The 49,846-nt window shown below is 72.4% G+C and carries 44 protein-coding genes; 17 read left to right on the forward strand and 27 right to left on the reverse strand.

What is annotated here, in order from left to right:
• Positions 1–421, forward strand: a 421-nt coding sequence (locus ACIBD9_RS31030; RefSeq protein ID WP_396722973.1) for a GTP-binding protein, incomplete at its 5' end; no start/stop codon positions are given.
• Positions 422–687: 266 nt separating this feature from the next.
• Here ACIBD9_RS31030 and ACIBD9_RS31035 read toward each other — a convergent pair.
• Both ACIBD9_RS31035 and ACIBD9_RS31040 read right to left on the reverse strand, forming a co-directional pair.
• Complete coding sequence (locus ACIBD9_RS31035; RefSeq protein ID WP_396723038.1) at positions 688–3,153, reverse strand: transposase; 2,466 nt, start codon at positions 3,151–3,153, stop codon at positions 688–690.
• Positions 3,154–3,192: 39 nt separating this feature from the next.
• Complete coding sequence (locus ACIBD9_RS31040) at positions 3,193–4,152, reverse strand: DNA primase (protein ID WP_396722975.1); 960 nt, start codon at positions 4,150–4,152, stop codon at positions 3,193–3,195.
• Positions 4,153–4,312: 160 nt separating this feature from the next.
• Between ACIBD9_RS31040 and ACIBD9_RS31045 the strand changes: the two genes are divergently transcribed.
• Complete coding sequence (locus ACIBD9_RS31045; protein WP_387172350.1) at positions 4,313–4,651, forward strand: PadR family transcriptional regulator; 339 nt, start codon at positions 4,313–4,315, stop codon at positions 4,649–4,651.
• A gap of 21 nt (positions 4,652–4,672) precedes the next feature.
• Here the strand turns inward: ACIBD9_RS31045 and ACIBD9_RS31050 are convergent, their stop codons facing one another.
• From ACIBD9_RS31050 to deoC, 10 genes are all read right to left on the reverse strand, one after another.
• On the reverse strand, positions 4,673–5,344 hold the full coding sequence (locus ACIBD9_RS31050; protein WP_396722978.1) for a permease prefix domain 1-containing protein: 672 nt from the start codon (positions 5,342–5,344) through the stop codon (positions 4,673–4,675).
• A 68-nt stretch (positions 5,345–5,412) separates the two neighbouring features.
• Complete coding sequence (gene cydC / locus ACIBD9_RS31055; protein ID WP_396722980.1) at positions 5,413–7,203, reverse strand: thiol reductant ABC exporter subunit CydC; 1,791 nt, start codon at positions 7,201–7,203, stop codon at positions 5,413–5,415.
• Positions 7,200–8,876: a thiol reductant ABC exporter subunit CydD gene (gene cydD / locus ACIBD9_RS31060; protein ID WP_396722982.1), complete on the reverse strand. Its 1,677-nt coding sequence runs from the start codon at positions 8,874–8,876 to the stop codon at positions 7,200–7,202. Before cydD ends, cydC begins: the two co-directional genes overlap by 4 nt.
• Positions 8,873–9,880 (reverse strand): cytochrome d ubiquinol oxidase subunit II, encoded by a 1,008-nt coding sequence (locus ACIBD9_RS31065; protein WP_396722984.1) that lies wholly within the window; start codon positions 9,878–9,880, stop codon positions 8,873–8,875. The genes cydD and ACIBD9_RS31065 overlap by 4 nt, the downstream gene beginning before the upstream one ends.
• A gap of 17 nt (positions 9,881–9,897) precedes the next feature.
• Positions 9,898–11,151 (reverse strand): cytochrome ubiquinol oxidase subunit I, encoded by a 1,254-nt coding sequence (locus ACIBD9_RS31070; protein ID WP_396722986.1) that lies wholly within the window; start codon positions 11,149–11,151, stop codon positions 9,898–9,900.
• 360 nt (positions 11,152–11,511) lie between these two features.
• On the reverse strand, positions 11,512–12,417 hold the full coding sequence (locus ACIBD9_RS31075) for a M56 family metallopeptidase (protein ID WP_396722988.1): 906 nt from the start codon (positions 12,415–12,417) through the stop codon (positions 11,512–11,514).
• 10 nt (positions 12,418–12,427) lie between these two features.
• Positions 12,428–12,901: a BlaI/MecI/CopY family transcriptional regulator gene (locus ACIBD9_RS31080; protein WP_396722989.1), complete on the reverse strand. Its 474-nt coding sequence runs from the start codon at positions 12,899–12,901 to the stop codon at positions 12,428–12,430.
• A 368-nt stretch (positions 12,902–13,269) separates the two neighbouring features.
• Positions 13,270–14,094: an aldehyde dehydrogenase family protein gene (locus ACIBD9_RS31085; protein WP_387172337.1), complete on the reverse strand. Its 825-nt coding sequence runs from the start codon at positions 14,092–14,094 to the stop codon at positions 13,270–13,272.
• A complete protein-coding gene (locus tag ACIBD9_RS31090) occupies positions 14,087–15,517 on the reverse strand; it encodes an aldehyde dehydrogenase family protein (RefSeq protein ID WP_396722991.1) in 1,431 nt (476 codons plus the stop codon). The genes ACIBD9_RS31085 and ACIBD9_RS31090 overlap by 8 nt, the downstream gene beginning before the upstream one ends.
• 6 nt (positions 15,518–15,523) lie before the next feature.
• On the reverse strand, positions 15,524–16,552 hold the full coding sequence (gene deoC, locus ACIBD9_RS31095; RefSeq protein WP_396722993.1) for a deoxyribose-phosphate aldolase: 1,029 nt from the start codon (positions 16,550–16,552) through the stop codon (positions 15,524–15,526).
• A 133-nt stretch (positions 16,553–16,685) separates the two neighbouring features.
• Here deoC and upp point away from each other — a divergent pair, with 133 nt between their 5' ends.
• Together upp and ACIBD9_RS31105 are read left to right on the forward strand one after the other, a co-directional pair.
• Positions 16,686–17,318 (forward strand): uracil phosphoribosyltransferase, encoded by a 633-nt coding sequence (gene upp, locus ACIBD9_RS31100; RefSeq protein ID WP_109819875.1) that lies wholly within the window; start codon positions 16,686–16,688, stop codon positions 17,316–17,318.
• Between the two features lie 72 nt (positions 17,319–17,390).
• Complete coding sequence (locus tag ACIBD9_RS31105) at positions 17,391–18,065, forward strand: GPP34 family phosphoprotein (protein ID WP_396722995.1); 675 nt, start codon at positions 17,391–17,393, stop codon at positions 18,063–18,065.
• A 2-nt stretch (positions 18,066–18,067) separates the two neighbouring features.
• On the opposite strand, the gene ACIBD9_RS31110 is transcribed toward ACIBD9_RS31105, so the two are convergent.
• Positions 18,068–19,735 carry a phospho-sugar mutase gene (locus ACIBD9_RS31110; RefSeq protein ID WP_396722997.1) on the reverse strand — a complete coding sequence of 556 codons (1,668 nt, stop codon included), beginning with the start codon at positions 19,733–19,735 and terminating at the stop codon, positions 18,068–18,070.
• Between the two features lie 48 nt (positions 19,736–19,783).
• Complete coding sequence (locus ACIBD9_RS31115; protein ID WP_396722998.1) at positions 19,784–21,847, reverse strand: protein kinase; 2,064 nt, start codon at positions 21,845–21,847, stop codon at positions 19,784–19,786.
• Between the two features lie 206 nt (positions 21,848–22,053).
• On the opposite strand from ACIBD9_RS31115, the gene ACIBD9_RS31120 reads away from it, so the two are divergent.
• On the forward strand, positions 22,054–23,637 hold the full coding sequence (locus ACIBD9_RS31120) for a methylmalonyl-CoA mutase (protein ID WP_396723000.1): 1,584 nt from the start codon (positions 22,054–22,056) through the stop codon (positions 23,635–23,637).
• A 480-nt stretch (positions 23,638–24,117) separates the two neighbouring features.
• Complete coding sequence (locus tag ACIBD9_RS31125; RefSeq protein WP_396723003.1) at positions 24,118–25,377, forward strand: amidohydrolase; 1,260 nt, start codon at positions 24,118–24,120, stop codon at positions 25,375–25,377.
• Here ACIBD9_RS31125 and ACIBD9_RS31130 read toward each other — a convergent pair.
• Positions 25,334–26,299, reverse strand: a complete 966-nt coding sequence (locus tag ACIBD9_RS31130) for a DUF4349 domain-containing protein (RefSeq protein ID WP_396723005.1) — start codon at positions 26,297–26,299, stop codon at positions 25,334–25,336. The genes ACIBD9_RS31125 and ACIBD9_RS31130 overlap by 44 nt on opposite strands.
• Before the next feature lie 93 nt (positions 26,300–26,392).
• On the opposite strand from ACIBD9_RS31130, the gene ACIBD9_RS31135 reads away from it, so the two are divergent.
• The 4 genes from ACIBD9_RS31135 (at position 26,393) to ACIBD9_RS31150 (ending at position 29,946) form a co-directional block, all read left to right on the forward strand.
• Positions 26,393–27,025, forward strand: coding sequence for an MBL fold metallo-hydrolase (locus ACIBD9_RS31135; RefSeq protein ID WP_396723007.1), 633 nt, complete (start codon positions 26,393–26,395; stop codon positions 27,023–27,025).
• A gap of 4 nt (positions 27,026–27,029) precedes the next feature.
• Positions 27,030–28,013, forward strand: a complete 984-nt coding sequence (locus ACIBD9_RS31140) for a hypothetical protein (RefSeq protein WP_396723009.1) — start codon at positions 27,030–27,032, stop codon at positions 28,011–28,013.
• 98 nt (positions 28,014–28,111) lie between these two features.
• The gene (locus ACIBD9_RS31145) at positions 28,112–28,846 is read left to right on the forward strand and encodes a hypothetical protein (protein WP_396723010.1); all 735 of its coding nucleotides are present in this window, start codon (positions 28,112–28,114) and stop codon (positions 28,844–28,846) included.
• Positions 28,847–28,986: 140 nt separating this feature from the next.
• The gene (locus tag ACIBD9_RS31150) at positions 28,987–29,946 is read left to right on the forward strand and encodes a GNAT family N-acetyltransferase (RefSeq protein ID WP_396723013.1); all 960 of its coding nucleotides are present in this window, start codon (positions 28,987–28,989) and stop codon (positions 29,944–29,946) included.
• A gap of 75 nt (positions 29,947–30,021) precedes the next feature.
• Here the strand turns inward: ACIBD9_RS31150 and ACIBD9_RS31155 are convergent, their stop codons facing one another.
• Complete coding sequence (locus ACIBD9_RS31155; RefSeq protein ID WP_112588201.1) at positions 30,022–30,477, reverse strand: gamma-glutamylcyclotransferase; 456 nt, start codon at positions 30,475–30,477, stop codon at positions 30,022–30,024.
• A gap of 106 nt (positions 30,478–30,583) precedes the next feature.
• On the opposite strand from ACIBD9_RS31155, the gene ACIBD9_RS31160 reads away from it, so the two are divergent.
• Positions 30,584–31,987 (forward strand): NAD(P)H-quinone dehydrogenase, encoded by a 1,404-nt coding sequence (locus tag ACIBD9_RS31160; RefSeq protein ID WP_387172314.1) that lies wholly within the window; start codon positions 30,584–30,586, stop codon positions 31,985–31,987.
• Here the strand turns inward: ACIBD9_RS31160 and ACIBD9_RS31165 are convergent.
• Positions 31,965–32,585 carry a DUF998 domain-containing protein gene (locus ACIBD9_RS31165; RefSeq protein ID WP_396723015.1) on the reverse strand — a complete coding sequence of 207 codons (621 nt, stop codon included), beginning with the start codon at positions 32,583–32,585 and terminating at the stop codon, positions 31,965–31,967. The genes ACIBD9_RS31160 and ACIBD9_RS31165 overlap by 23 nt on opposite strands.
• Before the next feature lie 184 nt (positions 32,586–32,769).
• The gene (locus tag ACIBD9_RS31170) at positions 32,770–33,396 is read right to left on the reverse strand and encodes a DedA family protein (RefSeq protein WP_396723017.1); all 627 of its coding nucleotides are present in this window, start codon (positions 33,394–33,396) and stop codon (positions 32,770–32,772) included.
• A 508-nt stretch (positions 33,397–33,904) separates the two neighbouring features.
• Between ACIBD9_RS31170 and thrS the strand changes: the two genes are divergently transcribed.
• On the forward strand, positions 33,905–35,122 hold the full coding sequence (gene thrS / locus ACIBD9_RS31175) for a threonine--tRNA ligase (protein WP_396723018.1): 1,218 nt from the start codon (positions 33,905–33,907) through the stop codon (positions 35,120–35,122).
• Positions 35,123–35,161: 39 nt separating this feature from the next.
• On the opposite strand, the gene ACIBD9_RS31180 is transcribed toward thrS, so the two are convergent.
• Genes ACIBD9_RS31180 through ACIBD9_RS31195 form a run of 4 tightly spaced genes read right to left on the reverse strand, consistent with a single transcriptional unit; the run spans position 35,162 to position 39,945 of the window.
• On the reverse strand, positions 35,162–37,267 hold the full coding sequence (locus tag ACIBD9_RS31180) for an ABC transporter ATP-binding protein (RefSeq protein WP_396723020.1): 2,106 nt from the start codon (positions 37,265–37,267) through the stop codon (positions 35,162–35,164).
• Entirely contained in the window at positions 37,264–38,997 is a 1,734-nt protein-coding gene (locus ACIBD9_RS31185) for an ABC transporter ATP-binding protein (protein ID WP_387172306.1), read from the reverse strand. The genes ACIBD9_RS31180 and ACIBD9_RS31185 overlap by 4 nt, the downstream gene beginning before the upstream one ends.
• Positions 38,991–39,473, reverse strand: coding sequence for a MarR family winged helix-turn-helix transcriptional regulator (locus ACIBD9_RS31190; protein ID WP_091394443.1), 483 nt, complete (start codon positions 39,471–39,473; stop codon positions 38,991–38,993). The genes ACIBD9_RS31185 and ACIBD9_RS31190 overlap by 7 nt, the downstream gene beginning before the upstream one ends.
• A 25-nt stretch (positions 39,474–39,498) precedes the next feature.
• Positions 39,499–39,945: a DoxX family protein gene (locus tag ACIBD9_RS31195; protein ID WP_396723021.1), complete on the reverse strand. Its 447-nt coding sequence runs from the start codon at positions 39,943–39,945 to the stop codon at positions 39,499–39,501.
• 83 nt (positions 39,946–40,028) lie between these two features.
• Between ACIBD9_RS31195 and ACIBD9_RS31200 the strand changes: the two genes are divergently transcribed.
• Positions 40,029–40,589: a TetR/AcrR family transcriptional regulator gene (locus ACIBD9_RS31200; protein WP_396723022.1), complete on the forward strand. Its 561-nt coding sequence runs from the start codon at positions 40,029–40,031 to the stop codon at positions 40,587–40,589.
• Positions 40,590–40,739: 150 nt separating this feature from the next.
• Here the strand turns inward: ACIBD9_RS31200 and ACIBD9_RS31205 are convergent, their stop codons facing one another.
• Together ACIBD9_RS31205 and ACIBD9_RS31210 are read right to left on the reverse strand one after the other, a co-directional pair.
• Positions 40,740–42,179: a GuaB1 family IMP dehydrogenase-related protein gene (locus tag ACIBD9_RS31205; protein WP_396723024.1), complete on the reverse strand. Its 1,440-nt coding sequence runs from the start codon at positions 42,177–42,179 to the stop codon at positions 40,740–40,742.
• A gap of 112 nt (positions 42,180–42,291) precedes the next feature.
• A complete protein-coding gene (locus ACIBD9_RS31210; protein WP_396723026.1) occupies positions 42,292–42,888 on the reverse strand; it encodes a LysE/ArgO family amino acid transporter in 597 nt (198 codons plus the stop codon).
• Between the two features lie 70 nt (positions 42,889–42,958).
• Between ACIBD9_RS31210 and ACIBD9_RS31215 the strand changes: the two genes are divergently transcribed.
• A complete protein-coding gene (locus tag ACIBD9_RS31215) occupies positions 42,959–43,852 on the forward strand; it encodes a LysR family transcriptional regulator ArgP (protein ID WP_396723028.1) in 894 nt (297 codons plus the stop codon).
• A 16-nt stretch (positions 43,853–43,868) separates the two neighbouring features.
• Here the strand turns inward: ACIBD9_RS31215 and ACIBD9_RS31220 are convergent, their stop codons facing one another.
• A complete protein-coding gene (locus ACIBD9_RS31220; RefSeq protein ID WP_396723030.1) occupies positions 43,869–45,620 on the reverse strand; it encodes an acetyl/propionyl/methylcrotonyl-CoA carboxylase subunit alpha in 1,752 nt (583 codons plus the stop codon).
• 150 nt (positions 45,621–45,770) lie between these two features.
• Between ACIBD9_RS31220 and ACIBD9_RS31225 the strand changes: the two genes are divergently transcribed.
• The 3 genes from ACIBD9_RS31225 (at position 45,771) to ACIBD9_RS31235 (ending at position 48,238) form a co-directional block, all read left to right on the forward strand.
• Positions 45,771–46,382 carry a PadR family transcriptional regulator gene (locus ACIBD9_RS31225; protein WP_396723040.1) on the forward strand — a complete coding sequence of 204 codons (612 nt, stop codon included), beginning with the start codon at positions 45,771–45,773 and terminating at the stop codon, positions 46,380–46,382.
• Between the two features lie 122 nt (positions 46,383–46,504).
• Positions 46,505–47,464: an ATP-binding cassette domain-containing protein gene (locus ACIBD9_RS31230; RefSeq protein ID WP_396723032.1), complete on the forward strand. Its 960-nt coding sequence runs from the start codon at positions 46,505–46,507 to the stop codon at positions 47,462–47,464.
• An 18-nt stretch (positions 47,465–47,482) separates the two neighbouring features.
• Positions 47,483–48,238, forward strand: a complete 756-nt coding sequence (locus tag ACIBD9_RS31235) for an ABC transporter permease (protein WP_030486684.1) — start codon at positions 47,483–47,485, stop codon at positions 48,236–48,238.
• A gap of 103 nt (positions 48,239–48,341) precedes the next feature.
• On the opposite strand, the gene ACIBD9_RS31240 is transcribed toward ACIBD9_RS31235, so the two are convergent.
• On the reverse strand, positions 48,342–48,995 hold the full coding sequence (locus ACIBD9_RS31240) for an O-methyltransferase (protein ID WP_396723034.1): 654 nt from the start codon (positions 48,993–48,995) through the stop codon (positions 48,342–48,344).
• Positions 48,992–49,660: a Maf family protein gene (locus ACIBD9_RS31245; RefSeq protein WP_396723036.1), complete on the reverse strand. Its 669-nt coding sequence runs from the start codon at positions 49,658–49,660 to the stop codon at positions 48,992–48,994. The genes ACIBD9_RS31240 and ACIBD9_RS31245 overlap by 4 nt, the downstream gene beginning before the upstream one ends.
• Between the last annotated feature and the right edge of the window lie 186 nt (positions 49,661–49,846).

Below are 49,846 nucleotides of genomic sequence, written 5' to 3' on the forward strand. Positions count from 1 at the left end.
GGTGCCGGGCAAGACGACGACCACGGTGGCCATGGACTTCGGCCGGATCTCGATCGACCGTGACCTGATCCTGTACCTGTTCGGTACGCCGGGTCGGACCCGTTTCTGGTTCATGTGGGACGAACTGGTGCGGGGTGCGATCGGTGCGGTCGTGCTGGTGGACACTCGCCGGCTGGCCGACTGCTTCGCGGCGATCGACTTCTTCGAGCACCGACGCCTGCCGTACCTGGTGGCGATCAACTGCTTCGACGGAATGCAGTACCACGACCCGCAGGACGTCCGGGACGCCTTGGCGATCTCGAGCGACGTGCCGGTGGTGGCCTGCGACGCCCGTAACCGGGAGTCGACGAAGCACGTGCTGATCTCGCTGGTCGAGTACGTGCTGACCATGCGTCGTACGCGCGCCGTCGCCCCGGCCTGATCGCGGCGCTGCACGCCCCGGTGGTGGCTCCGGCCGCCACCGGGCGCTGCCAGCCGCCCCGGTGAGTCGCTCCGCGCCGGTTCGTCGGCCAGACGGGCCGGTGCGCCGCCGAGCCGCCTCCTGAGGTCCTGGACGCTGTCAGCCCCTTCCCGGGGCCACAAGCCCACCCACGGACCTCACGAGGCGGCTTCTGCGTACCCGGGATCCACCTGCTGACGCGAGAGCGCCCCCAGCCGACTGGCTGGGGGCGCTCTCGTGAAGAAGGGTCAGGACTGGTAGCCCGCCGAGCGGTACTCGTACTCCCGGTCGTCGTCGCGGTCCCCGTGGTCGCGGCTGAAGTCCCAGCCGCCGGCCGCCTCACGACCGGGCCGACCACCCACCGCGAAACCGCCGATCTCCTGGCCCCGACGCCAGCCACGGAAGTAGCCGGTCGTGTTCTCCGCGAGGCTCGCCGCATCACGCACTATCCGCAATGGGCGCTCCTCGCGCAGCGGGGAACCCGGCACCAGGTTGGCCTGCGGCACGCGCTTGGGCAACCCGGCGTTGGTCTCGGCGCCCACGGCCGGGCGAGCGGCCTGCTCCGCGGCCTGCCAGCCGGTGTCGGCAGTGGTCGACCAGTCCAGGTCGGACTCCTCGGCCTGCCCGACGAACCAGGCCGACTTGGCCTGCGCGAAGATCAGCAGATCGCCGTCGCCCTCGTCGGCGACCGGCGGCGGACGGTGCTCCATCGGTGGTGGCCGGTGCTCGACCGGGGGTGACGGCCGGTGCTCGGCGGCACGCTCGGTGCGGGCAGCCGCCCGACCGTTGCGAGCGGCCTGCTCCCGGTCGACCAGGCGCAGCGGCGGCGTCTCCAGGTGCTGGTCCGCGGGAGGGTTGAGCCCCTCGCGCAGCGCCCGGTCGGCCAGCGGCGGAGGCTCCACCAGCCGCAGCATGGGTGGCTCCGGTGGCAGGTCGTCCGCCAACCAGGGCGGGGTGACCCGACCGTCGGCCCGACCCGGATCGGTCGGGGCGTCGACACCGCGGCTACCGCCGTACGGGTAGGCCACCGGGTTGTTCGGTGAGCTGTCGGACGGGTCCTCCGGGTTGTTGACCAGCGGCCAGTTGGCCCGGGAGCCGGGCGGTGCGGCCTCCTGCCCGGGCCGGGGGGTCGGCACCGGAATGCTGAGATCGGTGGCGCTGAACCCGCCGGTGGGTGGCTCGTCGACCGGGCGTTGCTGGTGGCTCGGCCGGGGTTCGCCGTTGGTCTTGGGGCGGGGCGGAATGACCGTCCGCTGCCGCTCGGCCCGCGCGTTGTTGATCGCGGCGGTGGTCAGCGTCGGCCGGAACGGCTCACCGGCCTCGGCCGGGGGCACCATGCCCCGCTGTGCCGGCGCGATCGGGGTGATCCCGGGCGGCGGAGGCGGTGGCGAGGAGACCGGCCGGTTGGTCGGGCCGTCGATCCGGCTGGGGAGCGGCTCGCTGCGACTGGGCAGCGTGGACGCCGGCGGACCAGCCATCGCCGCCGGGGTCATCGGCGCGGGTGCGACCGGCGGTGGCGTGACCGGCGCCGGGGCGACCGGTGGTGGCCCGAGCGGGCGGGGCGACGCCAGCGGCGCGTTCCCGGGGACCGGCTCGGGACGGCTGCGCCGCCCGACGGCGGGTGCCGGCTCGCCGGCCGGCGGGGTGGGTCGGACCGACCGCAACCCGGCGTTGGTGCCGGCGAGGCCGGTCAGGCCGGCGTTGGTGCCGGTCAACCCGGCGTTGGTGCCGGCCAGGCCGGTCAGCTCGCCGACGGACTCGCCACGGCGGGCAGCGGCACGGCGGCCGGGCGCCTGGGCAGGCGTGCTGACCCGTGAGCTGAGCGCGCTGACCAGCGCCTCGCACCCGGCGTCGCAGGCCCGTACGGAGGCGACGGCCTGGCGGACCGTCTCGGCCACCGCGGACGTGAGCGCCCGGTTGACCGCGGCGCGTCGGGGTGTCTCGGAGATGGCGACCCGCAGGGCGGTGACCGCCTCGTTGATCTCCTCGGCGTCGGCGACCCCGTCCGCGGCGAGGTGCGCGGCGATGGCATCCGCCGCGACCGACACCTCACGACCCCGGGCCACGGTGCCGCCGAGCATGCCCGGCTCGGGCAGCGCGTCCAGCACGGCCAGGGAGACCGGCTCGGCCGGGTCCGGGTATGCGCGCAGGGCCGCCGGGTAGAGCTCCCGCAGAACCTCGCGCAGCGCCACGGCGGCGGAGTGTCGACCGCTGGCCAGAGCGGCGTGCGCGGAGAGCACCTGCTTGTAGCCGGCGAGGTCCCGGGGTGCCGGCAGGGTGACGGCGGAGAGCGCCCCCGCCTGCAACGCGCGGGCCAGGCCGACCGCCCGTCGTTCGGCCGGAGGCGACTGCATCTCCTCAAGGGAGTCGTCGTCGGCGAACCGCTCGGCGAAGTCGTCCACCGAGTCGTCGTCGGCGATCGCCAGGGGTCGCCCCGCCGCGCTCAGCAGCGAGGTGACCGTGTGGTCGTCGCTGTCGGCGGCGATGGCCGCACCGCTCGGCCCGCCCGACCGCTCCACGAGCAGCGCGACGAGCTGGGCGTAGCCAGCGGCGTCATCGCTGATCTCGCAGACATGCAGCAGACGGCCTGCGTCGTCGACCACAGCGGACGTCAGCGTCGAACCGGCGGAGGCCGGTCGGTCAGCCGGATCCGCCGAGGCCAGACCGCAGTAAACGCGCACGAGCGCCACGGCGTCGTCCTCCTCCCGGGACAGGTCTTTCCTCTGCCAGCAACTGATGCTCCCCGGTACGGGTCAGTCGCGCCAGTCCACCACCGCAGAGATCTTGCCGACAATGGTGCGCCAACCCAAACTCGCGGTCTGCGCTCCGATCTTCTTCAGCCGTCGGCGACCCATGAACGCGCCGATCCCGCCGTTGGCGGTGGCCCGCAGCGCCTCGTCCAGGTCGTCGAGGCTGGAGCCGGCGGAAAGCATGTCGAGTACCGCAGGCAGCCGCAATGCGTACGAGAGGTCACGCGCGGCCTCGCCTGCCTCGATCAGCAGGGTCGAATCCCACGTGTCGTGCCCGCCGCGCAGGTTCTCCACGACGAGGTCGAGCTCGTAGGTGTCCTCGTCGAGCGGAACGATATCTGCCGGCTCCACCCGTTCGGACAATTCATTCCAGCTGTCCAGTTGGGACAGATCGTTTGGCGCACCGGATCGGATGAAACTGACGAGCGACTCGGGGGTCTTGAACAGCAGCAGCTTGCCCTGGTTGCTGAGGAAGACCGGCACCTCCTCGTCGTCCGCCTCGTCCGTGACGGCCTCGTCCGACTCGTCGTCGGTGTCGGCGGCGGCACCGTCGCGGCGGCGGCGCGTCGACTCGTCGTCCTCGTCCTCGGCGGCGAACTCCTCGGCCAGCTCCTCGTCGAGGATGACGACGGTCTCGTCGTCCTCCTCCTCCTCGACCGCCTGGCGGCGGGCCAGGAACGGGTCGTCCTGGTCGCGCTCGGTCACGTCGGTGGGGGTCAGCGAGCTGGCCGGCCGGTACGCCCGGAGCGTGAAGCCGGTGCCGGCGGGCAGCGCGATCTCCACTGGGTCGATGCGCAGCTCGTCCCAGAGCGAACGGTCGATCGACGCCGACGGGCGGTCGGTCTCCTCGGTCTCGTCTGGCTCGGCCGCGCCGGTGGTGTCGTCGAGCTCGGGCTCGTCGGCGTCGGGCCGTTGGGGCGACTGGCGGGCCACGCTGACCTCCGTGTGCTTCGGGTTGCCCACCCGCCGGGGTCTCTGACCGGCGAGTGACTCTGGGCACATACCCTAGTCGGCGGCCCTGGGTGACCGATGCCCGCACCCCGGTGGCCGGTTGGCGCACGGGTCCGACCTGCTGGTCGTCACCGCTGGCGAACCGGCGGTTCGACAAGTAGCGTAGCTACGCATGAAGGCCCAGGCGCTGCACGGCCATCTCGACGCTCTGCTGCTCGCCGTTCTCGAACAGGGCGCGCTGCACGGCTACGCGATCATCGAGGCGCTGCGCGCCCGCAGTGACGGCAATCTGGACCTGCCCACCGGCACCATCTATCCGGCGCTCCGTCGCCTGGAACGCGCCGGCCACGTGGCGAGCACCTGGAGCACGGTCAGCGGCCGGGAACGGCGGACGTACCAGCTCACCGACTCGGGGCGGCGGGCACTGGCCGGGGAGCGCGCGGGTTGGCGCGAGTTCCAGACGACCGTGGGTCGATTCCTCGACCCCGGCAGCCCGCCCACTCCAGCCTGACCCGCTCGGGTCGGGCGCCGATCAGCGGGTGGTGGCCAGCAGCCAGCCACGCGCCGCGCGGGTCAGCGAGAAGTATCCGCCGCCCACCAACACCGCCCCGACGATCATCGGGGGCCAGTGCAGTGCCGCGTCCCAGAGGTTGAGGGACCAGGTGAAGAGGGCGCAGCCGGCCAGCATGGCGAGAGCCAGCAGGCCGGTCAGGCCGGCGCCCACCGCACGCTGCGCCAGGGCCAGGCCCGGCCGGGGCGCCCGCGCGCTCGCCCAGACCACCAGCAGACCGGCCACCGAGAGCAGCAGTGCGCTCATCCAGATCCAGTCGACCGAGTTGGAGAGCAGCAGGTAGCCGGCCGGGGGACGGGGGCCGTTGCTCCAGCTCGCCCCGCGCCAGGTCAGATCGCCGGCGACCACCCCCACCCCGGCGATCGCCAGCATCCGCAGGGAGAGCCCACGCAGGGCGCCCACCGCCAGCTCGGCCTGCCAGGACGGCAGCAGCTGCGACGGCGAGCCGAACTCGACCACCGCCCGGCGCTGCGCCTCGGTGGCTGGCACCCCGATCTCCCGGTACGCCTCGACGGCGTCCAGCAACCCGTGCCGGGCCTCGGTCAGCAGATCGGACTTGAGTCGCGCCGGCCCCTGCAACCGAGCGGCCAGCTCCCGCAGGTGCTCGTCGACCATCACGTCCTCAGCGCGCATGGCACCACCCTGCCACGGACTCCGGCGGGTCGACGTCCGGGAGAACCCTGGTCCGCCCCGGATCCGGGTCAGGGGGCGAGCGCCAGGTAACCCCGTTCGGCCGCGGCCTGGAGCAGCCACTGGTCCCGGTACCAGCCCGGGACGGAGACCAGCTCGGCGTGCCGACCACGCTGGATCACCCGGCCGCCGTCCAGGACCACGATCTCGTCCAGCTCGGCCAGCCCGCTGAGCCGGTGGCTGATCAGCAGCACCGAGTGCCCGGCGGGGGTGGCGGCCAGGGCGGACGCGAGCACCGCGTCCGCGGCGGCCGGGTCCAGCCCTTCGGTGGGCTCGTCGAGCACCAGCAGCGGCGGCGCGGCGAGCAGGGCCCGGGCGAGCGCCAGTCGCTGCCGCTGCCCGCCGGAGAGTTGCCCGCCCTCCTCGCCGACAAGCGTGTCCCAGCCCGCCGGTTGGGCGCGGACCCAGTCCAGCAGGCCGGCGGCGGCGGTGGCGGCGGTCAGCTCCTCCTCGCCCGCCCCGGCCCGCCCGAGCAGCAGGTTCTCCCGCACCGTGGCGTGGAAGACGTACGCCTCGGCCAGCAGCCCGCCGACCGCGCGGGGCAGCGCCTCCTCGGCGTACGTCGAAAGGTCGTGACCGTCCAGCGTGACCCGGCCGGACGCGGGCCGGACGGTGCCGGTCAGCACGGCGGCCAGGGTGCTCTTGCCGGCGCCGCTCGGGCCGACGACCGCGATCCGGCGACCCGCCGGCAGGTCCAGGCTGACCCCGTCCAGGGCGGGCGCGGCGCCGGCCCGGTACCGCACGGTCACGTCGAGGAAGCGCAGCTCGTGTGGGCCGCTCAGGTCCGTGGGACCGGTCGCGGGCGGCGGGGTCGACGGGTCCGCGTCGAGCAGATCGGCCACCCGGGTCAGGCCGGGCCGCAGCTGCGTCCACTGCCGGGCCGCCGTGACCAGCGCCAGCGTCACCTCGACGGCGGCCAGTGCGCCGACGGCCAGGACGCCAACCAGCACCCCCGACACGTCGGCGGCGAGCGCGACCAGCACCACCGCCGCGGCGGTCACGCCGGAGGTCAGCACGCCGGCCGCGTCCACCGCGAACCCGGTGGCGGCCAGCCGCCGTTCCAGCCGGGCCAGCCGGTGGGCGCGCTGCTCGGCGGCGCGCAGCGTGACGTCGGTCGCCCCGAACGCGGCCAGGTCGGCGGCGCCGTGGGTGAGGTCGATCGCGTCGGTGGCCAGGGCGCCCCGCAGGGGGGCCACCTCGGCCGCGCTGCGGCGGGTGACCGCGGTGGCCAGCGCGGGCAGCGCCACCCCGGCAACCAGCAGCCCGACGGCGAGCGCGCCGGCGGCCGGTGGTGAGATCAGCGCCGCCACGGCGACCGCCAGCACACCGACCAGGGCCGCCGCCGAGCCGGGAACCAGCACCCGCAGCAGCAGGTCCTGGACGGCCTCCACGTCGGAGACCAGGCGGCTCAGCACGTCCCCCGAGCGGTGCGCCGTGCCACGGCGGGCCGCCAGGGTGGCGAAGACCCGGGCCCGGACGTCGGTGATCATGCGGAGCACCGCGTCGTGCCCGGCGAGCCGCTCGGTGTAGCGGAACACGCCCCGGCTGATCGCCAGCGCCCGGACCGCGACGATCGCCACGGTGAGGCGGTCCAGCGGAGGCTGGCCGGCGGCGCTCATCAGCAGCCAGGTGGCGGTGGCCATCAGGGCGAGCCCGGCGAACTCGGTGGCAGCCGCCAGCAGCCCGGCTCCGACCAGGCGGCCCAGGTACGGCCGGGCCAGTCGCAGCACGGCCCGCTCGGCGGCGGCCCGCGCGGCCGGTGCCGCGTCGGGCGCCACCGCCGGCCCTTGTTCCGCGGTCATCGGGTGACCTTCCCGGTCGGTTCGGGTGTCAACTCGGTGACCCGACCGTCCTCGATGCGCAGGATCCGGCCGGCGTCGGCGAGCAACGCCGGTCGGTGCGCGACCAGCAGCGCGGTCCGTCCGGCGACCAGGCGACGGGTGGCGTCGAGCACCACCGCCTCGGCCGCCGTGTCGAGTCGGGCGGTGGGTTCGTCGAGAAGCACCACCGGAGCGGCACGCAGGAACGCCCGGGCCAGTGCCACCCGCTGCCGCTGCCCGCTGGACAGCCCGTGACCGCGCTCGCCGAGCAGGGTGTCCAGGCCGTCGGGCAGGCCGGCCACCACGTCGTCCAGGGCGGCGTCGTGCACTGCGGCGGTGAGTGCGTCGGCGGGGGTGTCCGGCGCGCCGAGGCGGATGTTGTCGGCCAGCGAGGCGGCGAAGAGGTGCGCCCGCTGCGGCACCCAGGCGAGCTGCCGGCGCCAGGCGTCCGGGTCGGCGGTGGCGAGGTCGACCCCGCCCACGGTGATCCGGCCGCTGGTCGGCGCCACGAACCCGAGCAGCAGGCCGAGCAGGGTGCTCTTGCCGGCGCCGCTGGGCCCGATGATGGCGATCCGCTCACCGGGCCGGATGGTCAGGGTCACGTCGCGCAGCGCGGTGGTCCGCTCGTACGCCACGGTCACCCCCTCGAACCGGATCTCGGCCCGCGCGTCCGGGGCGGAGGCGCCCTCGGCGGCCCGGGGCGCGGCGGGTGCGGCGGAGACGGTCAACGCCTCGTCCAGCGCGGCCAGCCCCTCCATGCTGGCGTGGAAGCGGCTGCCGGCGGCCCGCAGCGGCAGGTACGCCTCCGGGGTCAGCAACAGCACCAGCAGCGCGGTCTGCAGGGCCAGCCCGCCGCCGAGCAACCGGATGCCGACCGGCACCGCGACCAACGCCACCGAGAGGGTGGCGACCAGCTCCAGCACCAGCGCGGAGAGGAACGCGATCCGCAGCGTCTTCATGGTGGCGACGCGGTGACTGTCGGCCATCCGGCGCACCACGTCGGTCTGTGCCCGGGCCCGCCCGAACGCGCGCAGGGTGGGCAACCCGGCCACCATGTCCAGGAAGTGCCCGCCGAGCAGCGCGAGCCGCCGCCACTGCCGTTCGGTGGCGGCCTGCGCCTGCCAGCCGAGCAGCGCTCCGAAGACCGGGATCAGCGGCAGGGTCAGCGCGATGATCACCGCCGAGCTCCAGTCGGCGAAGACGACCCGGGCCAGCACCGCCAGGGGCACCGTCACGCTGAGCACCAGCTGCGGCAGGTAGCCGGTGAAGTACGCGTCCAGCGCGTCCAACCCGCGCCCGGCCAGGGTGGCGATCTCGCCGGCCCGCTGCCCCGCCACCCAGCCGGGCCCGTGCCGGCCCACCGCCCCGAGCAGGTCGGCCCGCAGCGTGGCCTTGACCGTGGCGGCCACCCGCGCGGAGACCGTGCCCTGCGCCCAGACCAGGGCCGAGCGGGCGGCGACCGCGACCACGAAACCGGCCAGCGCCGGTCGATCCAGCCGGCCGTCGATCGCCTCGGCCAGCAGCGACGCGAGCGCGGTGGCCTGCGCCACGATCAACCCGGCGGCCAGCACCCCCAGGAGCGCGAGCACGGCAAGATCGCCCCGGGCCGTGGGGACCCGGCGCAGCAGACGCGGGTCGAACGGACGGCGGCTCACCAGTACACCGGTGCCCTACCGTCGGTCCGTCCTCGAAAAACCCACCAGCACATCGCCTGGAAGCCTAGTAGGGCCGGAAGTAGCGGCAGCGCCACCCAGCCCAGCAACCGCAGGGTCGGCGCGCTGGCGGCCGCGTCGGCCACCCGCAGCGAGGCGTCCGGGTCGGTCGTGGACACCAGCACGTAGGGCCACAGAGCTGCTCCGACCAGCACCACCGGCAGCGCCAGGGCCGCGCCGGTGGCGACCAGAGCCCACCCCGGCCGCCGCCGTGCCAGCGCCGCGCGGGCCGCCAGCAGCGCCGCCACGAGCAGCACCGGCAGGAGTACGGCCACCGCCGGCCGCTGCACGGCGTCGCGTACCCGGGCGGAGAGCAGGCCCACGACGGTGGCCAGGGCGACCGCGGTGAGCGCCACCGGCACCAGCCGGCGGGCGGTACGGCCGACCACGGCGGCGGCCTCGGCGGAGAGCCGCAGGGCGAGGAAGGTCGCCCCGTGCACCGCGACCAGGGCGACCATGGCCAGCCCGGCGGCGGCCGCGAACGGGGTGGCCAGGTGCGCCACCCCGGCGACGTGCCCGTCGGCCTGGAGGGGCACGCCCTGCAGCAGCGCGGCGAGCAGCGCACCCCAGCCCAGCGCGGCGAGGGCGCTGCCGATCACCACGACGCGGTCCCAGCGGGCGCGACTCCGCTCGTCGGTGGGCCGACTGCGCAGCTGCACCCCGACGGTGACCAGGATGACGCCGACCAGGGCGCCGACGACGGCCGGATAGCAGCCGGCGAGCAACTCGCCCTCCAGGAGGGGGAACGCGCCGAAGAGGATGCCCACGGTGGCCACCAACCAGACCTCGTTGCCGAGGAAGAACGGGCCGAGGGCGGTGAGCGCCTCCCGCCGCCCGGCCGGACCGACGCCGCGGGCGAGCAGCAGCCCGACGCCGTAGTCGTAGCCGGCCAGCACGAGGTAACTGGCGAAGAAGAGGCCGAGCAGGGCGTACCAGGCGAGGTCCACGGTCTACTCCTTGGTGCTCAGATCAGGGCGGGTTCGGGGTGGGCCGGCTCGCTGGGCGGTGCCGGTGGGCGGCCGAGCGCCGGGTCGGAGGCGCCGCGTCTGGCGTGCCGTGCGAGCAGCACCCAGTTGGTGACGGCGAGGGCGCCCAGCAGCAGGCTGAACCCGATCAGCGAGGCGAGCATCAGCGGTGCGCTGACCGGGGAGACGGCCTGCTCGGTGGGGAGCAGCCCGTACGCCACCCAGGGTTGCCGGCCGACCTCCCGGGAGATCCAGCCGAGGATCACCGCGACGAACGGCAGCGGCAGGGCGAGCAGGAGCAGCCAGAGCGGGAAGCGCAGTCGGATGATCCAGTCCCGGAAGAGCAGGGGCAGCAGGAGCCAGACGCAGCCGAGGGTGAAGCCGATCAGGATCATGAAGCCCAGCCCGACGCTGGCCAGCACCGGCGGCGTGTAGTCGCCGGGGCCGAACCGGCTGGTCCACTCGGCGATCAGCGCCTGGCTGTCCGGGCTGTCGCCGCCGAACTTGGTCGGCTGCACCGCGCCGACCGGGCCGAACTGGGCGAAACCGAAGCCCTGCACCATCGTGATGGCCAGCGCCGCGGTGACCAGGCCGATCCGGAGCGAGGTGCGGAAGAGCGCGAAGTCCGGGGTACGCCGGATCAAATGCCCGGCGCTGACCGCCGCCACCAGCATCCCGCCGACCAGCAGCGCCGCCGAGACCACGTGCCCGAAGGCCATGCCGAGGCTGGGGTTGGTGAGCAGCGCGCCGAAGTCGGTGAGGTGGGCGATCCCGTCGCGGACCTCGTAACCGACCGGGTTCTGCAGCCAGGAGTTGGCCACCATGATCCAGAATGCCGAGGCGTACGCGGTGATCGCCACGCCCCAGAGCAACGCGAGGTGGACACCCTTGCCAAGTCGGTGCCAGCCGAAGATCCACATCCCGAGGAACGTGGACTCCAGGAAGAACGCCACAAGCGTCTCGATGGCCAGGGGTGCCCCGAAGACGTTGCCGACGTAGCGCGACAGGCCACTCCAGTTCAGCCCGAACTGGAACTCCATCACGATCCCGGTGGCGATGCCGAGCACGTAGTTGATCACGTAGAGCTGGCCCCAGTAGCGCGTCAGCCGCTCCCACTTCGGGTTGCCGGTGAGCACCCAGGCGGTCTGCATGCCGACCAGCAGGGTGACCAGCCCGAGCGTGACCACCACGAACAGGAAGTGGATCGAGGTCGTGGTGGCGAACTGCAGGCGGGCGAGGAGCAGGGTGTCCATGACGAGCCCTCCCTAGCGTTGGCTCCCTTGTCGTAGCCACCCTACACGTAGCGTTTCTACATGTCTGCCTACTACGTCTTGTCGTAGTTAACACTACTACGCCACGTAGTATCTGGGGAAGATCGCGCTCGATCCTGGATGTAGTGGTCTCGCGCCCCCGGAATGCCCCTCGATCCAGGATCGAGTGCGATCTTGCGAGGGGGCGCGCGGCGCAGGGTGCGGGGCGCCGGGGGTGCGGGCGCGGGTCGTGCGGGCGCGGGGCGAGGTCGCGTGGGTGCGAGGGCGCGGGGTGGGGGCGGGATGCGGCACCGCAGGGGGGCGGCGGCCCTGCCGCGGCGGCTCAGTGGCGCCTTGTGGGTGTCAGCTCAGGAACAGGGTGATCGGGAGGGCGACCAACGTGGTGGCGACCGCGAGCGCGGTGGCACCGAGCACCCGGGGCGGCCGGTCGCTGACCAGTAGGCGCTGCACCCGTACGTCGAGATCCCGGTCGCCCATGCCGAGCGCGCCGGCCGGGGTGATCCGGTGCCCGGCGGCGGCGAAGCGGCGTAGCGCCCCCGCCAGCGGGGCTTCGGCGTGCAGCTCGCGGGCCTTGTCGTCGGCGCGCATCTCGACCAGCAGGGCGACCCGCTCGTGCGCGTCGCGCACCCAGCCGAACCACGGCAGCGCCCGGCACAGCGCGGTGAACGGCAGCAGCACCAGATCGTGCCGCTCGTGGGCGTGCGCACGCTCGTGGCTGAGTACCGCGGCCAGCTCGGCCCGGTCCAGCAGGCTCAGAGTGCCGGCGCTGACCACCACCTGCGGCTTCACGCCCGGCAGGCAGTACGCGGCGGCGCTCGGATGATCCAGTACCAGCGCGCCCGGCGCGGCCGGGTCGTTCCGGGCGACCAGGGAGAGCAGGTCCCGGTGGCGGCGTTGGGCCCGGACGGTGCCGTGGATGCTGCGCACCGTCGTGGTGACCAGCACCGCCCCGATGCCGAAGCCCACGCCGACGCCGGCCAGGTGGAACGTGCCCACCCCGACCGGCAGGGCGCCGTGGGCGAGGTCGTTGGCCAGTGCGATCAGTGCGCTACCGGTCGGCCGACCGTACGCGCTCAACCCGAGCGCCATCGGCAGGCCCATCGCCGAGAGGCCCAACGCCAGCCCGACGGCCTGCCAGCAGACGATCGCCACCCGGGGGCTGCGCCACGTCCAGGTGGAACGGGCCAACACCTGGGCGGTCAGATAGCAGGCCAGCATCGTGGCGGCGAAGTGCACGGCGTAGGCCATGGTGTGCGCCCTACCGCTCCGCTGCCTCGCCGGCGGTTCGTCGGCCCGCCGGCCCGTCCACCCGATCGGTCAGGGTGTCGGCCCCGCCCGCGTCGCCACCGGTGGAGCCCGGCCCGGTCAGGCCGGCCTCGCTGCCGAGAGCCGCCCGCAGCACCTCGGCCTCGGTGCCGGTCACCGAGCGGGCGAACCGCACCAGCGCGGCGTCTCGGCTGCCACCCAGGTCGAGGGCGTCGAGCATGAGCTGGGCGATGTGCGCTTCGCGGCTGGCCGCCGGCCGGTACCGCCAGGCCCGACCCTCCCGCTCCCGTTGCACCATGCCCTTGCCGGCGAGCCGGTCCAGCACGGTCATCACCGTGGTGTACGCCAGCTCACGGCCGTCGAGCGCGTCGGCCACCTCGCGCACGGTCACTCCGTCCGACGTGCCGGGAACCACGTCCCACAGCACGTCCATCACCGCACGCTCAAGATCGCCCAACCGAGTCACACCGTAATCCTACCCCCGGTAGTAGACCCCCCACCCACCCAGCCGTCCCCACCCCACCGTCGCCACCCTCCCCAGCGCTGATCATAAGGTTGACCGGGCTGAGCGAGATCAAACACCCCGCCAACCCCATGATCATCAACCGAGTTCGGTGGCGCGGTACAAGATCCGGACAAGAACAGGGATGTTGCTGCCTCCGAGGCGCTGGAGGCAGCAACATCCCTGAAGTTGCGCAAATCTTGACCGCGCCGCCGACGGCGAACCCGGCCCACGTCAGGGTTTTCCGGGGGAGCCCGACCACGCAGGGATCAAGCCTGACCGCCCGGAGTGGGCGGGCTCCCCCGGAAAACCCAAAGGCCGAGCAAAGACGATCACACCCCCTTGGGGTGCCACACCGTCTTCGTCTCCAGCAGCGCCGTCATCCGATCCAGGCCCGGGTCGACCGACCAGTCGTGGTCGGCCGGGGCCGGTCGGAGTACCCGCTTGAGGTTCTCCGCCGCCTTGACCTCCAGGTCGGTGGCGAGCGCGGCGTCGGTGACCCCGGTCAGGTCGATCGCGTTGACGTCCATGTGCGCGGCCAACGTCGGGGCGGTCTCGGTGATCGCGCCGGTGAGGATGTTGACCACGCCGCCGGGCAGGTCGGAGGTGGCCAGCACCTCGGCCAGCGTCACCGCCGCCAGCGGCTCACTCGGGGAGGCCGCCACCACCACGGTGTTGCCGGTGACGATCGCCGGGGCGATCACGCTGACCAGGCCGAGCAGCGCGGGACGCTCCGGGGCGACCACGGCGACCACGCCGGTCGGCTCGGGCGCGGAGATGTTGAAGTACGGGCCGGCGACCGGGTTGGCGCCGCCGTACACCTGGGCGACCTTGTCGGCCCAGCCGGCGTACCAGACCCAGCGGTCGACCGCGGCGTCCACCTCGTCGCCGGGGATGCCCAGGGCGACGAACTGCTCCCGGCGGCCCTCCAGCATCTCGGCGGCCCGGTAGAGGATCTGACCCCGGTTGTACGCGGTCGCGCCGGCCCAGCCCTTGACGGCGGCGCGGGCGGCGACCACCGCGTCCCGGGCGTCCTTGCGGGAGGCCAGTGACACATTCGAGGACTGCACGAGATACGACCGTCCCGACTCGCTGCGCGGGAACTTCCCGCCGATGAAGAGCTTGTACGTCTTGCGTACCGCGACCCGCTCAGACATTGAGGTAGCCCTCCAGCCCGTGCCGGCCGCCCTCGCGACCGTAGCCCGACTCCTTGTACCCACCGAACGGCGAGGTGGGGTCGAACTTGTTGAAGGTGTTGGCCCAGACGACGCCGGCGCGCAGCCGGTCGGCCATCCACAGGATCCGGGAGCCCTTGTCGGTCCAGATCCCGGCCGACAGCCCGTACGGCGTGTTGTTGGCCTTTTCCACGGCCTCGGCCGGGGTGCGGAAGGTGAGCACCGACAGCACCGGGCCGAAGATCTCCTCGCGGGCGATGCGGTGTGCCTGGGTGACGCCTGTGAAGATGGTCGGCGCGAACCAGAAGCCCCGGTCGGGCAGGTCGCACGGCGGTGACCAGCGCTCGGCGCCCTCGGCGGAGCCGGCGTCGGACAGCTCGCGGATCCGCTCCAGTTGGGCGGCCGAGTTGATCGCGCCGACGTCGGTGTTCTTGTCCAGTGGGTCGCCGACCCGCAGTTGGGCCATGCGTCGCTTCAGCGACTCCAGCACGCGGTCGGCCACGTTCTCCTGGACCAGCAGTCGGGAGCCGGCGCAGCAGACGTGCCCCTGGTTGAAGAAGATGCCGTTGACGATGCCCTCGACGGCCTGGTCGATGGGCGCGTCGTCGAAGACGATGTTGGCGGCCTTGCCGCCGAGCTCCAGGGTGAGCTTCTTGCGGGTGCCGGCGACCGACCGGGCGATGGCCCGGCCCACATCGGTGGAGCCGGTGAAGGCGACCTTGTTGACATCCGGGTGCTCGACCAGCGCCCGGCCGGTGTCGCCGGCGCCGGTGAGGATGTTGACCACACCGGCCGGCAGCTCGGCCTGCTGGCAGATCTCGGCGAAGAGCAGCGCGGTCAGTGGGGTGGTCTCGGCCGGCTTCAGCACCACCGTGTTGCCCGCGGCGAGCGCCGGGGCGATCTTCCAGGCCAGCATGAGCAGCGGGAAGTTCCACGGAATGACCTGCGCGGCCACGCCGATGGGGCGCGGGTTCGCGCCGAAGCCAGCGTGTTCCAGCTTGTCGGCCCAGCCCGCGTAGTAGAAGAAGTGCGCGGCGACCAGCGGCAGGTCGACGTCGCGGCTCTCCCGGATCGGCTTGCCGTTGTCAAGCGATTCCAGGACGGCCAGCTCGCGGGAGCGCTCCTGGATGAGCCGGGCGATCCGGTACAGGTACTTCGCCCGGTCCCGGCCCGGCATCGGACCCCAGACCTTGTCGTACGCCTTCCGGGCGGCACGCACGGCGCGTTCCACGTCCTGGGCACCGGCCTCGGCGATCTCGGCCAGCACCTCCTCGGAGGCGGGGTTGATCGACTTGAAGCTGCCACCGTCGGTCGGGTCGACGAACGTACCGTCGATGAACAGCCCGTACGAGGGTTTGAGGTCCACCACCGAGCGGGACTCGGGGGCGGGGGCGTATTCGAACATCGGCTATCAGTCCAGGGTGAAGTAGTCGGGACCGGAGTAGGTGCCGGTCGTCAGCTTGGTGCGCTGCATCAGCAGGTCGTTGAGCAGGCTGGACGCGCCGAAGCGGAACCAGTCCGGGTCGAGCCAGTCCGGGCCGACGGTCTCGTTGACCATCACCAGGTACTTGATCGCGTCCTTGGTGGTCTTGATGCCACCGGCGGGCTTCACGCCCACCTGCCGCCCGGTCGCCTCGCGGAAGTCGCGGACCGCTTCCAGCATCACCAGGCTCACCGGCATCGTCGCCGCGATCGGGACCTTGCCGGTGGAGGTCTTGATGAAGTCGCCGCCGGCCAGCATGGCCAGCCAGGAGGCCCGCCGGACGTTGTCGTAGGTGGCCAGCTCGCCGGTCTCCAGGATCACCTTGAGGTGGGCGTCCCCGGAGGCTTCCTTGGTGGCCACGATCTCGTCGTAGACCTCCTTGTACCGCCCGGCCAGGAACGCACCCCGGTTGATCACCATGTCGATCTCGTCGGCGCCGGCCGCGACGGCGGCCCGGGTGTCGGCCAGTTTGATCTCCAACGGTGCCTGACCCGACGGGAACGCGGTCGCCACGCTGGCCAGGTGCACAATGCCAAGTCCGGCCGGCGCGGCGCCGCCCGCATGTCCCGGTTCGCCGGATGGGCGCCCGGACCCGGCACCACTTCCGCGCAGCACCTCGGCCACGTACGGGACCATCGCCGGGTAGACGCAGACCGCGCCGACGTGCGGGCAGGACGGGTCGGCCGGGTCCGGGCGTAGGGCCTTCGCGGCGAGCGCGCGCACCTTGCCCGGGGTGTCCGCCCCTTCCAGGGTGGTCAGGTCGACCATCCGGATCGCCAGGTCGATCGCCTGGGCCTTGGCGGTGGTCTTGATGGAGCGGGTGCCGAGCTGTGCCGCCCGCTGCTCCGCGCCGACCTGGTCCACGCCGGGCAGGCCGTGCAGGAAGGTCCGCAGAGCGGTCTCGGATCGTCCCAGCTCGGAGAGCTCCGACCGGGCCGACGTCGTTGTCGCCGTCATGCCGAGAAGTCTACGCACGGGACCGCCGAGTGATCTTGCTCACGAGCGCTCGGTGACGCTCCGACGTGAGCGGCGTCCCTGGTCCGACCGCACCCGCACCACCGCGCGCTACGGACCGGTAGGTTGAGCGATCGTGGACGTACACGTCATTGACCACCCGCTGGCCCAGTCCAGGTTGACCGCCATGCGGGACGCGCGCACCGATTCCTCGACGTTCCGGGCGGCGCTGCACGAACTGACCACCATGCTGGTGTACGAGGCGGCGCGCTCCTTCCCCGTCGAGCGGTACCCGGTGCAGACGCCGGTCACCGGCACCGAGGGCACCCGGCTGGCCAACCCGCCGCTGCTGGTCCCGGTGCTGCGCGCCGGGCTGGGCATGGCGGACGCCGCGCTGGGCCTGCTGCCCGAGTCCTCGATGGGGTTCGTGGGCCTGGCCCGCGACGAGGCGACCTACGAGCCTCGCGCCTACATGGAGTCGCTGCCGCGTGACCTGGCCGGGCTGCCGGTGCTGGTGCTCGACCCGATGCTGGCCACCGGCGGGTCGCTGGAGCACTGCTGCCAGCTGCTGGCCGACCGCGGCTGCACCGACATCACCGTGCTCTGTGTGCTCGCCGCCCCGGTCGGCATCGAGCGGCTGGAACGCTCCGGCCTGCCTTTGCGCCTGGTCACGGCCTCGATCGACGAGGGGCTCAACGACCGCATGTTCATCGTCCCCGGGCTCGGCGACGCCGGTGACCGCCAGTTCGGTGGCATGCCCCGCTTCTGAGGCGATACCCGGTCGGTGCCGGGTCCGGCGGGTCCGTGCGCGAGGTGCGCGGACCCGCTAGCGTCTGCGGCCATGACTGTTGCGCTCGCCGAGGAGTTGCTGCTCCTCGCCTACGACGACACGACCGGCAAGGCGACCATGCCGCGGATCAGCCTGGACCTGGGCATGGCCGCCGCGGTGCTGGTCGAGCTGGCCCTGGCCGGCCGGATCGCGTACGCCGACGGATCCCTGACGGTGATCGACCCGACGCCGACCGGCGAGCCGTTCACCGACGACGTCCTCAGCCGGATCGCCGCGGACACTCCGCACACCCCGGCGTCCTGGGTGCAGCGTCTGCGGCACGGCCTGCGCGACCGGATCCTCGCCGACCTGTGCCGGCAGGGCGTCGTCCGGGACATCGACGAGACCGAGCTGGGCTTCATCCACGTGCACCGTTACCCGGTCGTGGACACCTCAGTCGAGGCGGAGACCCGGCAGCGGCTGGCCGAGGCACTGACCGGCGCGGCAGCCCCCGACGAGCGGACCGCAGCGCTGGCCACCCTGGTCGTGGTGCTCCGGATGGAGTCCGCGCTCGGGGTGAGCGGCGAGGCCGCCGCCGACGCCCGCCGCCGGTTGACGGAGATCGCCACCGGCGCCGGGTTCTCCGGCGAGGTGAGCACCGACGACTCGGTGGTCCGCCCGTCGGTCGGCCTGGTCGTCGCCGCCCTGGCCAGGGCCGTCGACCAGGCCCTCGGGCCGCGCCGCTGACGTCAGATGCCGAGGGCAGCGCTGACCTCGGCGCGCAGCGCGGCGACGGCCGACGCCGCCCTGCTGCGGGCCGTCTGGACGTCACCGTCCGCGACCGGTTCCACCACCTCGAGGTACGCCTTGAGCTTCGGCTCGGTCCCGGACGGGCGGATCACCACCCGGGCGACCGCGGTACGCAGGATCACCACGTCCGACTCGGGCAGCAGGTCCCGGACGCTGTCCACCGGCTGCCCGAGCAGGGTGGCCGGAGTGACCGCCCGGATCCGGGCCATCGCGTCGGCGATGACCCGCAGGTCGTCCACCCGGACGGAGAGCTGGTCGGTGTGGTGCACGCCGAACTCGGCGGCCAGATCGTCCAGCCGGTCGGTCAACGTACGACCCTGCGACTTCAGGCCGGCGGCCAGCTCCGCCACGGTCAGCGCGGCGGTGATGCCGTCCTTGTCCCGGACGTGTTCCGGGGCGACGCAGTAGCCCAGCGCCTCCTCGTAGCCGAAGACCAGCGGCGCGCTCCCGCCGCCGGCCCGCACGATCCACTTGAAGCCGGTCAGCGTCTCGTCGTAGGGCAGGCCCCGGGCCGCGCACATCGCCCGCAGGAGTGACGACGACACGATGGTGGTGGCGTAGAGCCCGGTCACCCCCCGACGCATCAGGTGGTCGGCGAGCAGGACACCCACCTCGTCGCCGCGCAGCATCCGCCAGCCGTCGCGGTCGTCCCGGACGACCACCGCGCAACGGTCGGCGTCCGGGTCGTTGGCGATGGCGAGGTCCGCGCCTGTGGAGTCGGCCAGGGCGATCAGCCGGTCCACCGCACCCGGCTCCTCCGGGTTGGGGAACGACACGGTGGGGAACGCCGGGTCCGGCTCGGCCTGGTCCGGCACCACCCCGGGGGTCGGGAAACCAGCGCGGGCGAAGGCGGCGGTGAGCACCGCCGCGCCCACCCCGTGCAGCGGGGTGTACGCCACCGTCAGGTCCCGTGGCCCGTCCGGGTCGATCACCGCGGTGGCCCGTTCGACGTATGAGGCGACGAGGTCGTCGCCGAGGACCTGACCGGGCTCGCCCAGCGGCACCTGGGTCAGCGGCCCGACCGACCGGATGGCCGCCTCGATGCCGGCGTCGGCGGGGGGCACGATCTGCGCGCCAGCGCCCAACTCGCCACCCAGCTCGGCGCCCAGGTAGACCTTGTAGCCGTTGTCCTGTGGCGGGTTGTGGCTGGCCGTGACCATCACTCCGGCCACACCGCCGAGGTGCCGCACGGCGTACGCCAGCACCGGGGTGGGCAGTGGGCGGGGCAGCAGCAGCGCCGGACGACCAGCGCCGGTGGCCACCTGGGCGGTGCGCTCGGCGAACTGCCGGGAGCCGTGCCGGGCGTCGTACCCGATCACCAGCGGGCCGGTGCCACCCTGGGCCGCGAGCCAGGTGACCAGGCCGGCAGCGGCCTGGGTGACCACGGCGAGGTTCATGCCGTTCGGGCCGGCGCGCAGCGGGCCGCGGAGGCCCGCCGTGCCGAAGGTCAGCGGGCCGGCGAACCGGTCGGCCAGCTCCGGGGCGCTCGCCGGCAGCCGGTCGAGCACCGCCGTCAGCTCGTCCCGGCTGGCCGGGTCGGGGTCGTCGGCCAACCAGCGCCGGGCTTGCTCGCGAATGTCGTCGATGTCAGTGGTGTCCGCCGCCATGCCCCTTGATAGCACGGCGACGGATCACCCCTGTGGGTTCCCTCCGGCTCAGCCGTTCCCGGTGAGCTGGAACGTCCGCGCCATCTCGTCGAAGATCGGCTTGCTCTCGGCGAACTTGGCGTCCGTGGCGGTGAGGTAGAACGAGTACGCCTTGCCGTCCTGCGCCACGCCCCGCCAGACGCCGTGCCGCATTGCGTCACCCTCACCGCAGGTGTACTCGAATTCGGCTGCCGGCTTGCTGGCCAGCTCGGTCTCGGTGGAGGAGATCTGGTTGTACGGCTTGACGCAGGAGGTGCTCCGGGTCTTGAGGCCGTTCTCGGCCGTCTCCGCCCACCGGGTGGAGCTGCTGCTCCACTTCTCGGTGATGATGCGGACCTTGCGACCGCTGTCCGCCGGGTCGATGTAGTCGGTGTACGAGCCGCCGGTGGCCTTCTTCCAGCCCTTCGGCACCATGACCTGGATTCCGCGGGCCGTGTGCTCCTGCATCTCGACGGTGGGAGCCGCCGGGGCTGACGCGGTGGGCTGCGCCGCCGGGGTGCTCGGCGGGGTGTCGTCGCCGCCGGAGAGCGCGACCGCGGTGAGTAGCAGCACGACGACCAACCCGCCGGCCGCGGCGAGCTGCACCTTGCGCGGCCAGCCCTTGACCGTGGTGACGAGCTGACCTCCGGTGGCCCGGACCTTGTCCAGGGTGCTGCCGCCCGAAGCGGCGGGCGTGGTGGCCCAGGGCTGGCCGGTGCCCGGCACCGACCACTGGTTGCCGCCGCCGTAGGTGCCGCCGACGCGCTGGGTGGCCTCCGGTGCGCCGCCGTACCCGACCTGCTGGGTGGCATCGGCCGGGTTGCCGTAGCTGACCCGCTGGGTGGCGTCGGGGTGCCCGCCGGCGTCCACCCGCTGGGTGGCGTCCGCGTTGCCGCCGTAGGTGCGCCCGGCCGCCGGTCGGCCGGGGGCCGGCATCGCGCCGGTCGGGGTGTGCAGTGGGCCGGCCAACGCGTCGGCGCTGGTCTCGTCGAGCGCACCGGTGGCACCGGCCGCGCGAGCTGCCTGGGGGCGCTCGCCGCGACGCAGCGCGGCCAGCCGGTCGGTCAGGGACTCACCCGGGGCCAGCATCGCCGGGCCGCCGATCTGGCTGTCCGGTTTCGGCTCCGGCTGGGGCGGCGGAAGGACGGGAATGGGGCGCTGCTGCACCGGCACCACGGCGTACGGGTCGGTGACCGAGTGCACGGCCGTCGCCGTGCTGCCCAGCGGGCCGGCGAGCAGCTCGCGCAGCATGGCCCGGGAGGTGTGCACGTCCAGTCGACGCGCCGGGTCCTTCTCCAGCAGACCCATCAGCACCCGGGTCAGCGGGCCGCTGCGCTGCGGCGGGGCGGGCGGGTCCTCCACCACGGCGTGCATGGTCTCGATCGGGTCGCCCTTGTCGAACGGGGGCCGTCCCTCGACCGCGGTGTAGAGCGTCACACCCAGCGAGAAGAGATCGCTGGGCGGGCCGAACTCCTGGCCCATGGCCCGCTCGGGCGAGATGAAGTGCGGCGAGCCGAGCACCATGCCGGGGGTGGTGAGCTGCACGTCGGTGGGCATCCGGGCGACCCCGAAGTCGGTCAGCACGCAGCGCCCGTCGGTGCAGATCAGCACGTTTGCGGGTTTCACGTCGCGGTGCAGCACGCCGATCGCGTGCGCGACCTCCAACGCGCCGAGCAGCGCGATGCCGATCTTGGCGACGGCGCGGGGCGCGACCGGCCCGTCCTCGATCACCATGTCGGCGAGGCTGCGGGCGTCCAGCAGCTCCATCACGATCCACGGCCGACCGGCCTCGGTGACCACGTCGTACACCTGCACCACCGCGGGGTGCTGGATGGCGGCGGCGGCACGGGCCTCGCGCAGGGTGCGTTCGTACATCGCGTCGCGGTCGCTGGGGGCCAGCCCCGGGGGCAGGACGACCTCCTTCACCGCCACGTCACGGCGCAGCAGGGTGTCTGTGGCGCGCCACACCGTGCCCATGCCGCCGTTGCCCACCGAGGACCGCAGCGAGTACCGGCCACCAATGGTGGTGCCGGGCGCCGCTCGTCCGTTGGCGGGACTAACTGGTCCGCCGCTCCACGTCGGGATCTGAGTCACAGAAAAGCCACCGGGGGAAATCGAGGGGGGCTGGGACACAACCCCCCTATCTTGCTGGTTCCGACGCCCGATGCGAAAGCCGACGCGACGGACGTTTATCGAAGTCGACAGAACGTGCCCTGTCGTTCACCTGGCGTCGACCGGTCGGGACGCACTGTGCGGTATCCCTCACCCGACGACGTGGCCAGGCGTCTTACCATCCGGGGATGAACCAACGGCGGTCAAGTGAGTCCGGTTTCCCGATCAACGGCGTCTACACGGAGGCCGACCTTCCGGAGGAACTGGACTCGCGGCTCGGCAGCCCGGGCGAGTTCCCGTACACCAGGGGTGTCTACCCCACCATGTACACCTCCCGCCCGTGGACCATGCGTCAGTACGCCGGCTTCGGCACCGCCACCGAGTCCAACGCCCGGTACCACCAGCTGTTGCGGGCCGGCACGATGGGGCTCTCGGTCGCGTTCGACCTGCCGACCCAGATGGGCTACGACTCCGACGAGCCGATCGCGCACGGCGAGGTCGGCAAGGTGGGTGTCGCGATCGACTCCATCGAGGACATGCGGCTGCTCTTCGCCGACATCCCGCTGGACAAGGTGTCCACCTCGATGACCATCAACGCGCCCGGCTCGGTGCTGCTGCTGCTCTACCAGCTCGTCGCCGAGGAGAACGGGGTGCCGGGCACGGCGCTCAACGGCACCATCCAGAACGACATCCTCAAGGAGTACATCGCCCGGGGGACGTACATCTTCCCGCCGAAGCCGTCGCTGCGCCTGGTGGCCGACACGTTCGCGTACTGCCGCAAGGAGGTGCCGAAGTGGAACACCATCTCCATCTCCGGCTACCACATGGCGGAGGCCGGCGCGACGCCCGCGCAGGAGATCGCGTTCACCCTGGCCAATGGTGTCGAGTACGTACGGGCGGCGTTGGCCGCCGGGCTCGCCGTCGACGACTTCGCGCCCCGGCTGTCGTTCTTCTTCGTGGCCCGCACCACGCTGCTGGAGGAGGTGGCGAAGTTCCGCGCCGCCCGGCGGATCTGGGCCCGGCTGATGCGCGACGACTTCGGCGCCAAGGATCCGAAGTCGATGATGCTGCGGTTCCACACCCAGACCGCGGGAGTGCAGCTCACCGCGCAGCAGCCCGAGGTGAACCTGGTCCGGGTCGCGGTGCAGGGGTTGGCCGCCGTACTCGGCGGCACCCAGTCGCTGCACACCAACAGCTTCGACGAGGCGATCGCGCTGCCCACCGAGAAGGCGGCCCGGCTCGCGCTGCGTACCCAGCAGGTGCTGGCGTACGAGACGGACCTGACGGCCACCGTCGACCCGTTCGCCGGCTCGTACGTGGTGGAGGCGATGACCGCCGAGATCGAGGCCGCCGCCGTCGAGTTGATGGAGCGGGTGGCCGACCACGGCTCGGCGGTGGACGCGATCGAGGCCGGGTTCCAGAAGCGGGAGATCGAGCAGTCCGCGTACCGGATCGCCCAGGAGATCGACTCGGGGGAGCGGGTGGTGGTCGGGCTCAACCGGTTCACCGTGGACGAGGAGGAGCCGTACGAGCCGCTGCGGGTCGACCCGACGATCGAGGCGGCCCAGGCCGACCGGCTGGCCCGGCTGCGCTCCGAGCGGGACGCCGACGCGGTGGCGCGGGCTCTCGCCGGTCTTCGGGCCGCCGCCGAGGGCACCGAGAACGTGCTGTACCCGATGAAGGAGGCGCTGCGGGCCCGGGCGACCGTGGGTGAGGTCTGCGGGACGCTGCGCGAGGTGTGGGGGTTGTACCGGCCCACCGACCGCTTCTGACCGTCCGGCCGCGACTGCGGCTGAGCGCCCGGCCCGCGACTGCGACTCCGGTGCGCGGTGTGTCCGGCGGGCTCAACGGGTACCCGGTCGGTTGAGCCGGGACGCACACCGTGTGCGCCCACGGTGTGTGGGTGCGTGTGAGCGTCCTTATCCGGCTCGTTGCGGAGTGTGGTCGGCTAATTGTCGGAGTGTCAGTTCACCACCCCGACTAATGCGACAATTTGGCAACGGGGCCCGACTGGCGCCGGGTTTCGTGACCGCCGCGATCGGTTACGCGTTGTAGGAGGTGAGGGGCTGATGACGGCGTTCGACCGTGATCTACCTGCTGTCCCCCGCCTCGACGAGCGCCCCCAGCAGGGCATACGTGACTCTGCGCGGTCCGATCATTACCGTAACGAGGTTGCGCAGCGTCACCGTCGGAGGTCTAGGCTGTCTGCTGTCCCCGATGATCCATCCATTCCTAGTGATCGAGAATTCGACGTGACGAGTGCGTTGACGCTGCCCACGGGTGGCCTGCTGGCGTCGTCCTGGCCGGAGACGCCGCCCGGCTCCCAGCCCCTGCCCCGCGAGCTGGACCACCTCCTCGCGCTCCGGGTACCGGGGCTTATCGCTACGCGCCGTCACCTCCACTCGCACCCTGAGCTGTCCGGCAACGAGTTCGAGACCGCGGCGCTGATCGCCCGGGAGCTGTCGCTGGCCGGGCTGAACCCGCGTCTGCTGCCCAAGGGCAACGGCGTGATCTGCGACGTCAACGGCGTGCCCGACGGCCCGGTCGTGGCGCTGCGCGCCGACATCGACGCCCTACCGCTGGACGACCCCAAGGACGTCCCGTACCGGTCGACCGTGGAGGGCGTCTGCCACGCCTGCGGGCACGACGTGCACACCTCGATCCTGCTCGGCGTCGGCATGCTCCTGGCCCAGCTCGCCGACCTCGGCGAGCTGAACGGCCGGGTCCGGCTGATCTTCCAGCCGGCCGAGGAGATCCTGCCCTGCGGCTCGCTGGAGGTCATCGAGGCCGGCGGCCTGGACGACGTGGTGCAGATCTTCGCGCTGCACTGCGACCCGAACCTGCCGGTGGGCCAGGTCGGCCTGCGGGTCGGCCCGATCACCGCCGCCGCCGACAACGTGACCGTCCGACTCTCCGGCCCGGGCGGGCACACCGCCCGCCCGCACCTGACCGTCGACATGGTCGACGCGCTCGGTCGGCTGATCACCGAGGTGCCCGCCCTGGTCAGCCGCCGGGTGCCGGCCAACAGCGGCCTGCTGCTGGTCTTCGGCCACGCCTCGGCCGGCACCCGCTACAACGTCATCCCGTCCGAGGCGAGCGCCTCCGGCACCCTCCGGGTGATGGACCGCGACACCTGGGAGCAGGCGCCCAAGATCGTCGCTCAGGTGGTGCGGGACGTGATCGCACCGACCGGTGCCACTGTCGACCTGGAATACCTGCGCGGCCGGCCGCCGGTGTGCAACGACTCCCACGCCATCCAGGTGCTGACCGCCGCCACCGCCGCCGCACTCGGCCCGGACGGGATCGCCGAGACACCGCAGAGCATGGGCGGCGAGGACTTCTCCTGGTACCTGGAGTACGTCCCCGGCGCCCTCGCCCGGCTCGGCGTGGGTCGCTCCGGTCCCAACGTCGACCTGCACCGCGCGAGCTTCGACGTGGACGAGCGGGCCATCCCGGTCGGCGTCCGCGTCATGGTGCAGACCGCGCTGCGGGCACTGGCGGCGGCGCGCTGACCGGCGTTACCAGAGCCGGGGACTTGCGCCGTCGGCGCAGCACCACCAGCAGCACCGCCAGCGGTACGCCGAGCGCCACCAACCACGGCAGCAGCGCGCCCAGCACCGTGAGCAGGACGGTCATCGAGACGACGAAGGCCTTCCAACCGCCCCTGAGCCCGACCAGGAACCCGGTCTCGGCCTCCTCGTCGGTGGCCTTCGCCGCCGGACCGGCCAGCGACACGGTGATCGTGGAGAGGGCGGTCAGGTCGGCCAGGCGTCGCTTCTTGGCCTCCAGCGAGGCCAGGTCGGCCTCCCGGCGACCCAACTCGTTCTCCAGCGACACCAGGTCGGTGATCGAGGTGGCCCGGGCCAGCAACCGGCGGGCGCTCTCCACCCGCGCGCGCTGACTGGTGATCCGGGCGTCCAGGTCGACGGTCTCCTCGGTGACGTCCTGAGTGTTGATCTCCCGGCTCTGCTGCCGACCGAGTTTCGCCATCTCCTCCACCACGTCGGTGAACTTCGCCGCCGGCACCCGTAGCTCCAACTCCGCCACCGCGTCGTCGTCGTCGGCGCTGCGCCGCTCGTCGCCGCCGACGAAGCCGCCGGCCCGGGTGGCCACGGCAGCGGCCTCGCGGGCCGCCGAGTCCACATCGTCCACCTGCACCCGCATCGTTCCGGTGTAGATGATCGCCCGCTGGTCGACCCGCAGGTCCGGCGCTCCCGCCCCGGCCCCCTCCGGTGCGCCTGCGGCGGCGTCCCGGCCCGCCTCGCCGCCGTTCGCCGCCGGTGCCTCGGCCGCCGAGTCAGCGTTGTCCCGCGCTCCGCTGTCGCCGGCGCCGCACCCCGTCAGCGCCAACGCCGCCGCCAGTGTCGTCGCCGCCAGCAGCGCACCGCGGCGTCGTCCCACCTGTCCGTCCATCCCCGCTCCCATCGTCGTCAACCGGTGTGGCGATAGCTCGGACGTGACGCGCACGCCGGCTGGTTCCGGCAGACTGCGCTGAGGACGTCACGATTCGATAATCGAGGAGTCACGATGCGGCTCACCAAGTACGCCCACTCCTGCCTTCGGGTGGAACACGACGGGGGAGTGCTCGTCGTCGACCCCGGTGTGTTCAGCGACGCCGCGGCGGCGCTGGACGGTGCGGACGCGGTGCTGATCACCCACGAACACCCCGACCACCTCGACCTGGCGGCGGTGCGCCTACAGCTCGACCGACAGCCGTTCCCGATCCACGGGCCCGCCTCCCTCGCCGGGACCCTGGGCGACGCGGCCGATGTGCTGCGCCCGGTCAGCGTCGGTGAGTCGTTCACCGCCGCGGGTGTGGCGGTGCGCGCGTACGGGGGGCGGCACGCCGTGATCCACCCCGACATCCCGGTGGTCGACAACCTCGGTTACCTGATCAACGACGTGGTCTACCACCCGGGCGACGCCCTGGTGGTGCCCGACGAGACACCCGTCGACACGCTCTTCGCGCCGATCCACGCCCCGTGGTCGAAGTTCTCCGAGGTGGTCGACTTCATCCGCGCGGTCGCGCCGCGGCGCGCGTACGCCCTGCACGACGCGTTGCTCAACGACAAGGGGTTGGGCGTGCTCGACCGGCAGTACAGCGCGCTGTCCGGCACCCAATACCAGCGACTGGAGCCCGGTAGCCGGGTGGACGTCTGACCCGATGCCCGGCCTCTCCGCGGAGCTGGTGCAGCAGCTCTACCGCACACCACCGGACCGGTTCGTGGCCGCCCGGGACGCCGCCGTGGCCGAGGCCCGCCGGGCCGGCGACCCGACCACCGCGCGCCAACTGGCTCGGCTGCGTCGCCCGACGGTGGCCGCCTGGCTGGTGAACCTGCTCGCCATCCGACGTCCGGAGCTGGTCGCCGATCTGGTGCAGCTCGCCGATGCCCTGCGGGTCGCCCAGCGGGAGCTGCGTGGGCCTCGACTGCGGGAGCTGTCCGCGCAGCGCCGGGCGGTGGTCGGTGCCCTGGTCGTCGAGGTCCGCAAGCTCGCCGCGGCCGAGCCGGACGCGCCACCGGCGAGCCGGCTGCCCCTGGCCGAGGTGGAGGCGACGCTGAACGCGGCGTTCTCCGACGTCGAGGTCGCCGAGCAGGTGCGGGCGGGCCGGCTGCTGCGGGCGGCCAGCTACGCCGGCTTCGGTGAGGTGCCCCGGCCACAACTGCGGCTGGTCACCGGCGATGACGAGGAGCGCGAGGAGGAACGCCCGGCCCGCCGCCCCGGCCCCCAGCGGGGCCGTCCCGAGGCGACGCCCCGCACGGACCGGGCGGCCGAGCGCGCCGAGCAGGCCGAGCGGGCCGCACAACGGGCGGCCCGGGCCGAGCGGGCCCGGCAACGCCGTGCCCTGGACCGGGAACTGGCGAAGGCCCAGGCCGACCAGGAGCGGGCCGAGGCCGAGCTGACCGAGGCGACCGGCCAGGAGCGCGACGGTGCGGCAGTACTCGATGGTCTTGAGGCCGAGCTGGCCGAGCTGGAGCGGCGGCGCGCGGTCGCCGAGCAGGATCTCAGCCGGGCCAAGCTCGCCCGGCGTGCCGCCGAACGGGCGGTCACCGTGGCCCGGCGGCGCGCCGGTGAGGTCGAGGCGGCGGTCGAGGCACTCGCGGCCGAAGAGGGGAATGCGGACGCGGGCGGTGGCGCGGCAGACTGACCATCGATGGACGACGACGAGTGTGCGGGTCGTACACGGCGGGTGGCCCCGGGTCGGGTCGTGGTCGGCGGGTCGGGTTGCCCGACGGGGGCAGCGCGGTGACTCCGGAGCAGGTCGCGGCCGCCAGCAAGCCCGTCGTGCTCGACCTGGGTGACGCCTTCAGCCGGGACTCGACCACGTTGCGCCGGGCCCGCCTGCTCGGCATCTCCGGCTGGGCCTTCTACATCAGTGGCCGGGCCGGCGCGCTCGGCGATGTGCGGGCCGAGACGGCCGCCGCCGCCCTCGGGTTCATCGCCCCGGACGCGGTCGCCGACGGTTGGGACGCCGCCGCCCGGGTCGTCCCGCCGTTCGAGGTGGCCGCCGCGAGCCTCGCCGAATGCTGCCGGTGGGGGGCGCAGCAGCTCGGTCCCCTGCCCGGCACCGAGCGCCTGTCGGCGCTCGTCGAGCGGGCCGTGGTGGCGGCGGAGGCCAGTGGGATGCCGCTCTTCGCCGCGTGGCGGGCCATGCCGCTTCCGGATCTCTCGCCCGGGGCCCGTAGCGCGGCCGGGCTGCGGCTGCTCCGGGAACACTTCACCGGCGCCTACCTGCTGGCGGTACGCGCCGCCGGGATGAGCCCGCTGGAGGCCGTGCTGGCCGGGCCGGAGGGCGAGGCCGGCGCGGTGGCCTGCGGCTGGCCGCCGCCGTACCCGCCGATCGGGCCGCTGGTGCGCCGCCGACTCTGGGCGGAGGCGGTGACCAACCGGTTGGCCGCGCCAGCGTTCACGGCCCTCGGTCCCGCCGACGGCGCGGAGTTGGTGGAGTTGCTGCACCGCACCCGGGCCGACCTCGGCTGAGCCTTTCGCCGGCCAGACAAGGCTGAGCCTTTCGCCGGCCAGACAAGGCTGAGCCTCCCGCCGGCCAGACAAGGCTGAGCCTTTCGCCGGCCAGAAAAATGGGCGGCGGCCGAGCAGTTCGGCTGCCAGGATGTCCTGCCGTGACCCTTCCCGCTGGTTGGACAACGCGCCGGCCCACCCTCGACGACGTGCCGGCGATCCTCGCGGTGGTGCACGCCGCCGACACCTTCGCCATCGGCCATCCCGACTTCGACGCCGAGGATGTCGCGGCGTCGCTCACCGCCCCCTACTTCGACCCGACCCGGGACTCCTGGCTGGCCATCGACCCGGACGACACCGTGGTGGGCTGGGCGACGGTGGACAACCCAACCGGGGTGGGCCGGGAGTTCGTGGAGGTCTACGTCGACCCGGTACGGGCCGCCGCCGTTCGCGCGCCGTTGCTGGTCCGCCAACTGGACCGGGTCGCCGAGCGCGCTGCCGAACGGGGGCTGCCGTCGCTCACCGTCCGCTGCGCGGTCTTCGCCCCGGAACGTGACTGGGAACACGCCCTGCGCGGGCTCGGGTTCGCCCTCGTCAAGCGGTACGTCCGGATGAGCCGGCCGTTGGACGACCTGCCCGACGAGCCGGCCGAGCCAGCGGCCGTGACGGTGCGGCCGGTCCGCCCGGACGACGAGGCCGACCTGGTCGAGTTCCACCGGATCTACGAGACCGCCTTCGGCGACACCCCGGACCACGAGCCGCTGTCGTACGAGCGGTGGCGGGCCCGGATCGGTGACCTGACCGCCTGGGACGAGTGGTTCGTCGCCGAGGTGGACGGGGTGCCGGTCGGCGCGTTGCAGTCCTCCGATCAGGCACTCGACCAGCAGTCGGGCTGGGTGAAGAACCTGTCGGTGCTGTCCGCGTACCGGCGCAGGGGGGTGGGTGCGGCGTTGCTGCGCCGCGCCTTCGCCCGCTACGCCGAGAAGGGGCGGCGGGCGGTCGGCCTGGGCGTCGACCTCACCAACCCGACCGCACCGCTGTCGCTCTACCGGTCGGTGGGCCTGCGGGAGACGCACTGGACCGACATGTACGAACTCTCCGTTCCGGCGGCCGGTGTGTGATTGACGACCCCGGTCCGGCCCGACCGGCGCTCCGGTCGACAGCGGTAGCAGACTGGAGGGGTGCGATACGCGCTGCTACGCCGAGGCGGTGCCGGTGGGGCGGGCCCGCAGCTCGGTGACGTAGTCGTCCGGGGCGCCCGCCTTCTCGGCGGCGTTGGCGATCTCCGACAGGTACCACGAGGTCGGCAGGCCACCCTCGTACCCGTTGAAGACGTAGATCCAGGCGGTCACGTCGCCGTCGAGGGTGGAGACCCGGACGTGCAGCTTGCGGTACGTGCCGGCGGTCACCCCCTCGATCTCGTCGAGTTGGCCCGCGTCGTACGGGTGGATGTCGTAGAGCGCCACGAAGACCCGGTCACCGGGGGACTCGACCAGGGTGCTCACCGCGCCCTCCCAGCCGATCACGTCGGCCCCGGCGAAGGTCAGCCGCCAGCCCTCCAGCCAGCCGGTGCCCACCATCGGCGAATGCGGACAGTAGGCGCGCATCCGGGCGGGGTCGAGATTTGAGCCGTAGGCGGCGTGATGACGCACGGCGATGACGATAGCCCGGCCGACGGGTGGGGGAGAATACGACAGTGCGTGTCGAATGCGCTCGGGAGAAGAAAGTCACTGTGAGCATGGACGAAGGGCGAACGCTGTGAGCCGGATCGTGATCATCGGTGGGGGGCCGGCCGGGTACGAGGCGGCACTGGTCGCCGCCCAGCTGGACGCCGATGTCACCGTGGTGGAGGCCGACGGTGCCGGCGGCGCCTGTGTGCTCTCCGACTGCGTGCCGTCGAAGACCTTCATCGCCAGCTCGCAGGTGGTCACCGGCTACCGCGACACCGAGGAGTTCGGGGTGCACTCGGACGGCCTGGAGGCGGTCACCGTCGACGCCCGGGCGGTGCACGAGCGGGTCAAGCGGCTGGCCCTGGCGCAGTCCGCCGACATCCACGCCAAGCTGCTGAAGGCGGGGGTCACCTTCGTGGCCGGCACCGCCCGGCTCGGCGACGACTCCCTCGGGCATACCCACCGGGTCGTCGTCACCCCCGCCGACGGTGGCGAGGAGTACTCGATCGACGCGTCCACCGTGCTGGTGGCCACCGGCTCGACACCCCGCCAGTTGCCCACCGCCGTACCGGACGGTGAGCGCATCCTGACCTGGCGACAGGTGTACGACCTGCCAGAGCTGCCCAAGCACCTGATCGTGGTCGGGTCCGGCGTGACCGGCGCGGAGTTCGCCAGTGCGTACCTGGCGATGGGGGTCGAGGTGACCCTGGTCTCCAGCCGGGACCGGGTGATGCCGCACGAGGACGCCGACGCCGCCTCCGCCATCGAGCGCGTGTTCCGCAACCGGGGCATGGAGATCCTCAACAACTCCCGGGCGGACTCGGTCCGGCGTACCGCCGACGGCGTCGAGGTGGAGCTCTCCGACGGCCGTAAGGTGACCGGCTCGCACGCGTTGATCACCGTCGGTTCGATCCCCAACACGGCCAACCTGGGCCTGACCGAGTACGGGGTGGAGCTGGGCCGGGGCGGCTACCTGACCGTCGACCGGGCTTCCCGCACCAACGTGCCCGGCATCTACGCCGCCGGTGACTGCACGGGCGTGCTGCTGCTGGCCAGCGTCGCCGCCATGCAGGGCCGGATCGCCATGTGGCACGCGCTCGGCGAGGCGGTGCGCCCGCTGCGGCTGCGTACCGTCGCGGCGAACGTCTTCACCGACCCGGAGCTGGCCACCGTGGGCGTCTCGCAGGACGAGGTGGATGCGGGCAAGGTGCCGGCCCGGCAGGTGATGCTGCCGTTGTCCGGCAATGCCCGGGCCAAGATGGACGACCTCTCCGACGGTTTCGTGAAGCTGTTCTGCCGGCCGGCCAGCGGTCAGGTGATCGGCGGTGTGGTGGTCGCTCCGAAGGCCAGCGAGCTGATCCTGCCCATCACGATGGCGGTGGAGAACAACCTCACCGTCAACGAGCTGGCCCAGACCATCACCATCTACCCGTCGCTGTCCGGCTCGATCACGGAGGCGGCCCGCCAGCTCATGCTGCACGAGCTGGAGTAGCCCGCCGGGTCTGGATTATCGCCACCGTGGCCAGGACGGCTACCTCGGTGAGGATGAGGAGGCGTTCGGCCAGGCCGATGAGCATCCGGTCACCCGGGTAGGCGGACCAGATCATGGCTGCCGCCAGGGCCAGGCTGAGCAGGACCAGGGCGCGTAGCGTCCGGGCGGCGGGTGTCAGGTCGGGTCGGCGGGCGAGCAGCCAGCCCCCGACCGGCAACGCCAGGAAGGCGACCACCGACGCGTACCGGTGCAGGTAGGCGGCGGTGGTCATGGCGGTGCCCGGCTCGTTGGTCGGCACCACGGCGGCCAGCAGCAGCCCACCGACCCATGCGCCGAGCAGCAGTTCGGCCGTTCGACCGGAGCGCGGTCGGGGTGGGCCGGCGCGGCGCAGGCCGTACAGCAGCGCCACCGTGGCGAGCGCGAGCACCACCATGGCGACGTCGATGACGCCGCCCCGGTCGGAGACCGCGAAGTCGCTGATGGTCAATGCCCACGGGTTGAGGTCGTCGTTGACTTCGAGGTGACCGATCACGGTGAGCAGCGCCGCCAGGGCGATCCCGCCCAGGGCCAGCAGGCCGGTACTCCGGGTAACAGGCATGCCTCAGCCTGTCGCCGCAGACACCCCAGCCGAATCCGGGACAGCCACCGAAATCGTCCCCCGGGACCACCCCTAGAGGCCTGCCGGCAACCCGCCGCGATCTTGCAGTTTCGGTCGTTCGTATGTGCGGCATGCCCCAATTGCCGGGACAGTAAGTGCAAGATCGCGAAGGTTGGGGCGGCAGTCAGTCGATGGGGACGTCGATTGGGGCGGCGGCGGCGGCGCGGGCGTGGCGGGCGCTGACCACTGTCATCGCCCATCCGGCCGCGGCGAAGCCGGCCGCCGCGGCGGTGGCGATGATGGCCAGCCGCCAGGCCGACTCGGTCAGTGCGGTGCCGCCCAGGTGCCCGACCAGCGCGCCGTAGGTGGCCCAGCCCAGGGCGGCGACGGCCTCGTAGAGCACGAACAGCCGGTACGGGTAGCGGCTGCGTCCGGCCGAGAAGCAGGCCGCCATCCGGCCGCCGGGCACGAACCGGCAGAGCAGGATGACCAGCGGCCCGGGTTGTCGCAGCCCCTGGGTGACCCGGCTGGCCACCCGGCGGGCGCGGCTCAGCTCGGCGTGCCGGGGTGGCCGCCGGTCCGGTGCGCTCCGCCCGAGCAGGTAGCAGGCCAGGTCGCCGGCGAATACGCCGAGCGCGCCGACGGCGATGGTGACCGGCAGGCTGAGCCCGCCGTAGACGGTGAGCGCGCCACTGGTGATCATGACGATCTGGGTGGGGATCACCGGCACGAAGGCGTCCGCGATCAGCAGCGCGAGCAGCACCAGGTACGCCCACGTCGGCGACGCGACGTCAGTCAGAAGTTCGGGCACGCCTGCCACCTCGCCGGATGCGGCCGATTGGGTGTCTTGAGCCTGACGTCGTGTCCGGCGTCACGGTGGACGGCCCCGGCCCGTCGTGACCGTCGACACGACTGGGCCACCCAGCTACAACGAGGCCGATCGCTGCCGGGTGACGGGTTCCACGGTTGTTCCACCCGTCCCAGGCGGGCGGCAGAACGGCTTTCGTCGGCGTACCGTTGTCGGCGCGGCCACGCCCGTCGGGTCCCCCGTTCCTGACGATTCGGCCGCCAGGGCCGCCGGCGGGTCCCGCGCCGGCGGCCCACCCCTCCGCCGCAAATCCGGGTGCATCCCCGAACGTCGCGCGGGTACGGTCGCCGTATGCGCAGCGCGGTAGTGATGACCACGACGCCGGGTATCCCCGGCGCGCCGCTCTGACGTAACCACCGTCGACCAGGCCCCGGGGCGATCCGCCCCGGAGGGCAGCGCGCCGTTCGGAGCTCAGGTCGCCTCCGGGTCGTACCCGATCCAGGAGCCCGACATGATCGACCACCGTAGGCTCGGCCGCGAGCTGGACCTCTTCGTCTCCGATCCGCTGGCCGGCGCCGGCCTGCCGATCTGGCTGCCGGCCGGCGCCGCCGCCCGGCACGCCGTCGAGGAGTACGTCCGGGAGTTGGAGCGCCGCTCCGGCCACCAGCACGTCTACTCGCCGCCGTTGGGTAAGCGGGAACTCTTCGAACTCTCCGGCCATCTCGGCTACTTCGCCGACGACATGTTCCCGCCGATGCGGCTGAGCGCCGACGACGAGTTCGTGCTCCGGCCGGCGCTGTGCCCGCACCACGCGTTGGTCTTCCGGGCGCGGGGCCGTTCCTACCGGGAGCTGCCGTTGCGGATCGCCGAGCTGGGCGGGATGTACCGCTCGGAGCGCTCCGGCGTGCTCGGCGGGCTGTCCCGGGTCCGCGCCATCTCGCTCAACGACGCGCACACCTTCTGCGCCCCCGAGCAGGTCGGCGCGGAGGTCGTCGAGATCCTCGGGCTGATCCGTGAAGCGCACGCCGCGCTCGGCGTCCGGCCGGCCGGGTTCCGGCTGTCGCTGCGCGGGCCCGGCGAGAAGTACGTCGGCGACGACGCCCAGTGGGCCCGCGCCGAGGAGCTGCTCCGGGAGGCGTTGGCCGGGGTGGACTACGTCGAGGCGCCGGGGGAGGCCGCCTTCTACGGCCCGAAGATCGACATTCAGATCGTCGACGCCGCCGGCCGGGAGTCGACCATCTCCACCATTCAGGTGGACTTCGACAAGCCGGAACGGTTCGACCTGTCGTACACCGACTCGGACGGCAGCCGGCGTCGGCCGGTGATGGTGCACCGCAGCCTGGTCGGCAGCATGGAGCGGCTGTTCGCGTACCTCATCGAGGTGCACGAGGGCGCGTTCCCGGCCTGGTACGCGCCCGTCCAGTTGGTGCTGCTGCCGATCGACGACGGCCAGGTCGACGCGGCGGCCGACCTGGCCCGGCGGGCGGGCGACGCCGGCCTGCGGGTCGAGGTCGACGTCGCCGGCTCGCTGGGCGCCCGGGTCCGGGACGCGGCCCGCCGCCGCGTTCCGTACCTCGGGGTGTTGGGTGCCCGGGAGGTGGCCGACGGGCACGTCGCGCTGCGCCCGCGCGGCGGCCGCGCCCTGGCCCCGATGCCCGCCGACGCCGCGCTCGCCCTGATCGGCGGGCAGGTCGCCGCCCGCGCGACCGACCTGCTGCCGTCGGACTGACAGGCCCACCGATCGTCTCGCACGCACGGCCGCCCGACCTCAGACCGACGCCGGTTGGGCGGCCGGTTCCTCGTCGACCACCGCGCCGGTGAACTGTGAGCGGTAGAGCCGGTGGTACGCGCCCTGGGCGGCGAGCAACTGCTCGTGGGTGCCCTGCTCGACGATCCGACCGTTCTCCATCATCAGGATCAGGTCGGCGTCGCGGATGGTGGAGAGCCGGTGTGCGATGACGAAGCTGGTCCGGTCCGAACGCAGCGCGGCCATCGCCCGTTGCAACAGCACTTCGGTGCGGGTGTCCACCGAACTGGTGGCCTCGTCCAGGATCAGCAGCGACGGCTCGGCGAGGAACGCCCGCGCGATGGTGATGAGCTGCTTCTCGCCGGCGCTGACGTTGCTGCCCTCCTCGTCGATGACCGTGTCGTAGCCGTCGGGCAGGCTGCGCACGAACCGGTCCACGAAGGTGGCCTGTGCCGCGGCGAGGATCTCCTCCTCGGTCGCGTCCGGCCGCCCGTAGGCGATGTTGTCCCGGATGGTGCCGCCGAACAGCCAGGTGTCCTGGAGCACCATGCCGATCCGGCCGCGCAGGTCGTCGCGGCGCATCGTGGTGATGTCCACCCCGTCGAGCGTGATCCGGCCGGCGTCCAGCTCGTAGAACCGCATCACCAGGTTGACCAGTGTGGTCTTGCCGGCCCCGGTCGGGCCGACGATGGCCACGGTGTGCCCGGGCTCGGCGACCAGCGACAGGTCGTCGATCAGCGGCTTGTCCGGCTCGTAGCGGAACGAGACGTGCTCGAACTCGACCCGACCGTGCGGGTCGGTGACCCGGGCCGGCGCGACCGGGTCGGGAGTCTGCTCGTCCGCGTCGAGCACCGCGAAGACCCGCTCGGCCGACGCCACCCCGGACTGGAGCAGGTTGGCCATCGAGGCGAGTTGGGTGAGTGGCTGGGTGAACTGGCGGGAGTACTGGATGAACGCCTGCACGTCGCCGAGACTCATCGTGCCGGAGGCGACCCGCAGCCCGCCCACCACGGCGATCGCCACGTAGCTCAGGTTCCCGATGAACATCATCGACGGCATGATGATCCCGGAGATGAACTGCGCCCCGAAGCTGGCCCGGAACAACTCCTCGTTCTTCGCGTGGAACGCGGCCTCGACCTCACGCTGCCGGCCGAAGACCTTCACCAGCTCATGACCGGTGTACGCCTCCTCGATCTGGCCGTTCAACTCGCCCGTGTGCGTCCACTGGGCGATGAACTGCTTCTGCGAACGCTTGGCGATGCGCTGGGTGACCAGCACCGACAACGGCACCGCGACCAGCGCCACCAGGGCCAGCACCGGCGAGATCCAGAACATCACGGCCAGCACGCCGACGACGGTCAGCAGCGAGGTGAGCAGCTGGCTGAGGGTCTGCTGGAGGCTGGTGGAGATGTTGTCGATGTCGTTGGTGACCCGGCTGAGCAACTCGCCGCGCGGCTGCCGGTCGAAGTAGGGCAGCGGCAGCCGGTTGAGCTTCTCCTCCACCTCGGCGCGCAGCCGCAGCACGGTGCGCTGGACCACGCCGTTGAGCAGCCAGCCCTGCCACCAGGACAGCAGGCTCGCCGCCAGGTAGAGCCCGAGCGCCAGCAGCAGCACCCGACTCAGGGCGCTGAAGTCGATACCCACCCCGGGCACCACGTCCATCCGGGCCAGCATGTCGGCGAAGCTGTCGTTGCCGCTGGCCCGGGCCGCCGCGACGGCCTGCTCGGCGGTGGTGCCGGCGGGCAGTTGCCGCCCGATCACCCCGCTGAAGATCAGGTCGGTGGCATGGCCGAGGATCTTCGGCCCGGCCACGCTGAACCCGACGCTCACCACCGCGAGGGTGATGATCGCGGCCAGGTGCAGTCGGTGCGAGCGCAGCCGGCCGAGCAGCCGTCGGGCCGACGGCCCGAAGTTCATCGACTTCTCGGCGGGCATCCCGGCGCTCATCCATCCCGGGCCACCGCCCTGACGGCCGGGCGGCAGCCGCTTCGGCGTCGCCGCGCCACTGCCGGTCTCCGGCGCGGTTTCCCCGCCGGGTTGCTGCGCGGTCTCATCCGGCGTCCGTCCGTCGCCGGCCGGCTTCTGACTGGGTACGGCCGCGGTGCGCGGCTCGTCACGCTCACTCATGCCGCCACCTCCGTGGTCTGCTGCGAGGCCACGATCTCGGCGTACGTCGGGCAGGTGTCCAACAACTCCGCATGTCGTCCCACTCCGACGACCCCTCCGTTTTCCAGGACGATGATCTGATCGGCGTCGATGATCGTGGAGACCCGCTGGGCCACGATCACCACCGCCGACTGCGCGGTGACCGGCCGCAGTGCCGCTCGCAGCCGCGCGTCGGTGCCCAGGTCGAGCGCGGAGAACGAGTCGTCGAAGAGGTAGATCTCCGGCTGCCGGACCAGGGCCCGGGCGATGGCCAGGCGCTGCCGCTGCCCACCGGAGACGGTGGTGCCGCCCTGCGCGATCGGGGCGTCCAGCCCGCCGGGCATCTGCGCCACGAAGTCCCGGGCCTGGGCGATCTCCAACGCCGTCCACAGCTCCTCGTCGGTGGCGTCCGGGTTGCCGTAGCGCAGGTTGCTGGCGACCGTCCCGGTGAACAGGTACGGCCGTTGCGGCACCAGGCCGATGCGTCGCCACAGCTCGTCCGGCGCCAACTCCCGCACGTCCACCCCGTCGACCAGCACCGCGCCGGCGGTGACGTCCACCAGGCGGGGGATCAGCGACAGCAGCGTCGTCTTGCCCGCGCCGGTGCTGCCGATGATCGCCGTGGTGGTGCCCGGGGTCGCTCGGAAGGAGATGTCGCGCAGCACCGGCTCCACCGCCCCCGGGTACTGGAAGCGCACGCCGCGCAACTCCAGCTCGGCTCGGGTGGGCAGCTCGGTGACCGGCGCGGCGGCCGGGACCACCGAGGAGTCGGTGTCCATCACCTCGACGATCCGCTCGGCGCAGACCGCCGCCCGCGGCACCATCATCAGCATGAAGGTGGCCATCATGACCGCCATCAGGATCTGCATCAGGTACTGCAGGAACGCGGTGAGCGCGCCGACCTGGATCGCGCCGGCGTCCACCCGCTGCGCGCCGAACCAGAGCACCGCCACGCTGGAGACGTTCAGCACCAGCATGACCACCGGGAAGATCAACGCCAGCAACCGACCGGTACGCAGGGCGGTGGCGGTCAGGTCGGCGTTGGCGACGCCGAAGCGGTCCGTCTCGTACGGCTCCCGGACGAACGCGCGGACCACCCGGATGCCGGTGATCTGCTCCCGCAGGACCCGGTTGACCGTGTCGATGCGGGTCTGCATCAGCCGGAAGCCCGGCACCATCCGACGGATGATCGCGCCCAGCGCGATGGCCAGCACCGGCACGCTGACCAGCATCAGCCAGGAGAGCCCGACGTCCTCGCGCAGCGCCATGAACACGCCGCCGACGCTCATGATCGGTGCGGCGACCAGCATCGTGCAGCTCATCAACACGAGCATCTGCACCTGCTGCACGTCGTTGGTGTTGCGGGTGATCAGCGACGGCGCCCCGAACCGGGCCACCTCGCGGGCGGAGAAGCGGTTGACGTGCCCGAACAGTTCGGCGCGTACGTCGCGACCGAAGCCCATCGCGACCCGCGCGCCCAGGTAGACGGCGGCGATCGAGCAGACGATCTGGATCAGGCTGACCAGCAGCATCCAGCCGCCGGTGCGCACGATGTAGTCGGTGTCGCCCCGGGCCACGCCCTGGTCGATGATGTCCGCGTTGAGGCTGGGCAGGTAGAGCGAGGCCATGGTGCCCACGAACTGGAGCAGCACGACCGCCAGCAACGGTCTCTGATAGGTGCGCAGTTGGCCGCGCAGGAGTCGGATCAGCACGCCGGGTCCTTCGTTTCGGTAGGGCGTCCGGTCATCCGCGGGTCGTCTCCGCTGCCGATGACCTCAAGCAGGAACTCCCGGATCACCTGGGCCTTCGCCGGGTCGGCGTCGACCGAGGTGAGAGGCCGTCCGGAGTGCATGAGCGCGCCGAGCGCGGCCACCCGTTCCCGCCCGGCGGGGGTGATGGCGAGTCGGATGCTGCGTCGGTCGTTGTCGTCACGCTGCCGCTCGACCAGACCGTCGCGCTCGAGCGTGTCGACGATGCCGGTCAGGGTCGCCGGGCGGACGAACCCCTTCTCGGCGACCGCCCGGTGGGGCAGCTCGCCGTGTCGGGCGAGCGTCATCAGGGTGATCATGCCGGCCTGGGTGAGGCCGTGCTCCTCGGCGAGGTAGCGGTTCCACCGCTGCCCGACCAGGTGCCCGGCCACCACCAGGAGACGGCCGAGCGGCACGTCCTGGAGGGTCACGAGTTCCACGACAGGTAGGTTAGCCCCCTGATAGTCAGGCACCAAACGAAATTGCCGTGGCGACGGCCACGAACACGATCTGCAGGGCGGTCCGCTGCCCGAGCGGGGTGACCGGGCGGCCGGCGAGGGTCAGTTCGCGACGGGCGGCCGACACGTTGGCCGGAAACATGGCGAGCATGAGCAGGCCGAGCCCGGCCGCCGCGACCCGGGCGGTCGCCGGCACCAGGAGGCCGACCGCGCCGAGCAGCTCCAGCACGCCGGTGACGGTGACCAGCAGGTCCGGCCGGGGTAGTCGGGGCGGGACCATCGCGATCAGGTCGGCTCGGCGTTGACCGGCGAAGTGCGCGACGGCGGTCAGCGTGAACATGACGGCCAGCCCGACGCGCAGTGCGGAAATCCAGTCGTCCAGTGCGGAGACGCCGGCCAGGCCGGTGAGTCGGGCCAGCGCGGTGCCGACGATCAGGGCGATCAGGGGTGCCATCGGAATCCTCCTCGGTGGAACTTGTCAGTGACAAGATTGCCCGTCGGCGGCACATCTTGTCAATGGCAAGATAAGGTTGGGGCATGACCGACACGCGCGCCTACCACCACGGCGACCTGCGCCGCGCCCTGCTGGCCGCGGCGCTGGAGGCCGTCGAGGAGGTCGGGCCCGCCGCGCTGAGCCTGCGCGATCTTGCCCGTCGGGCCGGTGTCTCGCACGCCGCGCCCGCACACCACTTCGGCGACAAGGCGGGCCTGCTCACCGCGCTCGCCGCGCAGGGCTTCGACCTGCTGGCCCAGACGTTGACCGAGGTGGATGACGACCTGTTGGAGGCCGGCGTCGCGTACGTCGACTTCGCCGTCACGCGCCGCGCGTACTTCGAGGTGATGTTCCGGCCGGAGCTCTACCGGGCCGACGACGCCGAGCTGATCGCCGCCCGGGGCCGGGCCGGCGCAGCCCTCCGCTCCGGGGTGGCGGCGCTACCCACCGGCGGCGCGCCCGCCGACACCGACCGGGACGCGCTCGCGGCCTGGTCGATCGCGCACGGCTTCGCCACCCTATGGCTGGCCGGCGCCCTGCCCGACCGCGTGGGCGACAACCCCCGAGAAGCAGCCCGCGCCGTCCTAAGCCGACTGGCGCCCTAACCCCGCCCCGCCCATCCCGCCCCGCCCCGCCCCGCCCTCGGCGTCGATCATGGAGTGGTGGTGGGCGGTTCGCCCATCGCTGCCCCTTTTGCGAGGCGCCACAACTCCATGATCGACGCGCAGGGGGGGGCGCGGGGGTGGGGGCTGGGATCACCAGCTGGTCGGGAGGGGCATTCCTTCGGTGAAGCCGGCGGCGCTCTGCACGCCGACGATGGCACGCTCGTGGAACTGGCTCAGGTTCCGTGCTCCGGCGTAGGTGAAGGCGCTGCGGACCCCCGCGATGATCTCGTCGATCAGGTCCTCGACGCCGGGGCGGGCCGGGTCCAGGTGCATCCGGGCCGAGGAGATTCCCTCCTCGAACACCGCCTTGCGGGCCCGGTCGTACGGGCTGTCGTCGGCGGTTCGGGCGCTGACCGCCCGAGCCGAGGCCATCCCGAAGCTCTCCTTGTACCGCCGGCCGTCCGCGTCGGTGTACAGGTCACCGGGGGACTCGTAGGTGCCGGCGAACCAGGAGCCGATCATCACGTTCGACGCGCCGGCGGCGAGCGCGAGCGCCACGTCCCGGGGGTGCCGTACCCCGCCGTCGGCCCACACGTGCCTGCCCAGTTGGCGGGCGGCGTCCGCGCAGTCGAGCACGGCGGAGAACTGCGGTCGACCCACGCCGGTCATCATCCGGGTGGTGCACATCGCGCCGGGGCCGACGCCGACCTTGATGATGTCCGCCCCCGCCTCCACCAGGTCGCGTACGCCCTCGGCGGTGACCACGTTGCCGGCCGCCACCGGCACCCCCGGGTCCAGCTTGCGGACCGCCTGAAGTGCGGAGATCATCCGTGCCTGGTGGCCGTGCGCGGTGTCCACGACCAACGTGTCCACCCCCGCCTCCAGCAGCGCCGCCGCCTTGCCGGTCACGTCACCGTTGATCCCGACGGCCGCCGCGATCCGAAGCCGGCCCCGGTCGTCCACGGCCGGGGTGTAGAGCGTGGCGCGCAACGCGCCCTGTCGGGTCAGCACCCCGACCAGCCGGCCCTCGGCGTCCACCACCGGGGCGAGTCGGCGGCGGCCCGCCGAGAGCAGGTCGAACCCGGTACGCGGGTCTGCGTCCGCCGGGACGGTGTGCAACTCGGTGGACATCACGTGCCGCAGCTGGGCGAACCGGTCCACGCCCGTGGTGTCCGCCTCGGTGACCACACCCATCGGCCGGCCGGCGTCGTCGACCACGATCACCGCACCGTGCGAGCGCTTGGGCAGCAGGTGGATGGCGTCGCCCACGGTCTCGGTCGGGCCCAGCGTGATGGGCGTGTCGTAGACCAGGTGGCGCTGCTTGACCCAGGCGACGACATTCGCCACCACCTCGATCGGAATGTCCTGCGGGATCACCGCGATGGCACCCCGGCGGGCGACCGTCTCCGCCATCCGCCGTCCGGCGACCGCGGTCATGTTCGACACCACCAACGGGATGGTGGTGCCGGTGCCGTCGCCGGTGGACAGGTCGACGTCGAGCCGGGAACCCAGGTCGGAGCGGGCCGGCGCCATGAAGACGTCGGTATAGGTCAGGTCGTGCGCGGGAGCCGCGCCGTGAAGGAACCGCACCCGGCAATCATTCCCGCTCGCGGTCGGTTCCACCGCCGGTGGTCGCGGAAAACACTCGCACCGCGGTTGCCCCGACCCCGGTGGCGTCGTCGGCGCGCGCCGTCCCAACCGGTCAGCCCAGCAGGAGCGCCACGGCGAGCCCGGCCATCACGACGGCGATGACCGCGTCCAGCACCCGCCAGGCGACGGCGCGGGCGAGCAGCGGCGCGAGGCGTTGGGCGCCGACGCCGAGCGCGGTGAACCAGACCACACTGGCCAGGGCGGCGCCGGCGCCGAAGACCCACCGGTGTGGGTGTTGTTGGGCCACGCCGCCGAGGAGCAGCACGGTGTCCAGGTAGACGTGGGGGTTCAGGTAGGTGAAGGCGGCGCAGGCGAGCAGGGTGGCCCCCAACGTGGCCGGCGGTCGATCGGTGGGCAGCAGGGCACCGGGACGCAGGGCGCGGCGGCCGGCGAGCACCGCGTAGCAGAGCAGGAAGGCCGCACCGCCCCAGCGGATCGCCGTCAGGAGGCCCGGTCGGCCGGTAACCAGCGACCCGACCCCGGCCACCCCCGCGATGATCAGCAGCGCGTCCGACGCGGCGCAGGTCAGCACCACGGGTACGACGTGCTCACGTCGTAGGCCCTGGCGCAGGACGAAGGCGTTCTGGGCGCCGATGGCGACGATGAGCGCGATGGAGATCGAGAAGCCGGCGACGGCGGAGGTGAACACGGGCTCGACGCTAGGGCCGTCGACCGTCACCAGTCCAACTAAAGATTCTCACGCAACTTAAGCTCAGCTAATGGATGGTCTCGACTCGGCGCAGCTACGGACGCTCGCGGCGGTGGTGGCGGAGGGCAGCTTCGACGCTGCGGCCCGACTGTTGCACGTCACCCCGTCGGCGGTGAGCCAACGGATCAAGGCGCTGGAGGAGACCGTCGGCCAGGTGTTGGTCCGCCGCGCCCGACCGTGCGTGGCAACCGACGCCGGCCGTCCGCTGCTGCGCCTGGCCGGCCAGCTCGCGCTGCTCGAACGGGAGGCGCTGGCCGACGCCCGCGGCCCGCTGGCCGGCGGTGGCCGGATCCGGGTCGCCGTGGTGGTCAACGCCGACTCGCTGGCCACCTGGTTTCCCGCCGCGCTGGCCCGGTTACCGCAGCGGGCCGGGCTCTCGTTCGACCTGCGCCAGGACGACCAGGACCACACCGCCGAGCTGCTCCGCGACGGTTCGGTGACGGCGGCGGTCACCGCCCAGCGGGAGGCCGTGCAGGGCTGTCGCGTGCTGCGGCTCGGGGCCATGCGCTACCGCCCGCTGGCCACGCCGGAATTCGCGGCGTACCACTTCGCCGGCGGATTCACCGCGGCCGCGCTGGCGAGCACCCCGCTGGTGGTCTTCGACCGGAAGGACCGGGTCCAACACCGCTTCATCCGGGTGGTGGCCGGTCGGCCGCTCGACCCGCCGGTGCACTACGTGCCGTCGGTGCCGGCGTTCAGCGAGGCGATCCGGCTCGGGTTGGGCTGGAGTCTGGTGCCGGAACAGATCGCCGAGGCCGACCTGGCCGCCGGTCGCTGTGTCGACCTCGCGCCGGGCCGACACCTCGACGTCCCGCTCTACTGGCAGCACTGGCGGCTGGAGTCGGACGTGCTGAACGCCCTGACCGCCGCCGTCCGCGCGGTCGCCGCCGAGACCCTGCGCTGACCGCCCGCCGGGCGGCTCAGGCGATGGTGCAGATGGGGGCGCCAGCGGTGAGCACGGCACCGACCTCGGCGCTGAGACCGCTGACCGTGCCCGCCTTGTGAGCGTGCAGCGGCTGCTCCATCTTCATCGCCTCCAACACCACGACCAGATCACCCTCGGCCACGGTGTCGCCGTCCGCCACCGCGATCTTGACGATGGTGCCCTGCATTGGCGAGGTGAGCGCGTCGCCGCCGACCGGAGCGCCGGCCTTGGCGCCGCCGCCGCGCCGGGTCGGCTTGCGGGAGGCGGGTGCCGCGGTGGTCGTACTCCCGCCGAAGCCGGCGGGGAGGCTGACCTCGAGGCGCTTGCCACCCACCTCGACCACGACGGTGTCGCGTTCGGCCGGCGCCCCGGCGGCGCCGGCGGCGGCGGTGAACGGCGGCACGGTGTTGTGGAACTCGGTCTCGATCCACCGCGTGTGCACGGTGAACGGCTCGGCGGTGAACGCCTCGTCCCGCACCACGAGCCGGTGGAACGGCAGCGCGGTGGCCATCCCGTCGAGGACCATCTCGTCCAGCGCGCGGCGGGCGCGCTCCAGCGCCTCGGTCCGCGTCTCACCCGTGATGATCACCTTGGCGAGCAGTGAGTCGAAGTTGCCGCCGATCACGTCGCCGGCCGAGATGCCGGTGTCGACCCGCACACCCGGCCCGCTGGGCAGGCGCAGCGCGCTGACCGTGCCCGGGGCGGGCAGGAAGTTGCGGCCCGGGTCCTCGCCGTTGATCCGGAACTCGATCGCGTGCCCGCGCGGCGTCGGGTCCTCGGTGATCCGCAGCTTCTCGCCGTCGGCGATGCGGAACTGCTCGCGGACCAGGTCGATGCCGGCGGTCTCCTCGGTGACCGGGTGCTCGACCTGGAGCCGGGTGTTGACCTCCAGGAAGGAGATCGTGCCGTCCTTGCCGACCAGGTACTCCACCGTGCCGGCACCGTGGTAGCCGGCCTCGCGGCAGATCGCCTTGGCGCTCTCGTGGATCTGGGCGCGCTGGGCGTCGGTGAGGAACGGCGCGGGCGCCTCCTCGACGAGCTTCTGGTGGCGTCGCTGCAACGAGCAGTCCCGGGTGCCCACCACGATCACGTTGCCGTGCTGGTCGGCGAGGACCTGCGCCTCGACGTGCCGGGGCTGGTCGAGGTACCGCTCGACGAAGCACTCGCCCCGACCGAACGCCGCGACCGCCTCCCGGGTGGCCGACTCGAACAGTTGGGGGATCTCCTCCATCGTGCGGGCGACCTTGAGGCCGCGCCCACCGCCACCGAAGGCGGCCTTGATGGCGACCGGCAGGCCGTGGTCGACGGCGAACGCCATCACCTCGTCCGGGCTGGCCACCGGGTCCGGGGTGCCGGGGACCAGCGGCGCGCCGGCCCGCTGGGCGATGTGCCGGGCGGTGACCTTGTCGCCCAGGTCGCGGATCGCCTGCGGGGTGGGGCCGATCCAGGTCAGCCCGGCGTCGATAACGGCCTGGGCGAAGTCGGCGTTCTCACTGAGGAAGCCATAACCCGGGTGTACGGCGTCGGCGCCGGCCCGAGCGGCGACGTCGAGCAGCTTGTCGATGCGCAGGTAGGTCTCGGTCGCGCTGTCCCCGCCGAGGGCGTACGCCTCGTCCGCGAGGGTGGCGTGCAGGGCGTCGCGGTCGGAGTCCGCGTACACGGCGACGCTGCCCAGGCCGGCGTCGCGGCACGCGCGGATCACCCGGACGGCGATCTCGCCGCGGTTGGCGATGAGTACCTTGCGCACCTTCGTGGCTCCTCCCGGGCAGGTTACTGACGGGGAGTGTATCGGCCGCCCACGGTGGCCCTAACGATCGCTCAGTGTGGGATGCCGCACTGCACCCACCACGGTTTAGTCAAACTTGGCTATTACGCTTGTCGGGTGTCTTCGACTCGGATGATGATTCTCGGTCTGGTGCGGTGGATGCAGCCCGTGCACGGCTACGACGTGCGCCGCGAGCTGCTGAGCTGGAGCGCCGACAAGTGGGCGAACGTGCAGCCCGGATCGATCTATCACGCCCTGCGCAAGCTCACCGAGGAAGGGCTGCTCCGCGCCGTCGCGACCGAGCAGGTCGGCGCCCGTCCGGCGCGCACCACGTACGAGGTGACCGTCAAGGGGGAGGACGAGTTCGAGACGCTGCTGCGCAACCTGTGGTGGAACATCAGCGAGCCCGCCGACCCGTTCGTGGCGGCCTTCTCCTTCCTGCCGGCCATGCCGCGGGCCGAGGCGTCCGCGGCCCTGCGCAACCGGGCCAACCTGCTGCGCGCCGGTGTCGAGTCGATGCGCGCCTCGCTGGAGTCGGACTGGGTGCGCAACCGCAAGCCGACGCACGTGGGCTGGATGTTCGAGCTGTGGTCCGCGCGGGCGGAGGCGGAGATGAGCTGGTGCGAGCGGATCGCGGAGCGGATCGATTCCGGAGTGTCGTACCTGCCTGCTGAGCTGGACGAAGCGCAGGGTTGGTCGGGGTGGAGGGACGGCGTGGAGCCGTCCGACACCGACGCAGAATAATCAACGTTGACTAAAAAAGCTATATCGCGTTAGCCTGCTGGCGGCACAGCGGGGGAGTGCGCCGTCCGGCGTCGTCCCACTCGACGGCCGGCCCCGACCGGCCCGAACGACCAGGAGCAGAAATGATCGAGACCAGGGGGCTGCGGAAGTCGTTCCGCTCCCGCGCGGGTCGAGAGACGAAGACGGTGGACGCCGTGCGCGGCGTCGACCTTGACGTTGCCAAGGGCGAGATCTTCGGCTTCCTCGGCCCGAACGGCGCCGGCAAGACCACCACGCTGCGGATGCTCGCCACGCTGATCGAGCCGGACGGCGGCGAGGCCACCATCGCGGGCGCCGACCTGCGCAAGGACCCGGCCGAGGTGCGCCGCCGCATCGGGTACGTCCCGCAGGGCGGCAGCACCTGGGACGAGTCCACCGCCCGCGAGGAACTGGTGCTGCACGCCCGGATGTACGGCATCAGCAAGGCCGACGCGCAGCGGCGCGCCGCCAGCGCCCTGGATGCCTTCCAGCTCACCGAGTACGCCGACCGCAAGTGCAAGACCTACTCGGGCGGCCAGCGCCGCCGGGTGGAGATCGCCCTCGGCATCATCCACGAGCCGAAGATCGTCTTCCTGGACGAGCCGACCACCGGCCTCGACCCGCAGAGTCGGGCCCACATGTGGGACGAGATCCGGCGGCTACGCGGCGACGGGATGACCGTCTTCATCACCACGCACTACCTGGACGAGGCCGACGCGCTCTGCGACCGGATCGCGATCATGGACAACGGCGAGGTGGTGGCCGAGGGCACGCCAACCGCGCTCAAGCGGGAGATCTCCGGTGACGTGGTGCTGGTCGGTCTCGACCTGGCCGCCACCCCGCAGGCCGCCCAGACGCTCGACGGCGAGCCGTACGTCAACAAGCTGGAGACGGCCGACGAGGGCGGCCTGCGCCTCTACGTCGACGAGGGCGCCACCGCCATTCCGCAGGTGCTGCGCCGACTCGACCACGCCGGGCTGGAGCTGCGCTCGATCGAGCTGCACCGTCCCAGCCTGGACGACGTCTTCCTCACCAAGACCGGCCGCTCGCTGCGCGAGTCCTGACCACCGGAGACGACTCTCATGAAATTCGCCCGTGACACGTGGCTGATCTTCCAGCGCCAGACCCAACTCCTGCTGCGCAACCCGGTCTGGGTCTTCGTCGGCGTGTTCCAGCCGGTCATGTACCTGCTGCTCTTCGCCCCGCTGCTCAAGCCCGCGCTGAACGCGCCCACCCAGGCCGCCGCCTACAAGATCTTCGTACCGGGTCTGCTGGTGCTGTTGGCCATCTTCGGTGGCCTGTTCCAGGGCTTCGGCCTGATCGCCGAGCTGCGAGCCGGCGTCATCGAACGCTCCCGGGTCACCCCGATCAGCCGGCTCGCCCTGCTGCTCGGCCGCTCGCTGCGCGACGTGGTCTCGCTCATGGCACAGGCGGTCATCATCACGCTGCTGGCGCTCCTGTTCGACCTGCGGGTGTTCATCGGCGACCTGCTGCTGGCGTACCTGATGCTCGCCCTGATCGCCCTCATGACCTCGGCCGTCTCCTACGGCGTCGCGCTCAAGGTCAAGAGCGAGGACGCGCTGGCCCCGCTGATGAACACCGTGGCGCAGCCGGTGCTGCTGCTCTCCGGCATCCTGCTGCCGCTGACCTTCGCACCCGGCTGGTTGCAGGGCATCGCCAACTGGAACCCGTTCTCCTGGGCGGTCGACGGCACCCGGGCGCTGTTCGCCGGTGACCTGGGCAGCGACAAGGTCTGGCAGGGCCTCAGCATCACCGCGGTCCTCGCGGCGCTGGGCGTCTACTGGGCGGCCCGTCAGTTCGCCCGCAGCGTCCGCTGACGCTGGCTTTCGCTCTTGGTGGGATATCGGGGTGTCCCCTGGTGGGGACACCCCGATATCCGCGTTCGGCGCTCGTTTGTTGGCGCTCAGGGGTTGTCGGCGGTCAGCGGACCCGGGCGAGGGTCAGGCCGTCCGCGATCGGCAGCATCACCGGGTCCACCCGTACGTCGGCGAGGACCTCGTCGTTGAACGCGGCGATGGCCCGGTCACCAGCGTCCTGCGGGGCGATGATCCGCCCGCCCCGCAACACGTTGTCGACGGCGATCACCCCACCCGGACGCATCCGGGGCACCAACTCCGCCCAGTAGATCGGGTAGCCGGTCTTGTCCGCGTCGATGAACGCGAAGTCCAGGTGCCGCTCGTGCGGCAACTCCCGCAGCCCGTCCGCGGCCGGGCCGATGCGCAGGTCGATCAGATCCTGCACGCCGGCCCGCGCCCAGTAGCGCCGGGCGATGCCGGTGAACTCCTCCGAGATGTCGAAGCAGGTCAGTCGCCCACCCTCGGGCAACCCGCGGGCGATCGCCAGCGACGAGAGCCCGGTGAACGTGCCGACTTCGACGGCCTGCCGTACGTCGAGCAGCCGGGTGAGGAACGTCAGGAACGCGGCCTGCTCCGGAGCCACCTGCATGGTGGCGTGCTCCGGCAGCGCCGACCGGGTCTCCTCGGCCAGGTCACGAATGATCTCGTCCGGCGGGGAGCCGTGTGCGATCAGATAGGCGTGCAGCTCGTTGGTGAGCGGGATCGACTTGGTGGTCATGAACGGACGTTACCGAGCGACTCGACCGTTTGGCCGCCCGGCGCGACAGTCGTCCACAGGTCGGTGATCCGCAGATCCAGTTCGGCGAGCAGCCGACGCAGCAGCGGCATCGACAGCCCGACCACCGTCCCCGGGTCACCCTCGATCCGCTCCACGAACGGCCCACCCAGCCCGTCGATCGTGAACGCGCCCGCCACCGCCAGCGGCTCGCCCGTGGCCACGTACGCGGCGATCTCGTCGTCACTGATGTCAGCGAAGTGGACCGTGGTCGACGCGACCGCCTCCGCACGCCGCCCCGCGGCAAGATCGACGAGGCAGTGCCCGCTGTGCAGAACGCCGCTGCGCCCCCGCATCCGCAGCCACCGCCGGGTCGCGTCGGCCGCATCCGTCGGCTTGCCGAGGATCTCCCCGTCGAAGGCGAGCACCGAGTCGCAGCCGATCACCAACGTCCGCTGCTCGGCGGCCGGGTTCAGCCGGGTCAACACCGCCTGCGCCTTCAGACGAGCCAGCTCCAGACACAACTCCTCGGCCCGCTCGGTCACCACCAGGGACTCGTCCACCCCGCTGACCAGCACTTCCGGCTCGACGCCGGCAGCCTGGAGCAACTTACGACGGGCAGGGCTCGCCGAAGCGAGCACGAGGCGGAGCGGCAAGGTCTCAGACACGAGCCCGACGTTACCGTCCCGCGGCGGACCATCAGACTCGCTGGTGGCAGGACGGGCCGCGCAGATCTTGGACAGTTTCCGTTCCGTGCTGACTATTGAGTCCCATGACATCTGTCAGTGTTGAAGTCCCGATACATGTGTCAGTTGGTTGGGATCTTGGGTGTGCTGGTAGATGGTGCCTGGCAT

It is taken from the genome of Micromonospora sp. NPDC050784 (assembly GCF_044456765.1).
GTDB lineage: Bacteria > Actinomycetota > Actinomycetes > Mycobacteriales > Micromonosporaceae > Micromonospora > Micromonospora foliorum.

Bases quoted from the DNA above. Each gene is read 5' to 3' on its own strand.
- ACIBD9_RS31240 (WP_396723034.1), bottom strand. From the start codon at position 48,995: ATGACCACCAAGTCGATCCCGCTCACCAACGAGCTGCACGCCTATCTG.
- ACIBD9_RS31235 (WP_030486684.1), top strand. From the start codon at position 47,483: ATGAAATTCGCCCGTGACACGTGGCTGATCTTCCAGCGCCAGACCCAA.
- ACIBD9_RS31215 (WP_396723028.1), top strand. From the start codon at position 42,959: ATGGATGGTCTCGACTCGGCGCAGCTACGGACGCTCGCGGCGGTGGTG.
- ACIBD9_RS31135 (WP_396723007.1), top strand. From the start codon at position 26,393: ATGCGGCTCACCAAGTACGCCCACTCCTGCCTTCGGGTGGAACACGAC.
- ACIBD9_RS31230 (WP_396723032.1), top strand. From the start codon at position 46,505: ATGATCGAGACCAGGGGGCTGCGGAAGTCGTTCCGCTCCCGCGCGGGT.
- ACIBD9_RS31070 (WP_396722986.1), bottom strand. From the start codon at position 11,151: ATGGACACCCTGCTCCTCGCCCGCCTGCAGTTCGCCACCACGACCTCG.
- ACIBD9_RS31110 (WP_396722997.1), bottom strand. From the start codon at position 19,735: ATGGCGGCGGACACCACTGACATCGACGACATTCGCGAGCAAGCCCGG.
- deoC (WP_396722993.1), bottom strand. From the start codon at position 16,552: ATGACGGCGACAACGACGTCGGCCCGGTCGGAGCTCTCCGAGCTGGGA.
- ACIBD9_RS31050 (WP_396722978.1), bottom strand. From the start codon at position 5,344: ATGCGCGCTGAGGACGTGATGGTCGACGAGCACCTGCGGGAGCTGGCC.
- cydC (WP_396722980.1), bottom strand. From the start codon at position 7,203: ATGACCGCGGAACAAGGGCCGGCGGTGGCGCCCGACGCGGCACCGGCC.
- ACIBD9_RS31225 (WP_396723040.1), top strand. From the start codon at position 45,771: ATGATGATTCTCGGTCTGGTGCGGTGGATGCAGCCCGTGCACGGCTAC.
- ACIBD9_RS31180 (WP_396723020.1), bottom strand. From the start codon at position 37,267: ATGAGTGAGCGTGACGAGCCGCGCACCGCGGCCGTACCCAGTCAGAAG.
- ACIBD9_RS31120 (WP_396723000.1), top strand. From the start codon at position 22,054: ATGAACCAACGGCGGTCAAGTGAGTCCGGTTTCCCGATCAACGGCGTC.
- ACIBD9_RS31200 (WP_396723022.1), top strand. From the start codon at position 40,029: ATGACCGACACGCGCGCCTACCACCACGGCGACCTGCGCCGCGCCCTG.
- ACIBD9_RS31045 (WP_387172350.1), top strand. From the start codon at position 4,313: ATGAAGGCCCAGGCGCTGCACGGCCATCTCGACGCTCTGCTGCTCGCC.
- ACIBD9_RS31105 (WP_396722995.1), top strand. From the start codon at position 17,391: ATGACTGTTGCGCTCGCCGAGGAGTTGCTGCTCCTCGCCTACGACGAC.
- ACIBD9_RS31195 (WP_396723021.1), bottom strand. From the start codon at position 39,945: ATGGCACCCCTGATCGCCCTGATCGTCGGCACCGCGCTGGCCCGACTC.
- thrS (WP_396723018.1), top strand. From the start codon at position 33,905: ATGATCGACCACCGTAGGCTCGGCCGCGAGCTGGACCTCTTCGTCTCC.
- ACIBD9_RS31085 (WP_387172337.1), bottom strand. From the start codon at position 14,094: ATGTCTGAGCGGGTCGCGGTACGCAAGACGTACAAGCTCTTCATCGGC.
- ACIBD9_RS31165 (WP_396723015.1), bottom strand. From the start codon at position 32,585: ATGCCTGTTACCCGGAGTACCGGCCTGCTGGCCCTGGGCGGGATCGCC.
- ACIBD9_RS31090 (WP_396722991.1), bottom strand. From the start codon at position 15,517: ATGTTCGAATACGCCCCCGCCCCCGAGTCCCGCTCGGTGGTGGACCTC.
- ACIBD9_RS31075 (WP_396722988.1), bottom strand. From the start codon at position 12,417: ATGGCCTACGCCGTGCACTTCGCCGCCACGATGCTGGCCTGCTATCTG.
- ACIBD9_RS31140 (WP_396723009.1), top strand. From the start codon at position 27,030: ATGCCCGGCCTCTCCGCGGAGCTGGTGCAGCAGCTCTACCGCACACCA.